The sequence below is a fragment of the Virgibacillus xinjiangensis genome, from assembly GCF_042643145.1.
Taxonomy (GTDB): domain Bacteria; phylum Bacillota; class Bacilli; order Bacillales; family Amphibacillaceae; genus Virgibacillus_O; species Virgibacillus_O xinjiangensis.
In genome coordinates this window covers 1-41,271 of the sequence record NZ_JBHRSA010000005.1, presented here as the reverse complement: position 1 = coordinate 41,271, position 41,271 = coordinate 1, and the positions used below count along the sequence as shown (strand labels likewise).

43 protein-coding genes and 4 pseudogenes are annotated in these 41,271 nt (G+C 43.1%); 7 read left to right on the top strand and 40 right to left on the bottom strand.

Annotated elements, in window-relative coordinates; genetic code table 11:
* Nucleotides 1-193 precede the first annotated feature (193 nt).
* The 8 genes from ACFOGI_RS02985 to ACFOGI_RS02950 form a co-directional block, all read right to left on the bottom strand.
* A complete protein-coding gene (locus tag ACFOGI_RS02985) occupies nt 194-484 on the bottom strand; it encodes a hypothetical protein (RefSeq protein WP_390268194.1) in 291 nt (96 codons plus the stop codon).
* A 43-nt stretch (nt 485-527) separates the two neighbouring features.
* Nucleotides 528-704, bottom strand: coding sequence for a hypothetical protein (locus tag ACFOGI_RS02980; protein WP_390268191.1), 177 nt, complete (start codon nt 702-704; stop codon nt 528-530).
* Between the two features lie 78 nt (nt 705-782).
* Complete coding sequence (locus tag ACFOGI_RS02975) at nt 783-1,016, bottom strand: hypothetical protein (protein WP_390268188.1); 234 nt, start codon at nt 1,014-1,016, stop codon at nt 783-785.
* Nucleotides 1,017-1,044: 28 nt separating this feature from the next.
* Nucleotides 1,045-1,548, bottom strand: a complete 504-nt coding sequence (locus ACFOGI_RS02970; RefSeq protein ID WP_390268185.1) for a hypothetical protein — start codon at nt 1,546-1,548, stop codon at nt 1,045-1,047.
* 103 nt (nt 1,549-1,651) lie between these two features.
* The gene (locus tag ACFOGI_RS02965) at nt 1,652-1,861 is read right to left on the bottom strand and encodes an ATPase (protein WP_390268182.1); all 210 of its coding nucleotides are present in this window, start codon (nt 1,859-1,861) and stop codon (nt 1,652-1,654) included.
* A 57-nt stretch (nt 1,862-1,918) separates the two neighbouring features.
* Nucleotides 1,919-2,398, bottom strand: a complete 480-nt coding sequence (locus tag ACFOGI_RS02960) for a hypothetical protein (RefSeq protein WP_390268179.1) — start codon at nt 2,396-2,398, stop codon at nt 1,919-1,921.
* A gap of 119 nt (nt 2,399-2,517) precedes the next feature.
* A complete protein-coding gene (locus tag ACFOGI_RS02955) occupies nt 2,518-3,018 on the bottom strand; it encodes a DUF4825 domain-containing protein (protein ID WP_390268176.1) in 501 nt (166 codons plus the stop codon).
* A gap of 66 nt (nt 3,019-3,084) precedes the next feature.
* A complete protein-coding gene (locus ACFOGI_RS02950) occupies nt 3,085-3,285 on the bottom strand; it encodes a hypothetical protein (RefSeq protein WP_390268173.1) in 201 nt (66 codons plus the stop codon).
* A gap of 361 nt (nt 3,286-3,646) precedes the next feature.
* Between ACFOGI_RS02950 and ACFOGI_RS02945 the strand changes: the two genes are divergently transcribed.
* The gene (locus ACFOGI_RS02945; RefSeq protein ID WP_390268170.1) at nt 3,647-4,549 is read left to right on the top strand and encodes a glycine betaine ABC transporter substrate-binding protein; all 903 of its coding nucleotides are present in this window, start codon (nt 3,647-3,649) and stop codon (nt 4,547-4,549) included.
* A gap of 608 nt (nt 4,550-5,157) precedes the next feature.
* Here ACFOGI_RS02945 and ACFOGI_RS02940 read toward each other — a convergent pair.
* The 3 genes from ACFOGI_RS02940 to ACFOGI_RS02930 all read right to left on the bottom strand — a co-directional run bounded on the left by ACFOGI_RS02940 (nt 5,158) and on the right by ACFOGI_RS02930 (nt 8,100).
* On the bottom strand, nt 5,158-5,397 hold the full coding sequence (locus tag ACFOGI_RS02940; protein WP_390268167.1) for a hypothetical protein: 240 nt from the start codon (nt 5,395-5,397) through the stop codon (nt 5,158-5,160).
* A 347-nt stretch (nt 5,398-5,744) separates the two neighbouring features.
* Nucleotides 5,745-6,617 (bottom strand): glycine betaine ABC transporter substrate-binding protein, encoded by an 873-nt coding sequence (locus tag ACFOGI_RS02935; RefSeq protein ID WP_390268165.1) that lies wholly within the window; start codon nt 6,615-6,617, stop codon nt 5,745-5,747.
* A gap of 346 nt (nt 6,618-6,963) precedes the next feature.
* A complete protein-coding gene (locus ACFOGI_RS02930; protein ID WP_390268162.1) occupies nt 6,964-8,100 on the bottom strand; it encodes a Ger(x)C family spore germination protein in 1,137 nt (378 codons plus the stop codon).
* A 354-nt stretch (nt 8,101-8,454) separates the two neighbouring features.
* Here ACFOGI_RS02930 and ACFOGI_RS02925 point away from each other — a divergent pair, with 354 nt between their 5' ends.
* Nucleotides 8,455-8,868, top strand: a complete 414-nt coding sequence (locus tag ACFOGI_RS02925; protein WP_390268159.1) for a general stress protein — start codon at nt 8,455-8,457, stop codon at nt 8,866-8,868.
* 510 nt (nt 8,869-9,378) lie between these two features.
* On the opposite strand, the gene ACFOGI_RS02920 is transcribed toward ACFOGI_RS02925, so the two are convergent.
* The 13 genes and pseudogenes from ACFOGI_RS02920 to uidA (ACFOGI_RS02860) all read right to left on the bottom strand — a co-directional run bounded on the left by ACFOGI_RS02920 (nt 9,379) and on the right by uidA (ACFOGI_RS02860) (nt 24,117).
* Complete coding sequence (locus ACFOGI_RS02920) at nt 9,379-10,143, bottom strand: STAS domain-containing protein (RefSeq protein ID WP_390268156.1); 765 nt, start codon at nt 10,141-10,143, stop codon at nt 9,379-9,381.
* A gap of 339 nt (nt 10,144-10,482) precedes the next feature.
* Nucleotides 10,483-11,136: pseudogene (locus ACFOGI_RS02915) on the bottom strand (ABC transporter permease); the annotation flags it as partial.
* A gap of 713 nt (nt 11,137-11,849) precedes the next feature.
* Nucleotides 11,850-12,272 (bottom strand): RDD family protein, encoded by a 423-nt coding sequence (locus ACFOGI_RS02910; RefSeq protein ID WP_390268153.1) that lies wholly within the window; start codon nt 12,270-12,272, stop codon nt 11,850-11,852.
* A 155-nt stretch (nt 12,273-12,427) separates the two neighbouring features.
* Nucleotides 12,428-12,766 (bottom strand): DUF3291 domain-containing protein, encoded by a 339-nt coding sequence (locus tag ACFOGI_RS02905; protein ID WP_390268150.1) that lies wholly within the window; start codon nt 12,764-12,766, stop codon nt 12,428-12,430.
* Between the two features lie 120 nt (nt 12,767-12,886).
* Nucleotides 12,887-13,324 (bottom strand): SRPBCC family protein, encoded by a 438-nt coding sequence (locus tag ACFOGI_RS02900; protein ID WP_390268147.1) that lies wholly within the window; start codon nt 13,322-13,324, stop codon nt 12,887-12,889.
* Between the two features lie 855 nt (nt 13,325-14,179).
* Nucleotides 14,180-14,926 carry an SDR family NAD(P)-dependent oxidoreductase gene (locus ACFOGI_RS02895; RefSeq protein ID WP_390268144.1) on the bottom strand — a complete coding sequence of 249 codons (747 nt, stop codon included), beginning with the start codon at nt 14,924-14,926 and terminating at the stop codon, nt 14,180-14,182.
* Nucleotides 14,927-15,126: 200 nt separating this feature from the next.
* The gene (locus ACFOGI_RS02890; protein WP_390268141.1) at nt 15,127-15,975 is read right to left on the bottom strand and encodes a DEAD/DEAH box helicase; all 849 of its coding nucleotides are present in this window, start codon (nt 15,973-15,975) and stop codon (nt 15,127-15,129) included.
* Between the two features lie 164 nt (nt 15,976-16,139).
* Nucleotides 16,140-17,255: a hypothetical protein gene (locus ACFOGI_RS02885; RefSeq protein ID WP_390268139.1), complete on the bottom strand. Its 1,116-nt coding sequence runs from the start codon at nt 17,253-17,255 to the stop codon at nt 16,140-16,142.
* Nucleotides 17,256-17,548: 293 nt separating this feature from the next.
* Nucleotides 17,549-17,965: a hypothetical protein gene (locus tag ACFOGI_RS02880; RefSeq protein ID WP_390268136.1), complete on the bottom strand. Its 417-nt coding sequence runs from the start codon at nt 17,963-17,965 to the stop codon at nt 17,549-17,551.
* A 55-nt stretch (nt 17,966-18,020) separates the two neighbouring features.
* Nucleotides 18,021-18,581, bottom strand: a complete 561-nt coding sequence (locus tag ACFOGI_RS02875) for a sugar O-acetyltransferase (RefSeq protein WP_390268133.1) — start codon at nt 18,579-18,581, stop codon at nt 18,021-18,023.
* Between the two features lie 335 nt (nt 18,582-18,916).
* Nucleotides 18,917-20,395, bottom strand: coding sequence for an MFS transporter (locus ACFOGI_RS02870; RefSeq protein WP_390268130.1), 1,479 nt, complete (start codon nt 20,393-20,395; stop codon nt 18,917-18,919).
* Between the two features lie 105 nt (nt 20,396-20,500).
* The gene (gene uidA, locus ACFOGI_RS02865; RefSeq protein WP_390268128.1) at nt 20,501-22,297 is read right to left on the bottom strand and encodes a beta-glucuronidase; all 1,797 of its coding nucleotides are present in this window, start codon (nt 22,295-22,297) and stop codon (nt 20,501-20,503) included.
* The gene (gene uidA / locus ACFOGI_RS02860) at nt 22,282-24,117 is read right to left on the bottom strand and encodes a beta-glucuronidase (protein WP_390268126.1); all 1,836 of its coding nucleotides are present in this window, start codon (nt 24,115-24,117) and stop codon (nt 22,282-22,284) included. The genes uidA (ACFOGI_RS02865) and uidA (ACFOGI_RS02860) overlap by 16 nt, the downstream gene beginning before the upstream one ends.
* A 200-nt stretch (nt 24,118-24,317) precedes the next feature.
* Between uidA (ACFOGI_RS02860) and ACFOGI_RS02855 the strand changes: the two genes are divergently transcribed.
* Nucleotides 24,318-25,043, top strand: a complete 726-nt coding sequence (locus tag ACFOGI_RS02855) for a helix-turn-helix transcriptional regulator (protein ID WP_390268123.1) — start codon at nt 24,318-24,320, stop codon at nt 25,041-25,043.
* A 164-nt stretch (nt 25,044-25,207) separates the two neighbouring features.
* Here the strand turns inward: ACFOGI_RS02855 and ACFOGI_RS02850 are convergent, their stop codons facing one another.
* From ACFOGI_RS02850 to ACFOGI_RS02835, 4 genes and pseudogenes are all read right to left on the bottom strand, one after another.
* Entirely contained in the window at nt 25,208-25,354 is a 147-nt protein-coding gene (locus ACFOGI_RS02850; protein WP_390268120.1) for a hypothetical protein, read from the bottom strand.
* A 92-nt stretch (nt 25,355-25,446) separates the two neighbouring features.
* Nucleotides 25,447-25,653, bottom strand: a complete 207-nt coding sequence (locus ACFOGI_RS02845; protein WP_390268117.1) for a hypothetical protein — start codon at nt 25,651-25,653, stop codon at nt 25,447-25,449.
* A gap of 147 nt (nt 25,654-25,800) precedes the next feature.
* Nucleotides 25,801-26,292: pseudogene (locus ACFOGI_RS02840) on the bottom strand (GrpB family protein); the annotation flags it as partial.
* A gap of 144 nt (nt 26,293-26,436) precedes the next feature.
* Nucleotides 26,437-26,805 (bottom strand): annotated as a pseudogene (locus tag ACFOGI_RS02835) (VOC family protein).
* 139 nt (nt 26,806-26,944) lie between these two features.
* On the opposite strand from ACFOGI_RS02835, the gene ACFOGI_RS02830 reads away from it, so the two are divergent.
* Nucleotides 26,945-27,145 (top strand): MarR family winged helix-turn-helix transcriptional regulator, encoded by a 201-nt coding sequence (locus ACFOGI_RS02830; RefSeq protein WP_390268200.1) that lies wholly within the window; start codon nt 26,945-26,947, stop codon nt 27,143-27,145.
* Between the two features lie 362 nt (nt 27,146-27,507).
* Here ACFOGI_RS02830 and rlmD read toward each other — a convergent pair whose 3' ends face one another.
* Nucleotides 27,508-29,001, bottom strand: coding sequence for a 23S rRNA (uracil(1939)-C(5))-methyltransferase RlmD (gene rlmD / locus ACFOGI_RS02825; protein WP_390268114.1), 1,494 nt, complete (start codon nt 28,999-29,001; stop codon nt 27,508-27,510).
* A 660-nt stretch (nt 29,002-29,661) separates the two neighbouring features.
* On the opposite strand from rlmD, the gene ACFOGI_RS02820 reads away from it, so the two are divergent.
* Both ACFOGI_RS02820 and ACFOGI_RS02815 read left to right on the top strand, forming a co-directional pair.
* Nucleotides 29,662-29,931: a hypothetical protein gene (locus tag ACFOGI_RS02820; protein ID WP_390268111.1), complete on the top strand. Its 270-nt coding sequence runs from the start codon at nt 29,662-29,664 to the stop codon at nt 29,929-29,931.
* Between the two features lie 323 nt (nt 29,932-30,254).
* On the top strand, nt 30,255-30,950 hold the full coding sequence (locus ACFOGI_RS02815; RefSeq protein ID WP_390268108.1) for a YetF domain-containing protein: 696 nt from the start codon (nt 30,255-30,257) through the stop codon (nt 30,948-30,950).
* Nucleotides 30,951-31,057: 107 nt separating this feature from the next.
* Here ACFOGI_RS02815 and ACFOGI_RS02810 read toward each other — a convergent pair whose 3' ends face one another.
* From ACFOGI_RS02810 to ACFOGI_RS02765, 10 genes and pseudogenes are all read right to left on the bottom strand, one after another.
* Nucleotides 31,058-31,369 carry a DUF4396 domain-containing protein gene (locus tag ACFOGI_RS02810; protein ID WP_390268105.1) on the bottom strand — a complete coding sequence of 104 codons (312 nt, stop codon included), beginning with the start codon at nt 31,367-31,369 and terminating at the stop codon, nt 31,058-31,060.
* Between the two features lie 215 nt (nt 31,370-31,584).
* Nucleotides 31,585-32,103, bottom strand: a complete 519-nt coding sequence (locus ACFOGI_RS02805) for a hypothetical protein (RefSeq protein WP_390268102.1) — start codon at nt 32,101-32,103, stop codon at nt 31,585-31,587.
* Between the two features lie 313 nt (nt 32,104-32,416).
* A complete protein-coding gene (locus tag ACFOGI_RS02800; RefSeq protein ID WP_390268099.1) occupies nt 32,417-33,505 on the bottom strand; it encodes a DUF4236 domain-containing protein in 1,089 nt (362 codons plus the stop codon).
* 205 nt (nt 33,506-33,710) lie between these two features.
* Nucleotides 33,711-34,277 carry a DUF4256 domain-containing protein gene (locus tag ACFOGI_RS02795; protein ID WP_390268097.1) on the bottom strand — a complete coding sequence of 189 codons (567 nt, stop codon included), beginning with the start codon at nt 34,275-34,277 and terminating at the stop codon, nt 33,711-33,713.
* Nucleotides 34,278-34,331: 54 nt separating this feature from the next.
* Entirely contained in the window at nt 34,332-35,723 is a 1,392-nt protein-coding gene (locus ACFOGI_RS02790; protein ID WP_390268094.1) for an MFS transporter, read from the bottom strand.
* Nucleotides 35,724-35,975: 252 nt separating this feature from the next.
* Nucleotides 35,976-36,278 (bottom strand): hypothetical protein, encoded by a 303-nt coding sequence (locus ACFOGI_RS02785; protein ID WP_390268091.1) that lies wholly within the window; start codon nt 36,276-36,278, stop codon nt 35,976-35,978.
* A gap of 30 nt (nt 36,279-36,308) precedes the next feature.
* A pseudogene (locus ACFOGI_RS02780) lies at nt 36,309-36,452 on the bottom strand (histidine phosphatase family protein); the annotation flags it as partial.
* 201 nt (nt 36,453-36,653) lie between these two features.
* Nucleotides 36,654-37,853 carry a chromate efflux transporter gene (chrA, locus tag ACFOGI_RS02775; RefSeq protein WP_390268088.1) on the bottom strand — a complete coding sequence of 400 codons (1,200 nt, stop codon included), beginning with the start codon at nt 37,851-37,853 and terminating at the stop codon, nt 36,654-36,656.
* Nucleotides 37,854-37,868: 15 nt separating this feature from the next.
* Nucleotides 37,869-38,174 carry a PadR family transcriptional regulator gene (locus tag ACFOGI_RS02770; RefSeq protein ID WP_390268085.1) on the bottom strand — a complete coding sequence of 102 codons (306 nt, stop codon included), beginning with the start codon at nt 38,172-38,174 and terminating at the stop codon, nt 37,869-37,871.
* A gap of 265 nt (nt 38,175-38,439) precedes the next feature.
* Nucleotides 38,440-38,916: a GNAT family N-acetyltransferase gene (locus ACFOGI_RS02765; protein ID WP_390268082.1), complete on the bottom strand. Its 477-nt coding sequence runs from the start codon at nt 38,914-38,916 to the stop codon at nt 38,440-38,442.
* Nucleotides 38,917-39,118: 202 nt separating this feature from the next.
* Between ACFOGI_RS02765 and ACFOGI_RS02760 the strand changes: the two genes are divergently transcribed.
* Nucleotides 39,119-39,565: a DUF6376 family protein gene (locus ACFOGI_RS02760; RefSeq protein WP_390268079.1), complete on the top strand. Its 447-nt coding sequence runs from the start codon at nt 39,119-39,121 to the stop codon at nt 39,563-39,565.
* A gap of 168 nt (nt 39,566-39,733) precedes the next feature.
* Here the strand turns inward: ACFOGI_RS02760 and ACFOGI_RS02755 are convergent, their stop codons facing one another.
* Nucleotides 39,734-40,657 carry an AEC family transporter gene (locus ACFOGI_RS02755; RefSeq protein WP_390268197.1) on the bottom strand — a complete coding sequence of 308 codons (924 nt, stop codon included), beginning with the start codon at nt 40,655-40,657 and terminating at the stop codon, nt 39,734-39,736.
* Nucleotides 40,658-41,271: the final 614 nt, after the last annotated feature.

Sequence of the window (41,271 nt, the reverse complement as noted above, 5' to 3'; positions counted from 1 at the left end):
GAATACCGGTTACAATCAGCATAGTTTTGCACGATTTTAGTGTGTCTACTTGACAGGGTCATGTACACATCCACCACTCGGGCCGCAATCCCGCTCACTCGGGCATCAGCATCCACCACTCAGGCCACACACCCGCTCACTCGGGCCTCAGCATCCACCACTCAGGCCGCACACCTGCTCATTCGGGCGACAGCTAACCATCACCATTTCCTGTGCCTTCTCTTTTGAATATGCCCACCAATAACATCACCAAGCCGATGAGAAATAGGATGGGGAAGATATACCACATGATCAGGGCGGCCCAACCATTTTCCACCATGAATGCATAGCTCAAGCCGACCGCAAAAGATAAGGCTTGGGAAATCGGCACAATCAGCGCGGTTCCCCACACTATATATTTTCTTTTCTTCGACTTTCCTTTGCTCAGCTGAAAAGCGGCAACTGCTCCTAGCAACGCAATGGCATACCCTATCACGATTGCCATTGAAGCCCCCCTCTCCATATCTAATCCCCACCGGATCTATTCATCACTTACTCTTCCCATCTTTAATCGCTTTCTCTACTCCAAAGCCGATCGTTGTGCCTACCAGACCCGCTATGCTAATAATGGCAAAGTGTTCCCAGTCTATTTCTCCGCCATTCCACCAACTGATAAGGAAAATCGCTATAAACGAACCGATTACCCAACCGATGCAAGACTTCAAAAACCGTTTAATCGCTCCTCCCTCCTTGGATGATGAGAATGTTAGTTATGTAATTGCTTCTCTTTCCTCTGGTAATAGTCATTTAAGATCTATTTTTTCTTTTATTTCTTTTAACTCATCCAAAATTTCCCTATTCACTTGAATTTGTTCTCTGCGCAATCTATTCGCTTCTGAAATCTCTTTTTCTGCTGCTTCGTATTTCTCATTTACGCTGACTGCAGCATGTGAACCGCTCTTGTTCTGCCTAAGGATGATAAATACGGAAATCAAGAAGACAACCAACAAGATTACACTGGAAAAGTCCTCAAACATCATTCATCCCTCCTAACAACCATTCTTGCTATTCGCCAAATGTAGTTACCTTATAATCATCCTCCGTGGAATCGAAGGTGAACGGAAATTCCATATAATGGAGCCTCAGTTCATCCTCCTGTCTCACCCATTCCACAAGGGTTTCGCCAGTTTCTGTTCCATTTTTCGTATCCATTGTGACTTCCATATTAATAGCATATTTGAGTGTGGTATCACCAAAAAGGCTTCGTGTTGTATAAATGCTATCTTCTTCTAAACTCCCGAATGCAGTTATGTTTTCTAAATCATTCTCTGAAATCTTATCACTGTGAGCCTGCCATGCAATTGTGCTATGGTTAGTTTGCAGTTCGGAGGATAAATAATCCTCGAACACTTCATCCGATTCTTCTTCAAAAATATCAACAATCAATTGATGGGAACGCTCATACACCTGTTCTCTTTGCTCTTCAGCTAGTGACCCCCCCATATAGAAATTCATCAGCAGATACAAGCCAACAATAATGATTGCGATGGTCAAAAACTTTTTTAGCAACATACACCCTCCAACTAAATTGATCCCCTGTTACTGCGGATCACCCCATATCTCCAAGCACTTTTTTTGGCCATCCCTCTTGCCCGTAACCTTATCATTAGGATTACTTCCTCAACCCCTTCCTATATTTCATCACCCATTCAGTGACAAATCCGACCACTACCCCAACAACGATCGGCAGGAAAGAGAACTCCGTATAGGTGAATGAGAACTCAGCCGAAAGCACCTCAATATCTGCAATCAAGCCGATCATATAAAGCAATGCCATTGTTCCCAATGCGGCAGTCAATGGAATCCAAAAAGGTTTCTTCATATAGATACCTCCAGATTTGCTTATGACCCGGTCACCATTGGTCAAACTATCCACGCATCATCCTTGCAAGAACGTCTCCCCATCCTCCGGTTTCCTATATAAATCTATGCGTTCCTGTGCCGGTATATTTTCATCTGTATCCCACCATTCGATCATCATATAAATACTGCTGACCTCATCTATGGTGATGGTCTTGCCGCCTTCCCCTACAATCGTGCCGGTAGTCTGTTGTGCGATATCTGTCTGACCAGATACGGAACCACCATGTATGACTGTATCTTCTCCGTCGATCACCGCATGTGTCCGGAAACTGAATATGTCTGAGACGTATTCATCGACGCCTTTCATAGACAGTTTTCCGTTCCCTGCTTTCTCCCCATCAGAGGTCAGCATGATTTCATAGCCGTTCAATTTCCATGTATCACTCTCCCCCATCAGGGACATATAATATTTGGTTTCCACTTGCTCCCCCTCACAGGCGGATAATAGGAGAATAATAGCTATCAACCAAACGGAATTCACAAGCATTTTCCTCATCGTACACACCCCCTCCAGCCATAATCTCTAGCTGCCTTAGCACGACAACAATCTTTTCCAAACGCGCCGACTAACAAAAAGGCGATCCGGTTGGAAATCGCCTCTTTTGTCAAAGCTTGTTACTCCAGTAGTCGAGCGACATCGTGCCCATCTGCCAGTTGTTCCTGTACGAGTTTTTCCAGTTCTTCTTCACTGGCAATTTCACTTAGATCCTGGCCATACCACTGTTCCAACTCATCCTTCGTTAGATTGAATGCACGGTCTTCCATGTCTACAAATTCAAAGGTCACCCATTCTGCATGATCAATCAAAGCAAATAAAAAAGTAGCGTTATAAATGGCTGTTTCTTCATATTCTTTTTCCGTCACTGGGGCCTTCAATGCAGAGTACGTCAGGGTCATGCCATATGGCTCTGTCTTCGTCTGAAGGGAAACCTCGTTGAATTCCTCCGCGTGCTTCAGTTGGCCGATGATGTTGATTACCGCACTGTTGTCCCCGATGGGAGAGTTTTTGTACGAAAATAACTGCTCCTCACTATGTACCTCATCACTCGAGCTGCATCCGCTTAAGCAAATGGCGATCAGCAGGGTAATGAGCATTGCACCTGTCTTTCCTCTCACAGCCATCCCTCCTTTTGCTACTCATATTTTCCCATAGCGATGGGATTTTTTAAATGGCAGGCGGCCTCAATGATGATTTTCCTCATCGGGCTTTTTCAAGAGCAGCGAGTAGCTGAATACCAATAGCCCGATCGGCAGAGCCATCTCCCATTTGATCGAATCGCCCATAGCCGTACTGTAATAAATAAGCCCAGCAATGCTCAGGAAGAACACTGCATCAGACAATGTGCTTAGCCTGTTGAATGTCTTACTGGAAATCTTCCGCATCCCGAATGCACATCCTTTCGCTGGAATCTGTACTTATTCCTACGTCTCAATGGAAGAAACGTTTCAAATTTTTCTGCCTAGTCCCTGGAAGGCCTGCCGTGGCAATAACATCCCCACCAAAAAATCAGTTGGGGGTGTTATATAGAGGAATCCGACCAAAATGTATTCATTACTACTAAAAATCTCCGTAAAATGAGGACTGTATGTTTTATTTGTACAGAATTTACTGTATTTGCTGTTTGAATCATCTGCTGAAAACCTATAACATAAAGACTGTTGTTTCAGAAAACAGAGGTGCGCACCATTCAAAACGGTAGACAAATGCAATAATAATTCATAAAAATGAGGAGTGTCCTACAACATGTTCAACTTCAAATGGAAAAAAATCGGCGTGATTGCTGGTTTGTCCTTATCCCTGATCGCTGCTGGATGCGGCTCCGATGATGGGGAAGCACAATCAGAAACCAGCGCTAGTGAAGAAATGGAATATACCATTACCGGGATTGAACCTGGTGCTGGTCAGACGGAGACCAATGAAATTGCTATATCTGAATATGATAGCCTGGCTGGTTGGCAGCAGGAACTGTCCTCAACAGGTGCAATGTTGAGCGAATTAAGTGATGCGATGGACAATGAAGAACCAATTGTCATTAGTGCATGGTCCCCTCACTATATGTTTGCCAATTGGGATATTAAGTACCTGGAAGATCCTAAAGGCATCTTTGGGGAAGAAGAATCCATCACCACCATTGCAAGAGAAGGATTGAAGGAAGACATGCCGGGAGCTCATACCATGCTTGACCGCTTCCAGTGGGAACTGGAAGATGTAGAATACGGCTTGTTGGAAGCCCAGGAAAAAAGCTTTGAAGAAGTAGCACAAGAGTGGGTGGAAGAAAATCAAGATACAGTTGCAGAATGGACGGAAGGAGTAGAGCCTGTAGATGGTACGCCAATTGAACTGGTTCTAACTCCATGGGATGCAGAAACTTTCACCACCAATATAGCTAAGGTTATCTTGGAACAACAAGGTTACAGTGTCACACTTACACCAATTGATCCGGCTGTGTTGTTCGAAGCAATAGCAGATGGCAGTGCTGATGCATCACTAGCTCCTTGGATGCCAGCTACACACGGGGAATTATACGCTCAGTATGAGGGGCAATTTGAAGACCTAGGCCCTAACGTCGACGGTGCCAAAATCGGCTTAGCCGTACCAGAATATATGGACGTTGACTCCATCGAGGATCTGCAGCCGAAGGAGTAACAGGTGAAAAGAGGAACCACACATCATCGGGATAAATCGTCCTGTTGTGGAATACAAAATGGTAAAAGAGTAGGTTGAAACGCGATATATTTGGCAACCGAAATAACATGAAATTCATATGATAATTGGCACTAAGAAACGCTCGGATATTTTTAATTTGGTACCGTCCTTTTGGGGCCACCACTTCTTCCGAGCGTTTCTTTTATTGTCTATTAAACTAATGCTACAGGTTTGTTTAACACGACACTTCCTATTAATAATTGATCTTATTGGTTCTTACCAAGCCCCAAGAGACCTCTCTTTCCATGCTGGGTCCCCCCTAATCATATTCACGCCCGTTCGTAAAGGTATACTTTTACAAACAGTCCAACCTTCAAACTCGCGCAGTCCTCCTAGAGACATTTCCAAATTCAAATAGCCGCACAGTGTCTCACACCGTACGGCTATTTAGATACTTCCTATAAAACACTTTATCCACTATGCCTTCTCCATATGGTTGAAATTCTTTCCGAACACCGGATGAAATAGAAAACCATACAGATTGGCTAGCTTGGCAGATAATTGTTACTGTTTCCGGTTTATAGCTTTCCCCATAGAGCATTCATCCATTAATAAATAGTTGTATTACCTTTGATCAAATGAAGAGAGAAGAAGATATCTTCCGTCCCTTTGAAGGTATAGACAAAGTGACTCAGCTCCTCATGATAGTATATAATCATATAATCTCCCTGTTGATCGATTATTTTCTTTCCATACGACCTATATGGGTAATCTCGAACCTGTACATCTGAAGAATCATCCTTGAATATCGACTCTAGGTAATTACTTACTATACGAATGTGTTCCACATCACGCTCCCCTTTTAGAAAAAATATTGTAAAACATATTACTGGATGCTGCTCCAATACCTCGAGGAATGCTATATAACCAGATAATACACAAATAATAACTGAATTTGTGTATGATGATGTATTAAAGCTATACCTTTAACATGAATCATCTAAACATGGAGCAATAGTCTACCAACCTATTTCTTGGATGCACGAAAATGAAGTTAAGAGTGCTTTATCAGCAACGGGCTAGGAGAGCCACCGGGAAAAATAAAAGGGACTTGGTCGTATCGATTATAGATAACTGATTAAGTCGTAAACAAAATAAAAATAATCGTCAAAACAACGATTATTTTTATTTGCATTTATTTTTCTAACCACTCATTTACTGTTTCTTGATTTTCTTTCACCCAATTTTCTGCTAGTTCCTCAGGCGACTTTCCTTCTTCCAATTCCATGATCCATTCTTCCACCATATCTAAAGTCAGTTCCATGTTGGCAAACAACTTATAAGCTGTCGGTGACTCTTCTTTTAATTGAGGTGTAACCGCAATTTCAACGTCATCGCTTTTCCAAGTATCACGTGGATCCTCTAAAAATTTAATATCATAACGGACAAACATCGGGTGAGGACGCCAAGCGTTAAATACAATAGCTTCTTCATTATTAATCACATTGTCTACTTGGGCAAGCATCGTAGCAACACTACTGTTTTGTATCGTAAAGTCGTCCATTTCATAAGTTTCCACCATTTCTTCTGTCGTTATAGCCATCCCACTACCTGGTTCAATCGCATAAACTTCATGATTAAAAAGTTCTGGATTAGCAGCAACGTCCTCTATCGAATTAATATCCTCCATATACGTTGGCACAGCGACCCCGAGTGGCATATCCGAATATAGAGTGCCAGCTATTTCAAACGTCTCGCCATATTTCTCCAAATAATCTTTATGTAAATTGGGACTCCAAACGTCGATGAATGCATCTATTTCCTGATCAGAGAGAGCTTGATATAAGATTCCAATTTCTGCTTCTTCTATCTGCACTTCAAAATCTTCCTGTTCCAAAATGACTTTTGATAAATAAGCAGGTACACTGGAATAATCATATGGATCTAATCCAATGGACAATTCAGTTTTTTCTTCTGTACTACCTTCTCCCCCCTGCGTTTCGTCGTTTGCATTATCGCTTCCACCGCATGCTGCAAGTAATAACAACGACATGATTACAGTGAGCATCAAAGTTAATCTCTGTTTAGTAACATGATTAGTAGTAATATAAATTTCCCCTTCCAATATTTTTTAAAGACTTTTCTATATTACCACATAATCAACTAAATTACCCTGCCACGTTAGTTGAATAAGCTCATTCTGTTTTTTCTATCTATGCTTTACATGAAATCTCAGAAAACCTTTCCAAAAAATAGAACCACTCATCATTGTTGTTAAAACAGATAAATGTTGTCATATCAATAAAAAAGGAGTACGAAACGCTATGCAATTTGCACTCCTTTTTAGTGTGTTATTCAGTGTTTTCTCTCCCGGTACTGAAGCCGTTAGTTCCATAGAACGGGGGTCCTTTTTATTATTGAATGGTACCATAATGGATGAGCTCAGCATCCACATGGAAATCGACCGAAATATCAGGGTAGAGTTCCCTCCATTCATCTGAAGTCATCTCGCCATCCTTTTTCTGGATACGATAGTACGTTCCGAAGCCGAACGGATCCGATTGCATATCCTGCAATTTTTTCAGTAGGCTTCCATACTCCTCCTCCATCTTCTTGGCAATTTCCTGTTCGAAGAGCTCGGCCACCTTCTCATCCTTCACCACTACAACTTCAGAGAATTCATCCAGTCGGAACTGGACCTTTACATCCACTTTATAATGCAGTTTTTCTTTATCCACGAGCTTTGTTTTTGTGTTTCCTTTCAATTGGATTTTCACATCGAGTTTCTCAATATCCTCCTCACTCCCCGTGCCAGGCATATAATCTTTAAATGGCTCACGAGGAAGTGACAACTCCAGTGGGGTTGGCGGGATTCTGCTTAAAAACAGATTCAAATAGAATGCCTCTTTCAGTGATATTTCACCGACATAGCGGTCATCTTGGAAAACTCCCATCGATATGATGGCCGGGAGCTTCTCTTCTATATCAAACACCGGAAGCCATGGATCCTGCCCGGGTTCAAAATGGGTGCGAGAGAACACCTGAAGGTCACTCCTAGGGATTTTATGTTCAATTTTCTTCTGTTCGATCAGGCGATGAAGAAACTGTCCGATACTGATTTCTGTAAGTTCCCGGCCAGTATCCAGCATCTCTTTCGTTTTCTGGTTGGTAACAGCCAGGAACACGGTGTCGGGAACATTAGCATCCCTTACCAACATATTCAAATAGGGAAGGATCCCCTGTTCTGCTGCCTCTTTTCCGAAAAGCTGCAGCTGCAGCTGACCTGCTGCCAAGTGATAGGCGGATTGACTGCCTGCATCATTTCGCGCCCCTCTCACTGTCTTTCCTTGGCCGGAGATATTTTTGGTCAAGGTCTCCGCCTGGTCATCAAATTGGAAAATCACCATGGTCGTTTCTATTTGCTCGCTATCATCCATGACATCAATTCCGACGGTATGTATGATCCCCAGGCGTTCAATTTCTCTTGAAGGTGTGCAGGCTGTAAGGAGTATAAAAATAATCAGCAGGAGTAAAGCTCTTTTGGCTGGCATCTCCTTCGCTCCTTCTTGCTCTTCGCATTTTCTGTGAGAATCCATAGTATGTGGAAAAAAGGGTGATTTATGAAGATATGGGACAACTTGGAGCATTCCATTCGAACACTGTTATCTCGGGTGATGATTAATACGGCCTTTCCCATTTCCACACCATCCTCTCCTAGGGAAAGAGGAACAGAGTCGAAGAGGGCTAGCGCCTTTTCGTATGCATGGTTCCCAGGATGACTATCGTCTATCGAGTTTCAATAGCGTTGACAGTTTGTCACATTTAATCATATATGAGTCGTTCAAACGATCTTTTTTTCGGGTATAGATTAATACCCCACCCACAAAAGGAGGCTGTTCTCTAAAATGGATAGGATCATCGGTGGTGTTTTCTCTGATGTGGAAATGACGGAAAGAGCGATTAAACACTTAACAGATATAGGGTATTCCAGTAAAGACATTTCTGTCCTCACCAAAGATAAAGAGAATGTGAACAAGGTTAAAAATGATACAGGTGCTATAACTTTATCAGGAATCGCCATTTCAGCATCAGGTCAGCAAGGAATAACTCTTTCTGGGACTGGAATGAGAACAGGCATTTCCAAAGCGCAGGCAAAACAGTATGAGCAATATCTTAAAGATGGTAAAAACATCGTATTAGTGGAAGCCGGCGATGATAACGAACAAATTATCTACCGCGTCTTCCTATCCAATAAGACCGAAAACACGGAGATGTATCCCGAAGAAGTGGTTAACGCTCAAAACAGGGAAAATTTTTAAGCCAGATTAATGAGAAAGAGGTATTCATCCATGAGTGACATACCTGTTTCTCATATGTTCTATTTGATCTCCAAAACATGGTTCCATGAAAGCTGATTTTGAAAAAACCCCCAGTCAACTTTCATACATGTATTTTCTTACATTTGCTTCCCTGCTTTGGGGCTTACTGGATTGGTAGGCATCTGAATAACCTAGAATCCAGGCAGTCACCCATTCCCTTTTCCAGCTAGATGGGTAACATGAACATGAAAAAAAGCCAGTTGACCCCATAGACATGGAATGAACTGGCTTTTATAAGCTTTTAAAAAGCGTATCTCTAGAGCAATACACTACTTTTAATCTTGAGTTTTTAATATGTTTTGGAGATTGTTTCATATCCGGTAGGTGTTGCTGTGTTCCTCAGCATCGTTGTCCAACGCAAAGCACCTCAATTCTTCGGATCATCAGCTCTCCAACATCATCGTTCAGTAAAAGTTGAAAAGAGATCAAAAGACCTGAGGTTCACGCTTTCTAGTCCTCTTGCAGCTTCATGATATGTTGCAAACCTTCATGAGCATTTCTAAAGGTATCTATATTACTTAACTCTCCAATTTCCATGGCTAAATTCGGCTTGATACCAACTATAATGCATTGCGCCCCTATCAATTTTAAAGACGCATGTAATTTCACAAGTGTCTCACGCACACTGTCATCAAAGTTATTTATCCCTCTTAGACTAACCATGACGAAGTCTATATGTTTTGAGATGCATTCCTCAATAATTACGGGTATGATGGTTTTTCCTCTATTCACATCGAGTTCCCCAACAAGTGTAAGAGCTATGGTGTTTTCCCAGATATTCAGGATCGGAGCAGATAACTCCCTGACTTTTTCCTCCAACCTCTTTGCTTTCTCCGCTTGACTTGTAACATCCATGAGCATAACCATGTATCCCGCGATTTCCTCACTTTGTTCCTGCAAATTCTTTATTGGCGTTATGACAATATCAGCAATATATTTGTTTTTTATTTCGATCCGGGCTCTATGTCCATTTTCCAATCCAGACATCACTTGGCGCTGGTATGAAGGTTCTTTATGAAAGGAATCCATGCTCATCCCAATCAAGTCATCGGAACTGGATAAACCATACAAAGGAGCTACTAGATTAAGTAATTGTCTAGCACACGTATTCAACCAGATAATTTTATAATCTGTATCAGCAATAATAATATTTTCTCCAATACTATTGAGCGCATCTGTGCCTGTTATACTCATAGGCAATAAGCTATTGTTCACCATGCTGCCACCTTTCTTGACGTAAACCACCTATATGCTATCTACGTTATTAAACTAGCGTAAGCCTCATCGTCATTGTATCATGGGTATTTATCGAACTAATATAGGTCCATGGAACTTTTCTGATTAAATATGAAACCAGCCCTCGGCCAAATATACTTAGATTTCTTCCATAAGAAAAGACGACCAATCGATGATCGTCTCGTTTCTTCATGCACTCTATAGTTGGAGTGTCGTCTTTATTGTTTCCCTCTATCTGTAAAGCTGCCATAACCCCTTGATCTAGCAGGGGTATGGCAAATGTTTTTTATTTCGTAAACTCTCTCTAGTGAAATTATTTCAGTTGCCAGCTACATCCCGTTCGGTAAAAAACACCCATGATATGACAAGGAAAATGAAGTAATAGACTGCCAGCACCGTAATGGAAAATCCGAGAGTCATGCCCTCAAACAATGGTATTCCGTTGATGTATTGTCCCATGTCAGTATTGGCAAAGAGGATGTATTTTGCCCAATCATATTCAGAGAAAAAGCTGACTATCGCGTTACCGGACAGCATAAGGAAAATAGCAACCCCTATAGCCAGTGAACTTTGTCGAAACATCGTCGATATCATAAAAGCAAATGTTGCCATAATGACCAATGTAACAAGCTGCAATCCATAGCCTTTGATGATTTGTTGGATAATGGAAACATATGCATACCCCTCACTTTGACTGAGTACGATACGCGGGTCCATTCCGTTGACACCGAAAAATAGCGCTCCAATAATCCATGAAAAAATCAAAACAAATAAGAGGGTGAATAACGCAAACAGTAATACTGATACATATTTGGAAGCCCAAATTTTGGTCCGCGTAATCGGCCGGATCAGTAATAATTTAATCGTTCCCCACTTGAATTCATTTGCGACAATACCTGCCGCAACAATGATCGTCAACAAACTTACCAATGAAAGCAGAAACCTGTTCTCCATGACAAATTGCCATGCATCATCGATCAATTCGACGGCTGTTCCTGCCATTAATAGAATCCTCCGATTATTTCAGTTTTAGAGGCTCTCCCGAAAGATTGCCCAAGCATTGCCCCGTTTTTATCCATACCTATTAATCAAGTTTTACTCATCAATTTCATTCCGAAAGTAACTGTGAAACAAGCACATACTATTATTACTAATTGGCCATAAATATTATTATGATAATTGTTCATCAATACCACTAATATGAGTAAGAGACAAATGACTACAATAGATAAACTTAAAGTTTTCAAGAAATTGATAGCGAAAACCTCCAGAAAATAGTTTTTTAATTTTTACTGCTTGAAAAGTTCCCCACTTTTTAATTGTAATACTCTATCACTTAAGGTATCCCTAATCTTGATGACTCACTCAATATAATCCATTAATTACCATGATTCAACGTAATTTACCAAAATATTACAGTAATTGTAATAATTCGTTAATTATGCCTATTACTATGGACTCGTATATCCATGAGGGAGATACTGAGTACGGCGAACTATCTTTACCATTTGTCCCGTCTTTTTTACCGCCCGTTGTGGAATCCTTCACCACTATTTAAAGAATGGATGAAACCCTAATCAGCACCAGGTTCATCCATTCTTATTTTATAACCTTTTATAAAAAATCATGGTTCTCTACTTGTAAATTCAAGATTGTATATAAAAGGAACAGACCAAATTATGTGCTCACCAATAAGCCCTCCGTACATATGTCCCGCCTACGATATCATGTATGGCTCTTTTATCTTCCCGGAAAATGATCATGAACACACTGACGATGAGAGATATACCAAGCGTGAGAATGCCGATTACATGAAAGCCGACCACCTCCCGCATGAACGTATTGGTAAAGTTGACATGCTCATCATTCGTCCGCTGCAATTTGATTTTGCAGATGCGTTTGCCAATGACATAACCAGACCAGAGAACAGGGACCATGATCAAATACACCAAATAGAAGACTTCCCAGGTCCAGCCACTTCTCCATTCCAATGAGAAATTGCCTGTAAACAGAAAGAACAACGAGGCTAAGGATAATGTGATGATATTGAAGTCCAGAACTCTTGCGATGAATCTTTCCAGGAAACCAGCATATTTGTTTGCTGCCATGTACTACCCTCCTTCCTTTTAGCAACGTTCAGTTGAAAAACTCTTTATAGAAAAAGACGATCACCTGTGGATCGCCTTGTCTGTCTTGTTTCATGGTTATATTGATAAGAAGCGATTGCCCCTTTGGAATCGACATATGTGGTGAAATTGGGAAGTCACTTCACTTTACCAAACTTCTCATACAGCCTGGCTCTCCCCTCTTTCCATCCGGGAAGAGTATCTGATTCCCAGTTGACTGCCTCTAATTGATCCGCCATTTTTCGTGACCGCTTCATTGCTTTTAGATGCCACCCACTATTTCGGAAGGCCATCATGTGTTCTTTGGACTCCCATACGGTCAGTGTCCAGTAGGTGTCCCAGCCTTCTTTGTTGAACAAAGAAAACTCCAGCCCTTCCGCATTCCTTGATTGGATCATCGATGTAATGGTATGAAAGTAAAAGCTGGGCAACATCCGCTTCCCTTTCAAACGCAGCCTCGTAACGGAAATGAACATCCCATCCTTCCTTTCCGGATAAGACCTGTGATCGCTATATTCCATTATAGGTATGCCAATCCCTCATATATATGCCGCTTTTACTCCCACTAAGTCACGTCAGGTTTGATGGCCAGGTGTCTACTGGTTCTCGGCCAATTCCTTGATGGTTTCCTTTGCTTCTGTTGCAAATTCGACCGATGCGTCATAATACTTCTGCCCATCCTTCACCAAGGAAAAGTCGCCAATTTCCAATTTCAGCAATGTCTTGCCATCCTGGTCTTCCAGTCTGAACCGATAGGCTACATCACCTTCCGCTGGCTTCACTTCCCAGTTCGATATGTACAGGGCCATAATGAATTCCTTCTCTTTCTCCGCTTTGATGACAGTAGTGACAGTTTCTCCACCGTTCGGATTTTCCCATACCACTTTACTGCCTTCTGTCATAGCATCACTCGGATAATCTTCCGGAAGCTCATCCCACTGTGCGACATATTTTGGTTTGACGAGCACCTCCCACACCTTGGAAGGAGCTGCGTTTATAAGAATTTCATCCCTTACCGTCAGTTCTTCGGTCATGATTTTGTACCTCCTGGTTCATTTAATGGGCTGCAGCGAAATTGCTCATGATATGGAAACGCAAGGATCATATTCCGCTGAAAATCTCTCTTATATTCCACCTTACCTAAGGAGGATGGGAAATACAATGTTTTCGGCGGCGGACCATGAGCGTTTTATATCGGTGGATCTTTGCAAAATTTCTGCTATGCGCCCGAGTGCGAGGCTGCGCGGCCCGTGTGGCGCGGGGCGGCGACCGAGTGCGATGAGGCGCGGCCCGAGTAGCAGGTGCTCACGCCCAAGTGCAGTGCCCCGTGGCCCGAGTGGCGAGGGCTGGCGACCGAATGCAGTGCCCCTCGGCCCGAGCGGCAGGTGCGCACGCCCGAGTGCAGTGAAGTCCTGTTAAATTCTGACCATCTTCATGGAAATGGATAAAATAAACTAGCAAATACGTTAATTTCTATTTTGTTTAAAATGGGGCTTACTGAAAAATGCACCGATTAATAAGAATACAAGACCACTTATCATGCCCCACAAGTGCATATCTATAAATGCAAAGACGCCGATATTCAATATTGCTAGTAAGAACATAATTTTCATTATTTTTATCACCCTTACTCATTAGTGATTGCAACTATTATCGACAAGTGAGCGGTGATGCAGCACGAGTGCAATGCCGCGTGGCCCGAGCGGCAGGTGCTCACGCCCAAGTATGCTGCCCCGTGGCCCGAGTGGCTGGTGCTGGCGACCGAGTGTAGTGCCCCACAGCCTGAGTGGCTGGTGCTGACGACCGAGTGCAGTGCCCCACAGCCTGGGCGGCAGGTGCTCACGCCCGAGTGTAGTGCCCCGTGGCCTGAGCGGCCGGTCATGCTCACGTCACCCCTCGGCATTTCCCAGTGTCATCCCGCCATCAACGACCAGTTCTGCTCCTGTGCAGTACGAGCTGTCGTCCGATGCAAAATAGGCGACAGCCTTGGCGATTTCCAGTGGTCTGCCGATCCGTCCTAATGGAATGGTCTGATAATATGCCGGGACATCTTGCCCGTTCGTGGCCATGTCGGTATCGACCCCACCTGGATGGATCATGTTCACGCGGATTCCTTTGGCTCCCAGCTCCACCGCTGCTGCTTTGGACATCGCCACGACAGACGCTTTACTTGCCGCATAAGCAGAGGAGTGGGCGATTGGTGAAAAGGCAGAGACTGATACATTGTTGATGATCGAGCCTTTCCCCTGCTTCTCCATGAACGGAACCACGGACTGCATGCCGAGAAACACGCCCATTTGATTGACCTGGATCAACTGCAGGTACTCTTCTGCAGTGATTTCCGTAAAAGGCTTGCGGATCAATAGGCCGGCGTTATTCACCAGCACATCTATCTTGCCGAATTGCTCCACGATATTTTCTGCCGCGGCTTTCCATTCTGTTTCGTTGGTGACATCCAGCTGCACCGGATAAGCATGCGCATTCCCTATTTCATCAACTGCCTCTGCAGCACGTTCATACTGGCGCGCACCCACGGCAACGATAGCACCTGATTCAATCAAGTGCTCGGCAATCGCCCTTCCCTGTCCACGATTCGCGCCTGTCACCAGTACGACCTGACCCTCTAAATTTGGCATGGAACTCCTCCTGACATGTTTGTATTTCTAGCTTTTTTCAGCTTAGTCTCGAATCGTATGTCCTCCATTGCTTTTGCTTAATTGGTACCAAACTTTGTTAGGTTCAAACATTTATTAAGTAAGTTACATGAACAATAAATTCATATATGAACAAGCATAGTAGTATCGCCTTTTAAGATAGCTTTCCCCCACATAATTCTCTACCAAGTCAAGGATTTCTCAACTGTTTCCATATAAGGAAGATGGCGCCATATGTTTTTATCACCAATCACGTAAAGCCGGTATTTTGCACGCGTGACAGCTACATTAATTAAATTTGGTTTATCCGTAGCCCATTTAGCAGCTCCTTTTTGGGTCTCATCAACTCCTAAACAAAATATGACAATTTCTGCTTCTTTTCCTTGAAACGTATGCACAGTTCCAACCGACTCCCGTACCCACGCTTTAATAGAATTTTCGCCACTAACCATTGTAGGTAATCTCTTCTTCAACAGAATCTTCAATTCATCGGCTACCTTTTTAAATGGCGATATAATATAGACATTAGGCAAACTCCCATCATTGTCATCGATAAGTGTCTGTAGCAAAATTAATAACCGTTCCCCTTGAGCTTCTACATACTGCCGTGCAACTGATTCCCCTTTTACATCGATCCACTCACTTTGACCACTGAAAGTAAATGTGTCGTTTTCTTGTGTAGCGAGAACCATATTTCCGTCATATGCTATCTCATTTGAAATCTTGAACATGGGGTTAAGACATCTCCTATGAACCCACAGGGGTAACCCTATCCAAGTTCCGGCTAAATTTTTTCCATAAGGGTTTCCTAAATCTGCAATACTTTGTACAGAGGAATGAGGAGAAAAATAAGACGACGAAGAAATGTCAAAGTAATTAGCCAGATCAGTATAAATTGATGGGGGAGTGGTCACTACAGGTTCAATTTGCAGTGGGTCTCCCACAGCTACCGTATATTTTGCTCTCCATATACCACCGACAGCCATTTGAGGCTTAGCTTGACCTGCTTCATCAATAATTAACCAATCCAATTCCTCTCTTTTCAATCCCTCGAACATGTTGCCTAGGGAAGCAAAAGCGGTTGAAATCACAGGTACAATAAGAAAGAAAGCGTCCCAGATTGGTTTGACAACTTCCGGATGTGTATAGGTGTTGATCTTTGAAAGATTAGAAAATCCCCGGATGCAATGTTTTACTAGATATTCTCTACAGCTGTATTGTTTGAAGAAGCCACTACCATACCGTATCCACGAATAGAGTCATCAATATTTTGAACTCTGACCTTGAATTTTTCACTCACTTGAATATCTTTCATATGTGTAAATGCTTTATTCGGATCACTAAACTTGACCATTCGTTTAGCTCTTTGGAAGACATTCTCGGCCATAATATCCTTAAGCAAAGTTGTCTTTCCAGTCCCCGGTGGGCCATTCACTGAATACAAATTGTTGTGAGGAGTATCCTTCATAAAAATACTGTTTACAGCCAGTTGCTGCATCATACTCAGGTGGTATTCATCTTTGGAAGGCCATTTAGCTAAGGGGATGTGCTCAGGAGATAAGATTCTTTCTATTTTCTCGCGGTTCTCATCAATATCTACTTTTCCCTTCGTACCTTTTAAGTATTGGTTTAACGCATTTCCGCTCTCTCCACTCTTATGAGCCTTTTCAACAATTTCTAAATCTCGGATAAAAAAACTGTTCAATATATCTTCTTTTTCACTCTTTCTATCCTTTTTATGTCTGTAAGTAAATGAAATAAAAGGTGGATTAATTAATTCTGGTGACCATTCCGAACTTTCTAGTAATTCTCTTAAAAACAGTTGTAACTTTTTATAGTCAATGCTCCCTTTTAAATGACTGGAAGCTATTTGCTTAACTTCTTCTTTGTATTTGCCAAATAATGTTGACCATTCGTCCTTATACCTTTCCCCTTTATTCAGTTGGCCAAGGCCAAAAGGCATTGTAGAAATGGAAGCACTATCTTCTATGTATTTTCCATCATTATTAATCTCAATCACAGCAAGAGCCGTTTTCCCTTGATGATCCTCTATGTCAGGCCGTACTTCTGTTTCTCTAAAGTGCTCTCTTGCAAAATCTAATTCTTCCCTAATTGGGAATACTCCCACATAAACTTGATGCGTGTATGTGTGTTTACCAGTGTCTAAATATTTATCAGTCGATTGCCATGGTAGTTCTGTCAATTCCCTAAGATAGTTCACGTCGGCTGCTTTGTTCTTGAATTTAATTTCATATGGTGTTAAAAACTCCACATAATGCCAAGCTCTTAACAAATTCATAGCTTGCCCCATATAATTCTCTCCTTCTTATCTATTAGGATCTAGCTCGCTCATACGGTAAAAACAATTACCCATTCATTGATATTCTGCAGGTTACATTTTTTCCCATTATTCAATACTATCATAGCTTGTTGAGAGAGAAATAAAAATTCCTTCAATTTAAACAACCTTTTAATTTATGTAAAAATCAGGTCACAGAAAGAATTTCTATAGACAACGGAGTACCAATATATTAATCCCTAACAAACTGCCTCCATAGAAAAAGGCGGCCCAGAACAATGGCCACCAAGCGAAAATTCATATCCTCAGTTAAAAAATAGATACAGGACAAAGCCCGCGATAAAAATCGAATCGATGATGATCAGGTAGAATCCCAGATTTGATTTCCTCACCTTTTCCAAACTGTAGTTGAACACACTATCATATAGGCTGACGCCGAATAGAATGGCTGCGATGATGATGACTACTAGATTTTCTGTCATGAACACGGCCAGCAGATAAATCAGCCATCTGCGGATAAAGTTGAAGATCAATCCGATGAACATGAAGGAAATACTCGCTGGTTTGATCTCCAAATCGTCTTCCGAATCGATTTCGGCCAGACCTTCTTTCACCTGTTTATGTTCCTTCAAGTAATCCACATTGATCCACAAGATGATCAAACAGTAGACCAGGATATAGATTTCTTCCTTCGTCTGTAAAAATGCTTGAATTGCCCCCACCCCATCCCTTTTCTTCTATCATAAACCTCGCCAAGAAAGCGAATGAAAATGCAGCTTACACCTCTAATTCCTTGAGCACTTTGGCCGGATTGCCGCCGACCACTACATTGTCCGGCACATCCTTGGTCACGACGGCACCTGATGCGATCACCACGTTATCACCGACGGTCACTCCAGGATTGATGATGGCACCACCGCCAATCCACACATTGTCTCCGAAGATGATCGGTTTGGCATATTCCTTTCCAGAATTCCTCTCGGTCGGATCGAGCGGGTGTGTCGCCGTATAGATCTGCACACCAGGCGCCAGCAGACAATTGTCCCCGAACCGTACTTCACACACATCCAGAATGGTACAGTCGAAGTTCGCATGGAAATTTTCACCAACATGGGTGTTATAGCCATAGTCGAAGCGGATATTCGGTTCCATAGAAATATTTTCTCCCGTGGAACCAAGCAAGTCCTTGAGCACTTCCGACCGCTTCTCTCCTTCTGTTTCAGTTGTCCGGTTATACACGCGGACTTTCCGTCTCGCTTCCTCCCGGTCTTTCAGGAGCACCGGGTCCTCCGGGTCATACATTTCTCCAGCCAGCATCTTCTCTTTTTCTGTTTTCATTCCTGCATCTCCTTCTTTTCATTATATATTTCTGATGGAGATAACTTGCCCTTTAGTTGAAATGATCGTTCTTATATATCAAGTTCTCTTTTTCTTCCATTTCCTAATCTGCGTGTTCCATTCTTCTGTTTTCATATTAATTATATGGTTTTTCACCTTTAAAAAAATAATCCCATTATTTTTGTTTGGAATCAAGACTATTGCCCTTCGTTCAATTATCCTGTTCTTTCATTCGGAGATATTGTTAATGAAGACACCTTTGATGAACGTCCGCGAAGGATTGCTTCACTAAAAATAGAAAAGGAGCGGTGTATGACCGCCCCTTTTCTATTGAACTACTGTACCTGTTCCTGTTGGTCCATGTCTATTTTCTTCATTTCTGCTATTCCCTCTTGTACTTCTCTCATCCGTTTATCGTCCAATGTATAGAATTTCATAGCGAGTAAGGATGCGATATATCCGAGAATCGGTATTCCCAGGTATAGTACGAGAGACATAATGAATAATGCCGTTGTCAAGCTTTCACCGATTTGCGGGAATTCTTCTTGATAGCCGATCATTGCCAGCATGAACCCGACAATTGCAGGGGCAAGGGATGAAATCAATTTATCCACAAAGGAGAAGATTGTTCCAAGCATACCTGGAATATAACGCCCTGATTTATAGGTTTCATAGTCTGACACATCTGCGATCATTGGGATGACCAGGGCATTCGTCAACCCGCCCAAGCCTAAAAATGCAGTGATGAGAATCAGGAACATCCATGTATTGACGCCCATATTGTCCATGGAGATGGTGGTTGGATCAATCATAAGCATCATGATCATGATGATGGCACCTGCCAGCAACGCTCCCCATGAACCTCGTACAAAGGAACGTTTCAACCCTACTTTTCTTGCATAGATGGAACCTAGGACGGAAATGATGAGTACCGGAACCATGGTAACTAAGGATATGGTCCCACTAAGTGCGTAATCCCCGATTAATATACCGAAGAACATGACCGCCACTGCTGGCTGTCTCGTTGAAGAACTTGCCAATTTATCGGTCGAAGCTGCGATGATCAGCATTTGCAATGGGCGGTTTTTCTTCAGTACCGGCAAGTACTCGCGGAAACTTGTTTTCACCGTATTTTCTGCCAAACCATAAAACTCTTTACGGTCCTTGTTCCAGATGGCGATAACCGAACATACGGACAACAATGCAGAGATAATTACCACATACATGTTCAATTCGGTGAATAATGCCAAGCTGAATTCGTCATTATATTTAACAACAAGGTTGGATGCTACGAAGAACTGTCCACCACCATATACCAGCATGGTGAATACTCCATCAAAAACGGAGAACAGCGGACGCTGTTTTGGATGATTCGTAAGCACAGTCTGTCCAGCCTTTGTTACGGCTGTTTGTAACGTATAACCAATTATATAGACAACATAAATGGCTATAAAGAATAAAAATTGCATGGACTCCGGCAGCATATGGGTCACGTTATACATAATCAAGATGGAGCCTGCCAAAATGACGTTCCCTAAAATGATTAATGGCCGGAACTTTCCAAGCTTCGATTCTGTTTTATCAATGATATACCCGATAATCGGATCAGTCACCCCGTCAAAAACACGCATCGATGTAAGTATGATGCTGACAACGGCTACAGTCAGTCCTGCAATCCCTGTAGCATAATAGGAAACAAAACCAATAGCGAAATTATATAAGTTGGTGGCGGAGTTGTTTAAGGAAAACAAGGCTATTTGCCACATTCTCGCTGTATGGTAATTCTGATTTTGCTGAGCGGTTGTGTGGGACATATCAATCCCTCCTCCATTTATTTTACACGATAACACTCCAGTTCTGACAACGCTTACACCTTTGGCCAGAAACAACATCCATAGAGGACGTTATTTCCTGATGCTTTATTTCGTTCTCCATCTTTCTCTCACCAAGTAGGCTGCCATCTTCGGCTGTCTGTTCCTTGTGAACACACCACTGCGATGGGTATCGATGGCGGTCAATCCTTCCTTTGCCTGAATGTCTGCAAAATGCACTTGTTCTCCGATGATAAAAGGCAACTCCTCCAACATCTGCTGCTGCATCTCTAAACTTTCCACCTGATAGGGCTCACTCCACTGAACAGAAGGCAATTTCCATTCTCCACTGACAGACTCTGCTGCTTCCGACGTGATGAAAACAGGCTTCCCGATGGCTTCCCAGCTTGCCAACGTTTCCTTCATTTCTGTTTCTGCATCGGATAATTCATACCCGCCCATTTCGTCCCACCCATCTTTCCGATGAAGGGAGATGATATCACAAAGATCATTAATCTTGCTGTCTTCCATCTTTGTATTCATTGGAAGCAATGCGGTTCTTGGCCGCTTCTGTGGATCCAGTTCATGGGCATAGTCGAAAATGTCCTTGGCATAGTTGGTAATATGTTCATCCGTTGCATCAGGTTCTGTCATGAGATTCCAGGCAATGACACATGCATGGTTTTTATCACGCTGGATCACTTCCTCCATCACTGCTCTGTGGTGGACTTTCATCTCTTCTTGAATCACGTCCCGTGCAAAGAATGGACCATCCTCCTTGATGCCCATCATCATCTGATGGAAACTCGGTTTGCTGTTTTTCAGCCCGGAAGCTGGCAAGGTATCGATGAGAAGGAATCCTTCCCGGTCTGCCAGCTCATATAATTCCTCACTATGCGGAAAATCTGCCGTTGAAATAACATTTGCCCCGGCCCATTTCATCAATTCAACGTCCCGTTTCAATATGGCCGGATTCACACCAGCACCATGAAGTTCACTGTCTTCCCACTTATAAAATCCTTTTAAATAAACCGGTTCATTGTTGATGAACAACTGCTGGCCCTTCACTTCGACAGTGCGGATTCCGATTTTTTCCCGGTGCATATCGATGACATGCTCTCCGTCGCAAATTTTTACGATAAAGGTATATAAATAAGGCTTTAGTGGCTTCCATAACTGGACATCTTTTACCGTCAGCTTGTTATTTTTTCCAATAGTTTCGGCAACAAAGTTGTCATTCTCATCGTATACTTCCAGCCTGACTTCGCTTTTTCCATTGGTTTCTGCTTGATAGGATACAGCCGCATCCTTTCCTTCCAAATCAAACCGAACAGAAAAATCTGTCACGCGCTCTTTTGGCATGGCAATCAATTTAACCGATCTTTGGATACCAGCATAATGGTAAAAATCGACATCCGACTTCGCAAGCCTTGTTCCATCTTTTTTTGTGGCTGTTTCTCCTCTTGGAAGGGTGATGTCGTCCAATAGATTGGAAACTTCGACAACGATTTTATTTTTCCGGTCAAAATCAATGACTGTATCCACTGGTGCATGGAATGGGGTATATCCGCCATGATGCTCTTTGACCTTGATGCCATTGACAAAAACCGTCGCCTTGCTTGTAACACTTGAAAAACGAAGCGAAATATCGAGACCTTTCCATTCTTGTGGAACATAGATGTCGGTTTCATACCAGATGCTCCCGGTGAACTCCCGGCTTTCTTTATCGGTGAACAAATCATTGAAACTCGATGGCACGGGGATGAGGTCGGCTTTGGGAATACCGTTCATCCAGTTCTTTTGTCGGCCTTCACTGTTTTTATCCAGCCTGAAGCGCCACATCCCATTTATATCCATGGCTTTTCTTGTTTTTGTATAGGTTGCATATGCTAAATTAAGTGCCATGTTTCACCATCTCCTTCCTGTACACCGGCCAATGCTTCCCATCTTTCTTTAAGAAGATAAGCAATCGGTTTAGGCTGTCTGGAGCGGGTGAAAATCCCTTTCTTATTCCCATTCATCCGATTTTTCCCTTCGACGGTTTGGAAGTCGGCAAAGTTCCATACCTGTTCTCCTACTACACAATCGTAATAATCGAACATCCGGTGATAGAGATCATAGTATTCCTTCTGATATGTCTCACTCCACATGACCGATGGCAGTTTATCTAAGCCGTTGACAGTATCTGTTCCATATTCGGTAAAAATAACCGGCTTGCCGACATCCTGCCAGAGCTCCATTTCCTGATGGAAGAATGCTTCTGCATCTGAAAGCTCAAAACCATTCAAGAAATACCAGCCATAATAGCGGTTCAGGCTGACAATGTCACAAACCTGATAACAATTGCATTTTCCAGGAATGGAGGTGCCAATGGATGCAAATGTTCTTGGCCGTTTCTGAACGTCCAGTTCCCATGCATAATCAAAAATTTCCTCAAAATAGCCTGTTGCCCGTTCGGATAATGTATCTGGTTCATTCAGCAGGCTCCAAATACAAACACTTGCATGGTTCTTATCCCGTTGAATGAGCTCGTACATATCATTTTTATGATTCTTTTTCGTTTCTTGATGGACAATATCGTAGTTAAAGAAGCCTGTCACCTTACCACCTGCAGCATCAAGGAAGTTTTTCGTACTTTCGAGAAAGCCGACTGCTGCCACTTCATCGATAATGACGATGCCTTCCCGGTCAGCCATCTGATAAAATAATTCATCATAGGGATAGTGGGCTGTTCGGAATGAATTGGCACCGCTCCATTTGATGAGTTCGAAATCCCGTTTCATCACGACCGGGTCCATTCCGCGGCCAATAACATCGAAGTCCATATGCTTCCCGTAGCCGGTAAGATATACTTCCTCCTCATTGATGTAAAACTTATCTCCCTTTACTTCCACGGTCCGAATCCCGATTTCTTCTTCATATTCATCGATGATCGTTTCCTTGTCTTTGATCAAGACGCGGAAACAATATAAATAGGCATCAAGCGGACGCCAGAGATTGGCCTGTTTTATTTCGATCGTATTCTGTTTGCCTGTCTGTACCGCTACCAAATGGGATGATTCATCATAGACTTCGATTTCGACTGGATGCTCCCCAGTTGTTTCTACATCATAATGGACCAATGCATCCTCGCCCTTCAGCTCATGCTTCACCGTGAAATCGATGATACTTTCTTTTGGTGTGATCACGAGGGAAACCGATCGCTGCAATCCAGCATAATTGAAGAAATCAAAAAACGGTTTGACCATTTTTTTGCCATTTTTCAGTGTGATGCTTTTACCAACAGGAAGTGTGGTCGCATCCAATTCATTATTGATCTTTACCACGATTCGGTTGTATGCGTCATATTCCACCACATCATTGATCGATGCATTGAATGGAAGGAATCCGCCGACATGGCTCGTCATCTGTTTTCCATTGACATAGACAACCGCCTTGTGGGTTGCACAGCCAAATCGCACATCCAAATCTTTATCCTTCCAGTCGCTGGAAACAAAAAATTCACGCTCATACCAGAAATCCCCGGCATATTCCCGACTGTCTTTATCTGTAAATAAATCATTAAAGCTGGATGGAACAGGTACCCATTCGGTATGTTGAAGTCCGCTTTGCCAGTTTTCTTTCTCGCCGATGGATGCTGGATCCCATTTAAACTTCCACATCCCATCCAGACTAACGACACTTCTTGTTAATGTATGTTTCGGATACAGCAACTCATTTGCCATTGTCATCCTCCTGTCATGATGCGCTTTGCCAAAGGCAACATTGTAAACGCTTCAATATTGAATTAGTTTCATTATAACCTGGATGGTGCTTGCCATCATCTACATTTTTAGCAGGAAATTGTACGATTTTAACATTCGCTCAAGTTGAAGTTCCTGTATAATAAAAGGAGGCGGGAAATGTTAGAAAAAAGAGGGGCTTTATGATGGAACATATGTCGGAATATGCAAACTCACAGAAGGAAGCAATTGAATACCGTTATCGGTTGGAAGAGAAAGTGATGCATATTATTCAAACGGGAAATGTAGGCGAGGCAAAGAAAATTTTTGAAGACCAGACCAGCACCATGAACCATACCAAAGTTTCCCGCATTCCTTCCAATCCACTCCGAGATCGCAAAAATGGACTGATTATCCGAAATACCTTCTACCGGATTGCGGCCAAAAATGGCGGACTTCCCCCTCTTTTACTTCATTACATTTCGGAAAAGTATGCGTTACTGATTGAACGGGCAGAATCCGTGGAGTACTTGGATAAAAAACTGGCAGTTGAACAGCTATATGAGTACACAGAAGCTGTAAACAATTTTTCCACAAACACCTATTCAGGTCTGACAAAACAAGTGGCATCCTATATCATGGAGAATTTTGCCCAGCAAATCACCTTGCAGCAAATGGCCGAGCAGTTTCACGTGCATCCCTCCCACCTGTCACGGAAATTCAAGCAGGAAACAACTGTTACGGTGATGGACTATATCCACATCCATCGCATCAATCATGCCAAACTGCTTTTTCAAGAGGGCAATGCCAATATCCTGGAGGTGGCCACTATGTCCGGATTCAACAGCAGCTCTTATTTCAATCGCATTTTCAAAAAAGTTACAAACCAGACTCCATCAATGTATATCAAAAATGCTTTCGAGATCTGAAAGATGCCACTGGCCATTCCCTGACATCCGAAGAAAATCAATTAATGGAATTGCCATTAAAATCACATAGAAAAACGCAGAGGTTTCAGCAATCCTCTGCGCTTTATCATTTAATGACTTGGTCTATAACTAATGCTGCCCTTTTGATGAACAATCTATTAAATTTAACCCTTCATCATCTCATCAGTATATTTTTCAAGTTGATAAGCTATAAAAACAAGTGCAGATGCACCTACCCCTATCATTATTCCATCTGTCAATGCTCCCACTAGTCCACCTATTAGAACAAATGTAGTAATTTTTAATTTCATCATAGAATCCTTTTAAAATAGCTGGTGCTTTTCTTCAACAAAAAACACTTATCTTTATTGAAGAAAAGCATCATATAGCTGAAGAAGAACTATTAGATTTCACCCTTCTGCCCATTATCATTATTTTTATTTTCGTTTGAACATAATACCAATAATATAAAGCTCGACAAAAGCCCTGTCCCAATTGCTACATACGAATATTCCATTTCCAACCATACATTACTGATAACCCCGAATATCGAAGCTAAAAATGCTAACCAGCCTACAAAAAATCCAATTTTCTTTCCTGTTATAATCATAATTACCTCCGTTCTGCTAACCTGCCTTAATATTCATAGGGAAATTTCAATTTTGATATAAGCAAGACGATAATCGGCTTTTGAACTCTTGCCATCCGTTAGTTCAATAAAACTTACAGTAATTAATAAGCACTAACAGAATCATTCCTAGTGTCTTTTATACCAGTTCATCGCTTTTACTTCTATTTCTCTAACAAGATGTTCCTTACCATTTATGTACGATTCAATATCATAGGGAAATTGTTGTGCCAGCCTCTCTTTTAACTCACCGTATCTCTTCTTCATACTTGGATGACTACTCAGATAATCCCGAAAAGCTATATGTCTTTTTATTTCCTCACTTCCTGCCTGATAAATATGTACGTGATGAGAGCGATCGTCTCCACCTTTTTGAAAGTATCTTCGTCCAGGTATTCGATTCTCACCTTTAGGTTCATATCCAATGTCCTTCATCTCCTGGTTATATTTGTCAACGAGGTCAATGTCTCTAACGACAGGCATTATGTCTAATACTGGTTTAGCTTTTAGCCCTGGAACTGAAGTACTCCCAATATGATGGATATCAATCATTTCGTTTCCAAAAATCAGTTTAAGTTTTTCAACTTCTTCCGCAAACATTAAAGGCCATTTTTCCCTATACTTCGACCTTTCTCAAAGTACAACATCCTTTCTTCAACTAACCTGCTCCTATCCTTAAAGGATGAGCACTTCCGTTGTTGTGGTAACGCACCAAATAGTAAGTGTAATCCTTCACAACATTGCTCGATGTAATAAATAAAGATTTTAAAACCCTGACTCTTGTATCATTTCCACTCTGTTTCCGAATGGGTCTCTGAACTCAAAACGTTCAAAAACTGGTATTGGTACCCCTTCAATTATCTGTATACTATTTTTTTCCAACAAATTTCTCCATTATGATATATCTTCTACTTGATAAGCCAAATGAGCTTTTGTTTTTAACCGATCAAAACCATCCTCGGTACCTATATGTACATGTCTATCTCCGACTTTTAACCAAAATCCCCCACGTCCCTTTAGTGATTCGGGTTTTTCTATCTCAGGTAGACCGAGAAGCCTACAATAAAAACTTTTCCCCTCTTCTTCAGCACCTTTTGGAATAGTTATCTGAGCGTGATGTAAACCAAGAATCATACAATCATACCCCCACTTATCATTTTGACATTTTGATACCTTTTATATATGATTCAACAAATTATATGTAATCCCTTCCTCCATTAACCTGCCCCTATCCTTATAGGATGAGCACTTCCGTTATTGTCAAACAAACGTCATTCTTTTCTTGCATCAGGAAAGAGATCGGCAAGTGCAGCATATTGAGCTTTCGCTAAACTTAACGAATCCGACAGTGAGTGTACTACTTTCCCGTTTAGAGGAAAAGGGATTCATTCGGCGTATTACAAATCCAGCTGATAACCGCTCACGTATTATTGAGCTTACTGATAAAGTTGAGCCAATCACGGGAAATTTATGAGTATGGGAGTTCAATTGAGAAGCTGTTATTTGAAGGTTTAAACGAAGCAGAAATTAATGACCTTTCAGAGTCTTTACGAAAAATTGCTTTACATGCAAAAAAGCGTTTATAGCCATGAGGAGTATCGTGAAGTTGCTGTTGAAACCCAGAATAAATAAATTAAATGTAAAAAGGAGCAAGCTGAAAGCTACACTCCAAGATAACGATTTCCCCAAAGAAATTGAAAAAGCGAGAAAATTACTCCATCGCTTCTTTCCATTCGAGGAGGTAACGAACGAAATGTTACATTACCTCGTTGAACAGATTGATGTGAAAAAGGATGGTACACCAATCATTAAGTACAGGTATTCAATCCTTTTCGATTAATTCTTATCACGTAAAACTATCTGTGACACGCATTCCACATGTACCGTCTGCGGAAACATATCCACTGGCTGAATATCTTTAACCTCATATCCATTTTGAACTAAATATTTCATATCCCGGGCCTGTGTCACAGGATTACATGACACGTATACAACGCGCTTTGGCTTAAGCTTTACTACACTAGACAAGAAAGCTTCATCACTCCCGGCTCGTGGCGGATCCATAATTACTACATCCGCTTTTTGACCACGTGCTGCCATCTCCACCATGAATTTCCCAGCATCTCCTTGATAGAAACGAGCATTTTTCACGCCATTGCACTTTGAATTATGGATTGCGTCTCGGACAGCATCTTTATTCAACTCTACCCCAATAACCTTGCCAGCTTTTTGGCTTGCAATCAGACCGATCGTCCCGATTCCGCAGTACGCATCGATTACGGTTTCCTTTCCAGTTAACTGGGCCATTTCAATAGCCGTTGAATACAACTTTTCCGTCTGGACTGGATTAATCTGATAAAAGGATTTCGCGGAAATGTCAAACTTCATTCCACAAAGGGTATCTGTTATCGTTCCTTTACCAAACAACACTTTTTCCTGATTACCTAGAACCATGCTCGTATCTCGATTATTCACGTTCATGAGGATGGTCGTAATCTCTGGGTGAGCCTTCCTAAGAGCTTTCACGAAATTATTTTTACCTTTAAAGATAGGTGAAGCTACAACCAGCACCACCATGATCTCACCACTAACCTTGCCGACCTTCACCAGTACGTGACGCAGAAAGCCTCGTCCAGTATCTTCATTGAATGGTTGCATTTTAAAAGACTTCATCATGTCCTTAATAGTTTTCCAGATTTCGTCCGCTTTTGGATCGTGAATGAGACACCGATCCATGGAAATAAGCTGATGACTGTTCTGGGCGTATAGCCCACCAATAATCTGCCGTTCCCTATTCAAACCAAATGTTGTATGGCTCTTGTTCCGGTAATCATACGGATGATCCATGGTTAAGATGGGGTCCGGTTTACCGAATGGTTTCATCAACTTATTTATCGTATCCTGCTTGAAACGCTTTTGAGCCTGTTCGTTCATATGCTGCAGCTGACATCCCCCGCAATCATAATAGTACGAGCATATTGGCCTAACCCTGTCTTTAGACGGGGTTATTATCCGCTTCAATTCCGAATTAACATATCGCCCACTTGTTGACATAGTAATCTCAGCTGTTTCACCTGGCAAAAGATGTTCTATCTCCAGCTGCTTACCTTCCCATTGGACAATTCCTTTCCCCTCATTGGATAGGCCTGTGCAGGTCACCTCTAAGGTTTCCTTTTTCTTATTACCCCGATGCTTATTTATCGTCGAGTGCTTACCTTGTATTTTGTTGCCCTTTTGAGTAGCCAGCGCTGAGCGCTTTTTCCCATATGGTTTATTTGATTGATTACGTTTCTTTTGCGTTTTATACCCAAAGTTATTACGTTTATTCATAGGCACTTCCTATCTAATTTTCTTTGCTTTCTCATTATATACTTCCCAAAGACACTAGTAAAACCCACTATGAAAAAGACTGCCACCAAATATTGGGTGGGACCGTCCTCTATTAGATATTCCTCCATACATGAATGCAATTCCTCCAAGGCACAATAATATGATTGCTACATAAAAGTACAACTAGAGAAATTCTTGTCCAATTAACGGGTAGCTTTAACACAATAGGAAGATCGTTAATACGACGGTCTTTATTTAGCAAACGGGTCGCTGCTAACACGGTGTATTTGGCATTTAATTCGTGTGTGGATGGCAGGTTAACGCTTCTGAAAACTGGCTGTAATGTTAAAATCTTAAAGTCATCGCCTCATCTAAATTAACAAGTGTCTGCTTTCCTCCATAAAATATCCAAGAGGATTGCTTCTCATGGCAAAATGAGAGCAATATTTTAGTTTCCCCTCATTATCCCCACACGATATACACGGAACTAATCGCCTCTTCATACCATAGAAAGAATGCACAGATGCAGGCATATCCCCCAAGATCAATTGGCACTAGATTACGTATTGAGTATATCTTCATCTATGATATTCCGCTTTTCCATACAGTGGATATTCTTTATTTAGCCATAAGCCATTATTTCGAATGGAGGGTTATTAGATGCCAAACGACAATTTTAATCTGATGAGTTCTAATACAAATAAAGGTAGTAATGCCTCTTCAAATAATGAATTAACTACTGCAAAACTAGCTATACTCGGGGGATTACTATCTACATTAGGGGATGCCATTTCGACATACGCAGCGGTCCTTGCTCTAGAGGAACTGCAGAAAACAAAAAGTGAAAGTAACAAAAACGACGATAAAATAAGTGAATTAGAAAAACAGGTCAAATACTTAACAGAAGAAATCAACCAGCAAAAAAGATGAGGTATGATCGTTTCTAAAAAAAGCACTGCTTCGTACTTTAAGGCTGAAGCAGTGGCATTATCCACCCTCTTTATGGATGTGATCCATTGGATAGATTCCGTATCGGCTTTTATGTCGGATTATTTAACATCCATTTGTCATTTCAGAGTCGGAAAAGTATTTATCCCCCATGATTCCACCAACATTATTCCGTACTTTTAGTAACCTCTCTTCATATGTCTTCATTCACTTCCTCCCAAATATACTCGATAAAGGAAAGGTATATAAGCTTTCCGAAAAGGCAAGAACTTTTAAAAACAATTCAATGGAGGAGTATAAACTACATGACAATACTAGAACTGCTGCTTCGAATTCTGCTTGCTTTCGTCACCTTGCTGATTTTGACCAGACTGATGGGAAGAAAAGAAATCTCGCAAATGACCTTCTTCAATTTCGTTTCCGGTATAGCCATTGGCACCATCGGGGCCTCACTTGCAATTGACTCCAGCCTAAGTGTACGAAACGGATTGATTGCCCTTGCCGGTTGGAGTGCCATTACAATCATCCTCGGCTTCATAGATATTAATTCGAAAAAGGCGCGCGTAGCCATTGAAGGACAACCTCGGATAGTCATTAAACAAGGACAGATCATGGAGGACGAGCTGCAGAACGTCCGCCTGGATGTGGATGCTTTGACAGCTTTATTAAGACAGAAGAATATCTTTTCCCTTGCTGAAGTGGAGACCGCCATTTTTGAAACCAGCGGCAAACTGTCTGTCGAGAAAAAACAACCATACCAATCTGCCACTAAATCCGATATGGCGATTCCAGCAGCGCCTTCTCTATATCCTTCTTCCACAGAGGTCATCTCTGACGGCAGAGTCATCCGTTCCAATTTGGAAAAGTTGAATCTCAATCAGGATTGGCTGGAGGAGCAATTGAAAGTATCTGGTGTCCAATCCATTTCAGACGTCTTCTATGCCGAGGTGCAAAAAGATGGCACCCTGCATATTGATAACAAATCAGATTCTGTGCATTAACTTTAGAACTCGTACTGGGAATCTGGGATTGTTGGTTCCAACAGCCGACACACCTTGGATTACCATCAGATGGAGACCAATATATGGTTAATGTAAAAAGAAGGCTCCTATTGATGCTGGGAACCTCCTTTACATTTCTTCTTTAATACCTTTTTTAAGTTCTTAATTACACCAGCATCCTTATTCATTGGATAGATGGCAAAAAACTGAAATAAAATCCCGAATAGGTACGCCAGGGTAAATTGTACTGCATAATGCGCAAATAAAGTGGTGCCTAGAATGGTTAAGCCTGCTAGCGAAACAATCGGTACACCGAATGCATCACCTAGTGTGCATCCTGAAGAACAATGACTTGTTGAAAAATAGACCCTTTTAAGAAAACCACGGGTGTCCTCCGCTTCCGAATCTTTCGCCTTCAAACGGCCCCACTTGAAATAGGTCCAAGCCGCAACAAAACCCCTTCCGATAAAGAAGGGGTTAAATATTACACTGTCGGGTAACTGGCAGGTAGCTGGAAATTGAAAAAAGCAAAGTGGAAGTCACGGAGCCAAGCTTAATGATTAACTTCTCCCAATCTCTTTCTCTCGGAGAACCGATCGGGACTGTTTATGTAGTCGTGAATGACACGTAAGCTTTACAGGTTAAACATGTTTTTAAATGTTTGAAAAGTTTCTATCTGCTCTTGTGGCGAACTCTCCGGAGCTGTATCTTTGAGGAATTTATTTGTTAATGCAATATACCGATCGAGGACCATCATTTGCTGTAGCGCCATATGAATATGAATATTACGGACATTTTCAGCTTTCATCCTTAATCCTGAATTGAAATTTTTATTAGCCATCGTTTGAGCAGAAGTCTTAAGCTCTATTAGAATATTCTCCCGGCTCATACCTAAAGAGATATGTTGACAGTTTAACTGGACAGGTTCCCATTTGTGTAAGTCACTGATTCCGACGGTTTTATTATGAGCCGGATTCATAAGAGCAACCATGACTTTTACATGATTTTGCATAATCATGTATTGCTCTGTCGCTATCTGCTTGATCTCTGGGTCTTGAATGCTACAGATATACGAGGATAATTTATCCATTTCAGCTTTATGAACAGGCAAGTGTTCAGCCATTAAACTTAAGTCTATCATTTTTAGAATCATAACCGTCATCCCTCCCATCTTTCATTATATTCCTTGGAATTAGAATAATGATGGAAAAAATAAGCGGATGAACGGAAAAATAATAACAGATGGTACGATACCTTCAGTTTTTAATGTCAAAGCTTGATCATCCTTTTCCACACAATAAAAAGAAGCAAACGAATGGATATGCTGATTCGTTTGCTAAAACACTTGTTATTTTTAATTTTCTACTTCTGAACGGAGCCACTTACGTTTTGCACTCCTCCATTTTATCGATCATACGCAGCCAATCCGAACATTTATGAAAAACGATGACTCTCACATGAAAACCTCACTCGTTTGCCACCAATGGATCGACAAAGGCAAATCCCTTTGTTTTCCTGAACTTCATGTTGTGTTCGAAGTTGACCAGTGAATCAGAACAGTCGATGCGGTCCAAATTCAGCTCGTTCAATGTCTCCCGGTCAATCCGCGCCGACAGTACGGTGCCTTCTACATCTTTGCCAATACTGGAGTCGAATATTTCGCCGATGGCATGGATATAGACATGTTCCACCGGCAGCAAGGCAAAGAGCTCCCTTGCAATTCTCAATACGCAGCTGGCGACATAATCTTGATAAAGGGCATAGAAATTTGTTTTCGTCATTTTCTTCCGGGAAACTTTCCCCGTTTTGGTCAGGGAAAGCTCTTTTTCTGGAATGACCTTCTCGGAATGGACGTACAGACGGAATTCCACCGTATTTGCATGTGGGAATTCATAGTCGAAGTCACTTCCCAAATCTTTCATATCCTCAAATGGCGCCAGATCGTCCAATACGGTTTGATAAGCGTTGACGTCCCCTGCGATCACCTGTTCACCCAGCTGTTTCAGTTTTTCCCAGTTTTCACGTAATTGATGATCTTCTTCTGCCGCCTGTTTTATTTCTTCTCTCAACACGTTCTTGCGGGCTTCTGTCCGTCTGAACAGCTTTTCCAGAAATGTAGGTTGATAGTTCTCTAGATTTCCGATTGCTTCCTGTTCATTGGGTCCCACTTCCCCGTCGGCAAATGGTGGGGTTGCGATGATATGATGCCAATCGAAATCCTCTGTCGCCTCTTTATGCATCGAGGTCAAATATTCCAAATGGTCCTCAAACGCCTGCACTTCATTTTGTGCCAACTCCAGCTGCTGTTCTTTTTCCAGCTGCTTCTGCCGTTGTTGCTCTGTATATGCGGAACTCCTTGTCGATGTTTTCGAAGCTCCTAATTTTTGATTATAATATATACCTGTCCCCGGTACGGACACTCTCGCTCTGGATCCACTGGGCCCTGCACTTACTCTTGCGCCCTTGGTCCCAGCACTGAGCCCCACACCTTTTTTGCTGAAATTCATCCTTACTCCGCCGCCAAGATTCACACTTTTACGGAAGCCAAATCCCACGTTATTACTCTCCTCTTTCCTTTGAATAAGCTAATCATTTGGGTAACATTTCAAGTCGATTATACCATATCCGGAATTGGCTTTGTTCCCCGTTTTATAGGGATGCCCAGTACTTTTTCAAGCGATTCATCTGTACAAAAAACCTCCATATCATTTGCGATACGGAGGTTTTTCAGATGATATGCTGTTTCCCATCGCCAAAGGCTCACACCCTCAGCGATCCACGGAATCCCCTGGCACTATAGTAGGATTCCGCTCCATTATGGTACAAAAAGACCGTGTCATAGCGGCGATCACAAAAGAGGGCACCACCAAGTTTCCGGATATTAGCAGGTGTCTGCACCCAGCTCGATGTCTTCTTGTCAAACTCGCCAAGCTGCTGCAGCTTGCGGTATTGTTCCTCGGTCAACAGCTCGACGCCCATGGATGTCGCCATGTCTTCTGCATTGTTTTCCGGTTTGTTCTTCTTCCTCGACTCCTGTGCCTGCCGGTCATAGCAAACCTTGCGGCGACCTTTAGGGCTTTCCGCACAACAATCATAAAAAATATAGGCACCGGCCTGTTCGTCATACCCGACAACATCCGGTTCCCCGCCAGTTTCTTCCATATTATAAAGTGATGCCATTTTTTCCGGAGCCGCTTCAAGCTTGGCCTGTACTTTCTCCCATTCCAGCCCCTCATGCCTGTCCATGTTTTTCTCAAACCGGGCCTTCAGCGTCTGGATCAGTTCTTCCCGTTGTTCGGTTGTCAGTTCCTTCGTCATCTCTGTCATATCATTTCCTCCCGTTTTCGTTCTATTGAATAGCTGGTTAGATCATAAAGCGGTTTAATGATGTTGGATAAGTTCGGTCGCTTTTGCCGGTTCAGGTTTGATTGCTGTATACATCATACCCAGTAGCACAACGATAATACCTGCCACCGTCATGACCATGATCAAGGTGGTGAAGTGCTCGGGATTGAACTGTGGGCCGAATATCAGGCCAAGGGATACGGCAGCAAGAATCGAGCCGAAATGCCGGCATGTTTGATACAATCCTGTCGACACTCCCACAATCTCGGCCGGGCTTGCTTCAAGCATGGCCGCTTGCAAGGTGACATTGCCAAAACTGCATCCCGCTGCAATCAGCGAGATGATCAGCACGGTGACGAGAAGCGGTGCATGACCAAAGAATATCCACAGTAATAGGGCACCGAGGACGATCAATGAGTTCCCCGTCAAAATCGGGATATTGACACCTGATTTATCAATCCAGCGGCCAATCAGCGGTGCCGTGACGATTCCCATTCCGGTCACCAACAGCATCAGCAAGCCACTGTCCCCTACACTTAAATTCGGGCCGTTTTGAAAATAGCTCGGCAATCCCAAGAATAAGCTGTAATAGATGAAATTCAGGACAATATATTGCAAATACACCAAGGTCAACTTGCGATTCGAACGGAATAATCGAATATCGATGAAAGGAATCCTGGTTCTCAACTCATGCCAGATAAATAATAAGAAGGAGATCACACCGATCATCCCTGCCGCAATATTCACCGTTCGTTCAAGGGATAATAGAAACACAAGAAGACCGACCACCCCGACCGAAAACAAAACGACTCCAACCAGATCCATTTTTCGGATTAATTCCTGCATCGTCAATTTCTTGCGCACTTCATCTTTTGGCAAGACGAACCATCCTAAGAAAAAGCATACCAGAAGAACCGGTATATTGATGAGAAAGATGGCCGGCCAATCTCCCCAGGCGATGAGGAACCCGCCGATTGTAGGCCCGAGTGCTGCCATCGCAGCCATCGTCAACGAAATGAACCCAAGCGCAGATCCTTGCCTTTCCTGAATATGGTCACGGAGCATCCCGATGCCCGCAGGATAAATGGCTCCGCTGCCGATTGCTTGAAATAATCGCATGATGATCAGCACCGCAAACACTGGCGCTAAAGGCGCACCCATCGCCGAGACAGCGACCAATAGGAGTCCTCCCAGAAACATTTTCCTTCTGCCGATCAAATCACCAAGCCTTCCAGCTATGGGCTGCGTTACCGCGCTCGCCAGGTAAAAGGAAGAAATGACCCAAGACACCGTCAGAAAAGACAGGCCAAAATCCTTCTGTATCGCAGGAATCGCCAAGGCGATCATGGAGGAATTAAGCGGATTCAACATCGCTCCTGTTGCCACGGACGATAAAAACAGCCCCCTGCTTTTACGCCAATTTTTCATCTAGACACCTTCTTCTCCCTCAGAGACTACTATTCTATTCATTCTATCAATTTATATTTATTTGTTCAAAATTTTCATATTATTTTTGTGCCGAATGAGATGTTTGCCGTGTGGCTGCTGTAGGAGTGATTGGCGAACATTAGAAGGCCCCCATCGTCATCGATGAGGGCTCAACCTTTATGATCCAGTATTCCTGCTGTTGTTTGATTCTATAGTATGCGTGAGTTTATCGTTTTTCCGTTATAAACTCCATCACCCGCCATCAGCATTCAGTGTACGGAGTTCTTCCAGGCCCAGTCGATCGATCACCTGATAGCCCATCCCCTCCCCATATGGCTGAATGACGACCGTTCCCATATCAGGAATCCTCCCCAATCCCATTCCGGCCGGGAAGCTATGGGCGATGATCACTCGGTTTCCGGTTGGCGGCACTTCCAGCCTGGATTGGAGGCCAGCCAAAATCCGGTCCTGTTCATCCAGGGGCAGTTGGTAGCTTAACCGATAGATGTCCACCCAGAACGGATCCACTTGCACGTTCGATGTCCCGAAAGCCAATCCAGCCGTCTCCACCGTTCTGCAGAAAGGGCTCGCGAGAATGGGATATTCAATAGGGACCCGCAGCCGCCGTAAAGCGTCTCCATAAGCGACTGCCTGCCTTTTCCCTTCCTCAGATAAGTTCCTTTGCGTTCTACAGTCGTAAAAGTCAAGACCGGGCTGGTCTTCCCCGATGATCGCTCTGCATGCCTGGCGTATAAAATCAGCCCGCCATTACGCAGGAGATCCAACGTCGACCTTATGTGAACAGGTGCTGTGCCACTGACATATCGAGGATGCATGACATTCCCCCTCTGCTGTTCCCCTCCGCCACTATATGCCGTTTCTAAAAAATAATGCCCCTATCCTACGATAAGGGCAAACATTTTCATACCGTTAAAAGCCTAAGAAGGTCAGGATATATCCACCGACCACACCCAAAATCACAATCAGCCATGCTGGGACTTTCCAGACATTCAATAGGGCAAACAGGATCAGACCCAAGGCAAAATCCGAACCACTGAGAATGGAGCTCTTGATGACCGGGTCATAGAAAGCGGCCAACAGGATGCCAACGACACTGGCGTTCACTCCCATCAGAATACCTTGGAAGGAAGCGCGCTTGCGCAATTCACTTAGGAAAGGCAATGCGCCGATGATCAGCAGGAAGGATGGCAAGAAAATCGCAATCGTAGCAACTACGGCACCGCCTATCCCATCGATCATCGTTCCGAGGTAACTGGAAAAGGTGAATAATGGACCTGGTACAGCCTGCGCCATCCCGTACCCGGCCAGGAATTCATCCGCAGACAGTAGTCCCTGTGGAACCAGCTCCCTTTCGATCATCGGCAACACAACATGGCCGCCACCGAAGACCAAAGAACCTACCCGGAAGAAGGTATCGAACAGATGGAGCAGCGAATTGTTGACAGCACTAGCAATCATCGGCAGCGAGATCAGGGAGGCCCCGAGGATGGACAGCGAAATGATTCCCGTCCTTTTCGAGATGTTGACAGCGAATGGTTCGATATTCGATTCCGCTCGATCCTGGAACAATTTCAACCCGATCATACCGGCAGCGAGGATGACCAGAATCTGGATCCATGCGGATGGATACAATAACATGATCAATGCGGCTGCAATCGCAATCGCCAGCCTGCTCTTATCCGGCGTCAGCTTCCTGCCCAAGCCGATGAGGGCATGCAAGACAACAGCTGCCGCCACCACTTTCAAGCTATGGATGAACTCCGCGTCACCCAATGTGAAGTTTTGGTACAGCAATGCGAAAATAACGAGGACAATCACGGAAGGAAGCGTGAATCCTAAAAAGGATATGATTCCGCCAAGAATCCCGCCACGCAGGATACCAATGGAAATTCCCACCTGACTGCTGGCCGGCCCCGGAAGGAATTGGCATAACGCAATCAGATCGGCATAGGTCTTATCGGTCAGCCACTTGCGGCGGTCGATATATTCATCCTTGAAGTAGCCAAGGTGTGCGACAGGACCGCCAAATGAGGTCAGTCCAAGCTTCGTGGAAGTTAACAAGATCTCCAACAGGATCTGCAATTTATTTTTCTTCTGGTTTTGACTCAATTCATTCACCCCTTATCAATAAATTTCCTTGAAAAGTTCATAAGCCTTGGCCCGGGCTTCCTGCAGAACAGTATCTCCTTTTTCTGTAATCCGGTAATACTTCCTGATTTTCCCTTCGACATTGACATCCTCCCGCTGCAGCAGTCCATCTTCCTCCATTTGGTGAAGGATGGGATACAGGGTCCCGGCGCTCATATCATAGCCATGCTCATGCAGCTCCTCCAACATCCATGATCCATATATGGCTTCTTCTTTGGCGTGATGCAGAATATGGATATGTATAAAACCTAGAAACAGTTTCCTTAATACTTTATTATTCAAGTCCAAGCCTCCCTTATGAAAAACATCATTATCGAAAACCGATAACAACTTTCGATACCAGAATTATAGAATGGCCGTTTCTTCTGTTCAACAGGAATCGCAAATCTTTACATAGACTTAACAAACGAAAGGGGGAGGTTCTTTTTATACATTTTCATAGGTTGCAGTGATGGGGATCGAGGTGTGGTGAGGCAGGATACTGGGTGGCCGGGAAACCAATGAAAAAGCAGTCCAACCGATCGATGGTTGCACTGCTGGACTTCTTCTATAATTCTTTTATATACCAAGCGTCCATGACGTTATGGTCCGAGCCATCCAGTGGCCTTTCAAGCGGTCGGAAACCTAATTTGCTGTATAGGAGATTGGCCACTTGGAGCTTCTCCAATGTCTCCAAGTAGCAATAGGTATAGTGATTCTTGGCAAAGTCGAGTGCCACAGCCACCAGCTCCCTCGAGAGCCCCATTCCTTGAGCTTCCGGGGTAATGTACAGCTTCTGCAGCTCGCACACACCCGGGTGATCGCCGAACGGTGCAATACCCACTCCGCCTATCACCTCATCCTGTTCATCCATTGCCACCCAATATTTTGCACCGGGCTGTTGGTTGTAAAACTGTGCCAGATTGCTGAGCTGGGGATCAAAATACGCGGTCCCTGGTATATCCAAGCCGAATGATTCCAACGAGCGTTTAATGATTTGCTCGATTGCACGGTTGTCTTTTTCCTCTATTTCTCTAATCTGCATGATTCGTTCCCCCTGTATGTATGATTGAATTATAGGTTCTATTCAACCATAAAAATTAATACCTATCATGTTTTTGTCTATCCATGCGATTGCACTTCGTACCGCGGTTCTGATTGAACAAGAGACATTGCCCAAAAAGGGGGGCTATACATGCATGCTATAATAAAAGGTGTAAGAATACGAGTGATTAGGAGGGTTGTCATTGAAAACAACAGCTATCGCATTTTTGCTGTCCGTCACGGTCTTCCTCGGCGGTTGTTCCATGGTGGAAGGGATCAATAACACCTTGGATTACGCCGATGAGGCTACAGAATATACCAATGAAGTAAGCACGTTTGTAAATGAGGTTCCGTCATTGGCTGAACAGGCTGCAACCGATGAGCAGGCCGCAAAAGAATTAGAAACACGCCTGGAAGATATGAAGCAGAATATAATGGAATTCAACGAGCTGGAAGAACCGTCCATCGGAGCAGACCTCCATCAGGAAGTAGTGGATCGCAACGAGCAAGCACTCGAAGGAATCGATGTGTACTTGAACAACATGGAAAATGGTAAACTGGACCCCTCTGTCATCGAAAATACAGAAATATTCCAAGCGTTAAGGGAAATCACCGATACGATTGATCAGATCAAACAATTAGGCGAGTAAGCTGGTTGCTACGACACTCTTTTAGAAGGGTGTTTTTTTATCGGGGAAATACGATAGGTTCCGAGGAACATGCCCCAATGAAAGTGAAAACCGCCACTGTGAATAATAGAGACCATCTATTCAAAGAATCACCCCATATGAAAATATATTTAGCACATGGGCCAGCATTCAAAACAATTGCATCGACAGATAAATAACTAAAGTCACCGTAATGCTACTGAGGAGGGTGGAGTACAGGACGATTTGGGCATGCAATTCGGGTGCGACCTGGTATTCGAGTGCGAGGGTGGCGGTGTTCCTGGAAGTAGGGAATGAACTCGCAATGAGCAATGACTGTGCAATGACCCCATCAATCCCCAGCATGAAGATGAATAGCAGCGCAAACGCCGGCCCTCCGATCAGCCTCCCCAGCATACTCCAGCCAATAACCCGGTGAAATGATGTGAACCGGATCGCGGCAAGCTGCGCACCTAACAGGAGCAGTGCCAAGGGAGCAAAGCCGGCGGCAAGCTGTTCTAATGGAATGAGGACAAAAGTTGGCAGCGGGATTTGGAAAAACTGAAAGACCATACCCAAGAGCAATGCATGGATAATCGGCAGCCGGAGGAGTGACTTCACTATATCCATGGCCGACTTCGACGCAGATATCAAATTATATAACCCATACGTATAGGTAAGCAAATTTTGAAAGACAAGCATTATGATTTGCACAGAAACACCTAACGGATTCGCACTGAAAATCAACTGGCTGACCGGCAGCCCGTAATTCCCGGAGTTCATCAGGGAAATGCTGTTTTTCAAGGCCGTCCGCTCTTCCCCCTCAAACTTGAGTGCCTTTGATAAAAAAGTACTTAAAAGTATTAAACTTGAGGAAAACAACAGCAAATAGAATACTAACTGACCCAGCAATTGACCATTGAATTCCACCTGGTAAATATTCAAGAAAACAGCCGCTGGCATGAAACAGTACGTGAGGAAAGTTGCGATCGGCCTCAGCTGAAAGTGGAACTTTCTTTGCAGCAGTGCCCCTACGAGCAACAATAGCAAAAGCGGCACGATGACCTCCAAAAAGACAAGACTGATATAGCTCATAAATGACCCCCACTTCCCTAAAGTCGGACAAGATGCTGGCAGTCCATCCCTTTTCTTCTCGCAGACTATATACAGAAATTTATGACTTATCTTCATTGTATAAGAGAGAGGGTTATTAAACAAATTGATTATATTTATTAAAAGTGATAGGTAAAGGTTATATGAAAAAGGATGGTATTGCTGATATGGCCGCTCTCCTGCCGATTTCCGGTGCCTCCCGCTGATAAGCCAGCTCTCCCGCGGATTACATGCGTCTCCTGCTGATATGCCAGCTCTACCGCTGATTTCCGGCGCCTCCTGCTGATATGCCAGCTCTCCCGCCGATTTCCCGCGCCTCCTGCTGATATGCCAGCTCTCCTGCCGATTCCCCGCGCCTCCTGCTGATATCACAGTGCTCCCGCGGTTATCCGGTGCCTCCTGCTGATATCACAGTGCTCCCGCGGATATCCGGTGCCTCCCGCTGATACCGCAGCTCTCCCGCCGATTTCCGGCGCCTCCTGCTGATATCGCAGTTCTCTCGCTGATTTCCTGCGCCTCCTGCTGATACCGATTAAGTCCGTATAATTGTGTAAAAGTGTAAAAAAAAGAATGGATCACATCAATTCTTGGTTACA

Bases quoted from the DNA above. Each gene is read 5' to 3' on its own strand.
- ACFOGI_RS02985 (WP_390268194.1), bottom strand. From the start codon at position 484: ATGGCAATCGTGATAGGGTATGCCATTGCGTTGCTAGGAGCAGTTGCC.
- ACFOGI_RS02975 (WP_390268188.1), bottom strand. From the start codon at position 1,016: ATGTTTGAGGACTTTTCCAGTGTAATCTTGTTGGTTGTCTTCTTGATT.
- ACFOGI_RS02965 (WP_390268182.1), bottom strand. From the start codon at position 1,861: ATGAAGAAACCTTTTTGGATTCCATTGACTGCCGCATTGGGAACAATG.
- ACFOGI_RS02960 (WP_390268179.1), bottom strand. From the start codon at position 2,398: ATGAGGAAAATGCTTGTGAATTCCGTTTGGTTGATAGCTATTATTCTC.
- ACFOGI_RS02950 (WP_390268173.1), bottom strand. From the start codon at position 3,285: ATGCGGAAGATTTCCAGTAAGACATTCAACAGGCTAAGCACATTGTCT.
- ACFOGI_RS02945 (WP_390268170.1), top strand. From the start codon at position 3,647: ATGTTCAACTTCAAATGGAAAAAAATCGGCGTGATTGCTGGTTTGTCC.
- ACFOGI_RS02935 (WP_390268165.1), bottom strand. From the start codon at position 6,617: ATGCTCACTGTAATCATGTCGTTGTTATTACTTGCAGCATGCGGTGGA.
- ACFOGI_RS02930 (WP_390268162.1), bottom strand. From the start codon at position 8,100: ATGCCAGCCAAAAGAGCTTTACTCCTGCTGATTATTTTTATACTCCTT.
- ACFOGI_RS02925 (WP_390268159.1), top strand. From the start codon at position 8,455: ATGGATAGGATCATCGGTGGTGTTTTCTCTGATGTGGAAATGACGGAA.
- ACFOGI_RS02910 (WP_390268153.1), bottom strand. From the start codon at position 12,272: ATGGCAGCAAACAAATATGCTGGTTTCCTGGAAAGATTCATCGCAAGA.
- ACFOGI_RS02905 (WP_390268150.1), bottom strand. From the start codon at position 12,766: ATGTTCATTTCCGTTACGAGGCTGCGTTTGAAAGGGAAGCGGATGTTG.
- ACFOGI_RS02900 (WP_390268147.1), bottom strand. From the start codon at position 13,324: ATGACCGAAGAACTGACGGTAAGGGATGAAATTCTTATAAACGCAGCT.
- ACFOGI_RS02895 (WP_390268144.1), bottom strand. From the start codon at position 14,926: ATGCCAAATTTAGAGGGTCAGGTCGTACTGGTGACAGGCGCGAATCGT.
- ACFOGI_RS02885 (WP_390268139.1), bottom strand. From the start codon at position 17,255: ATGGGGCAAGCTATGAATTTGTTAAGAGCTTGGCATTATGTGGAGTTT.
- ACFOGI_RS02875 (WP_390268133.1), bottom strand. From the start codon at position 18,581: ATGAAAACAGAAAAAGAGAAGATGCTGGCTGGAGAAATGTATGACCCG.
- ACFOGI_RS02870 (WP_390268130.1), bottom strand. From the start codon at position 20,395: ATGTCCCACACAACCGCTCAGCAAAATCAGAATTACCATACAGCGAGA.
- uidA (WP_390268128.1), bottom strand. From the start codon at position 22,297: ATGGCACTTAATTTAGCATATGCAACCTATACAAAAACAAGAAAAGCC.
- uidA (WP_390268126.1), bottom strand. From the start codon at position 24,117: ATGGCAAATGAGTTGCTGTATCCGAAACATACATTAACAAGAAGTGTC.
- ACFOGI_RS02855 (WP_390268123.1), top strand. From the start codon at position 24,318: ATGATGGAACATATGTCGGAATATGCAAACTCACAGAAGGAAGCAATT.
- ACFOGI_RS02850 (WP_390268120.1), bottom strand. From the start codon at position 25,354: ATGAAATTAAAAATTACTACATTTGTTCTAATAGGTGGACTAGTGGGA.
- ACFOGI_RS02845 (WP_390268117.1), bottom strand. From the start codon at position 25,653: ATGATTATAACAGGAAAGAAAATTGGATTTTTTGTAGGCTGGTTAGCA.
- rlmD (WP_390268114.1), bottom strand. From the start codon at position 29,001: ATGAATAAACGTAATAACTTTGGGTATAAAACGCAAAAGAAACGTAAT.
- ACFOGI_RS02820 (WP_390268111.1), top strand. From the start codon at position 29,662: ATGCCAAACGACAATTTTAATCTGATGAGTTCTAATACAAATAAAGGT.
- ACFOGI_RS02815 (WP_390268108.1), top strand. From the start codon at position 30,255: ATGACAATACTAGAACTGCTGCTTCGAATTCTGCTTGCTTTCGTCACC.
- ACFOGI_RS02805 (WP_390268102.1), bottom strand. From the start codon at position 32,103: ATGATTCTAAAAATGATAGACTTAAGTTTAATGGCTGAACACTTGCCT.
- ACFOGI_RS02795 (WP_390268097.1), bottom strand. From the start codon at position 34,277: ATGACAGAGATGACGAAGGAACTGACAACCGAACAACGGGAAGAACTG.
- ACFOGI_RS02790 (WP_390268094.1), bottom strand. From the start codon at position 35,723: ATGAAAAATTGGCGTAAAAGCAGGGGGCTGTTTTTATCGTCCGTGGCA.
- ACFOGI_RS02765 (WP_390268082.1), bottom strand. From the start codon at position 38,916: ATGCAGATTAGAGAAATAGAGGAAAAAGACAACCGTGCAATCGAGCAA.
- ACFOGI_RS02755 (WP_390268197.1), bottom strand. From the start codon at position 40,657: ATGAGCTATATCAGTCTTGTCTTTTTGGAGGTCATCGTGCCGCTTTTG.